The sequence below is a fragment of the Pantoea sp. GbtcB22 genome, from assembly GCF_019091025.1.
GTDB lineage: Bacteria > Pseudomonadota > Gammaproteobacteria > Enterobacterales > Enterobacteriaceae > Pantoea > Pantoea leporis.
In genome coordinates, this window is sequence record NZ_JAGXKB010000008.1 from 113,603 (window position 1) to 171,273 (window position 57,671).

Here is a 57,671-nt window from a genome sequence, read left to right on the forward strand (position 1 = left end):
ACAGCAGGCTGTCGAAGTTGATGCCAGTGAGTTGTTCGATATAGCCGTTGCGTTGCAGCGCCAGCGTCCATGACAGCGCCACAATATAGGGCGGCGTCAGAAAGGGGATCAGAAACAGCAGATCCCACAACGCCGCGCCCGGCAGGCGGAACAGGCCGCGCAGTACGCCGAGCGGTAAGCCCAGCAGCAAACTGCACAGCGCCACGCCGCCGCCGATTTTCAGCGTGCCCAGCCACATCGATGTCAGCTGCGGATCGTCCAGTAGCGCCGGGAAAGCGCTAAAGACACCGCGCCAGCTACCTTCGCCGAAGTAGGGAAACAGCGCTTGCAGCACGATAAACAGCAGCGGCAGCGCCACCAGCAGCAATAACGCCAGCAGAATCACGCCATTCAGGGCACGCGACATCGCTTACTGTCCGAAAAGTGCGCCAAAGCGCTTCAGCACCGCCGAACGTTCGCTGCTGCCATCCTGATTAGTCGGTAACAGCTTGATCTCAGTGAATAGCGGACGTTGCGCTTTGATATCGGTACGCGCCGGCATCAGCCAGGCTTTCGCTACTTGCTCCTGACCTTCATCCGACAGCACGTAATCGACGAATTTCTTCGCATCATCTGCGTGTTGGCTGCTTTTCAGGATCATCATCGGACGCGGCGCGACCACGGTACCGTTTTCCGGGAAGATCACCTTCACGCTCTCGCCCTGCGCGATGTTGTTATAGGTGACGTAATCGACCGCGCCAAACACCGCCGCTTTCGCGCCTTGCAGCACCGGCGTCACCGCCTGCGCGTTGGGGCCGCTCATCACCATGCCGTTGGCTTTCAGCTGGTCAAACAGCTGCCAGGCTTTTTCGCCTTCGCTGTTTTGCAGGCCAATCAGCAGATCGAGTGACGCGCCAGACAGCGCCGGATCCGGCGTGGTGACGTTATCTTTGAAGGCGGGCGCGGTGAGATCCTGCCAGGTTTTCGGCTCTGGCGTGTTGCTTTGCGTATTCCACACGATGCCGAGCGCGGAAATGCCTTGCGCGACATAGTTGGCGGTTTTGAACTGCTCCGGCACCTTCGCCGCGTTGGCGCTGTTGAACGGCAGCAGCCAGCCGCGCTGTTGCAGATCTTCGGCGGTATCCCACGAAGCCGAGATCAGCACGTCGGCTTGCGGATTGGCCTGTTCCGCTTCCAGACGCGCCATCACTTTGCCGGTGGTGGCCTGGAAAATATTCACTTTGATGCCGGTCTGTTTTTCAAATCCGGCGGCAAGACTTTTCGACAGCGAACCCGGACCGGCGGTGTATACAGTCAGCGCCTGGGCGTCGTTGATCATGATGGCGGAAGTCAACATCATCGCGCTGATGGCTCCTGTTTTAACTGACTTGAGAGATGGCATTGCAGTCCCCTGAGAGGTGAGTAACGGAAACAATCTGGCCCTGCGCCAGGTGAATGATGCGGTCGGCCAGCGTGTTGGCTTCGTCGCGATCGTGCGTAACGTAAACAGCGGTGATGCGCGCCGCGCGCAGCAAATCCGCCATGGTGTGAACCAGAGTTTCACGCAGGTCGCGGTCGAGGTTGGAGAGCGGTTCGTCGAACAGCAGAATGGCCGGTTTCGCCACCAGCGCGCGCGCCAGCGCCACGCGCTGCTGCTGGCCGCCTGAAAGCAGCGCCGGTTTGCGATCGCCAAAATCCGCAAGGCCCACCTGCGCCAGTGCGGCATCGGCCTGTTGCCGCGCGGCGGCTTTTTTCATGCCGCGCATACGCAGCGGAAAGGCGACGTTTTGCGCCACCGACATGTGCGGCCACAGCGCGTAATCCTGAAACACCATGCCAAGGTTACGTTTTTCCGGCGCATCGCAGTGGTGCGGCGATGCCACGCAGCGTTGGCCGATCCACAGTTCGCCGGCGGTGGGCTGCAGCAAACCCGCCAGCAGTTTCAGCAGCGTGCTTTTGCCACAGCCGCTCGGGCCGAGCAGCGCCAGAATTTCGCCTGCGGGAATGGTCAGGGAGAGATCGTGCAGAATAGTCAGGTTATCCACCGACCATCTGAGATTTTTCAGTTCAATAGGCAGCGCGGCATGCGTCATCGGCCACCTCCCGCGAAGGCGTGAGCGTTACGCACGCGCGCCTGAGAAATCAGGGGCGTCATCAGATTGTTATCCTCTTTGGGATTTGATTGGGGGCGAGTCTACGAGCGCGATATGACGAAATGATGACCATAAAACTGGGCATTTCACTGATGCGGATAAAACCAAATGGCGTATAGTTATCCTCTTGTTATAAAAATTCCGTCACCCACGAGCGCAATCACTCATGCCTGACTCGCCTGCCGCCGCATCTGAACACGGTCGTTTTCGCCTCAATTTACTGATCCTTTCTATCGTGAAGTTCAACTTTGCCAGCTATCTCACCATCGGCTTGCCGCTGGCGGTGCTGCCCGGTTTTGTCCATGACGGACTGGGCTACAACGCCTTCTGGGCTGGATTGGTGATCAGCCTGCAATACATCGCCACGCTGCTAAGCCGCCCGCATGCGGGACGCTTCGCCGATTTGTGGGGGCCGAAAAAAGTGGTGGTGCTGGGGCTAGTCGGCTGTTTGCTGAGCGGCATCTGTATTTTGCTGTCGGCGCTCAGCGATGGGCAGGGCGTGCTGAGCCTGGTGCTGCTGTGTCTGGGGCGCGTGATTCTCGGCATCGGACAGAGTTTTTCCGGCACCGGTACGTCGCTGTGGGGCGTGGCGCGCGTCGGTTCGCTGCATATTGGCCGGGTAATTTCGTGGAACGGCATTGTCACTTATGGCGCGATGGCGATTGGTGCGCCGCTCGGCGTGGTGATTTTCCGCAGCGGCGGCTTGCTGCTGCTTTCCAGCATCATCATTGCCATTTGTGTGCTGGCAATTGCGCTGGCGCTGCCGCGCGCATCAGTGAGAGGCAGCAAAGCCAAGCCGCTGCCGTTCCGTGACGTGCTGAGCAAGGTGTATGGTTTCGGCCTGATTCTGGCGATGGGTTCCGCCGGGTTTGGCGTGATCGCCACCTTTATCACGCTGTTTTATCAGGATAAAGGTTGGGATGGTGCCGCCTTCGCGTTGACCATGTTCAGCGCCGCGTTCGTCGGCACGCGTCTGCTGTTTCCGAATGCCATCAACAAGCTTGGTGGTTTGCGCGTGGCGAGTATCTGCTTTGCGGTAGAAGCGATGGGCCTGTTTCTGGTGGCCGGTTCATTCGACCCGTGGATGGCGAAGATGGGCGCGTTCCTCACCGGCGCGGGTTTCTCGCTGGTATTCCCGGCGATTGGCGTGGTGGCGGTAAAAGTGGTGCCGCAGCAGAATCAGGGCAGCGCGCTCGCGACTTATACCGCGTTTATGGATTTATCGCTGGGCATCACCGGCCCGATCGCCGGTTTCATCATGAGTTATGCCGGCGTGTCGCTGGTCTATTTCCTCACCGCACTGCTGGTGTGTTTAGCGCTGTTCTGCACGCTGCGCATGATTAAGCGGATGCCGGAAGAGCCGATGGTGGAGGTTAAAGAGAACGCGTAGTTGTTCTCGGTGAATCCGATATCCCCTAAATAATTTACGTCAGAGCAAGGCGGCAAGATTGTAAGTCCCCAGGAGCTTACATTTGTAAGTGACTGGGGCGCACAATCGCGGCCAACGCAGCTATCACGTAAATTATGACGGGGATAAAAAAAGGCCTCCGACCGAGGCCAACACTAACAAAAGTGCCTTGTTTAGACACAGATAAGGGTTCGTTTAGGCTTGCAGCAACTCAATGCTGTAGCGAATTTGGCGCTCAATGTCTGCTGGCTTCCACGTCTCCAGCTCGGATGAAAACGGCTCAAAGGCATACACGCCTTTATAGCCCAACATCTCCAGACGTTTCACCTGCGCCACGCTGTTCAGCACATCGCGGTCGCTGAGCATGATGCGTTGTTCATCGGTCAGTTGCGCCGTTGGGCGGGTATCTTCCACGCCGGATAAATGCACCAGACCAATATGGTTGATATCAATCTCCTGCGGGAACTCGTTTTCGGCGTTCTCATACAGGTGATGATGGAAGGTATCGAGCAGTACCTTAAACGGGACTTTTGCTTGCTGAATCAGTTGCTGCGTCTGCACCGCCGAGCGCAGCGAACTGACCGGGAAGCCCAGCGGTTCAACCAGCCCCTGAATGCCATACTTTTCAAAGCGCGGCGCCAGTACCTGCAGCGCTTCCAGCGTCTGCTGGGGCGAAATCTCAACTCCTTCATTGAGCGGACACATCACCAGCGCTTTTGCGCCGATGGCCTGAGCTTCCTGTAGCAGCGCGTCGGCTTTAGCCAGCAGCGACTCATTGGCACGGTTAAACGGATAGAGCGCGTTAATCGTCACGATTTCAATGTGGTACTTATCCGCTAGCGCGCGCAGCTGCGCCGCGCTGAGATCATCGGTTACCTTGCCGCTCTGCATGTCATTACGCAGTTCAACCTTGCTCAATCCCAGGCGTTGTACCAGCTGAAAGAAGGCTTCCAGCGTTAGCCTGGGCGCAATTTTACGGTTAATACAGAAACGGGTCGGATCGATGGCCATGTGCGGCTCCTGTAAACGGATACGGATTAGGTGCTGCAAAGAGAACATTTATTTCATTATTATTGAATTATGAAATATCAGATATTGGATCTGCCTCGCAAAAATTTCATATTTCGTTTCGCGTTGCATGGGGAAGCTGGATTTCAGACATAAATTCGGTGCGGGCAACGGCTTAGCGGCAGAGCGGTTTGGCGAGTCTTTAGCACCAGCAGTGCAGCGCTACGGGCTGATTTACACCCGGCTGTCAGCGCAGGCGGAAAAAATGCGATCCATGCCGCTAAAAGGAAATTTTCTAAAAAGAAGTATTTGAAAAATTCATTTCATTACGATAGCTTCATAGCACGCTTTAAGTATTGCCTGCACACGCAGCGTCGCGGTTCGAACGGGCTATCTGCAGGGAACTTCACATCTAAGAGGCAACGACATGACTATCGTAGGAAACTTTATCGGCGGCAAAATTACCCACAGCGCCAGCAATGAAACCATTCCCGTGTACGATCCGGCGACCGGCAAAGTCGTGCGTGAACTGACGCAGAGCACCGCTGCTGAAGTGGAAAAGGCGATTGAAGTCGCGCATGCCGCCTTCCCGGAATGGTCGAAAACCGCGCCGTTGCGTCGTGCCCGTGTGATGTTCAACTTTAAAGCGCTGATGGAAAAACATCGCGAAGAGCTGGCGGCACTGATCGTGTCTGAGCACGGTAAAGTGTGGTCCGATGCGCTGGGTGAACTGACGCGCGGTATCGAAGTGATCGAGTATGCCTGCGGTATTCCACATCTGATTAAAGGTGAGAACTCACCGAGCGTGGGCACCGGCGTTGACAGCTATTCGCTGATGCAGCCGGTCGGCGTTGTCGCCGGTATCACCCCGTTTAACTTCCCGGCGATGGTGCCACTGTGGATGTTCCCCATCGCGCTGGCGTGCGGCAACACCTTTATCCTCAAGCCACCGGCGCTGGATCCTTCCGCATCTGTGCGCATGGCCGAACTGCTGAAAGAAGCGGGCCTGCCGGATGGCGTATTCAACGTGGTGCATTCGTCTAACGAAGATGCCGAGCAGCTGTACAAAGATCCGCGCATCGCCGCGGTCAGCTTCGTGGGTTCTTCCGGCGTAGCGGAGCACATCTATAAAACTGCCAGCGCCCACGGTAAACGCGTGCAGGCGTTTGGCGCGGCGAAAAACCACGCCATCGTGATGCCCGATGCCGATCTCGATGCCACCGTGAACGCCATTATGGGCGGCGCGTTTGGTTCAGCGGGTGAACGCTGCATGGCGCTGCCGGTTGTGGTTGCCGTGGGTGACGACACCGCAGACAAACTGATTGCGCGTCTGACGCCGCTGATCAAAGCGCTGCGCGTCGGTCCTGGCATCCAGAAAGGTGCCGAAGAGAATGAAATGGGGCCGGTGGTTTCTGCTGCGCACCAGAAGAAAGTGCTGGGCTACATCGACAAAGGTGAGCAGGAAGGCGCGAAGCTGGTGGTTGATGGCCGCGGCATACAGGTTGCTGGCCATGCAGAAGGTTACTACGTTGGCGGCACGCTGTTCGACAATGTGACGTCGGATATGACTATCTGGCGCGAAGAGATCTTTGGGCCGGTGCTGAGCATCATGCGTTCCAGCGATTACGACAGCGCACTGCAGCTGGTTAACAGCCACGAATTCGGTAACGGTAGCGCCATCTTCACCAGCAACGGCTACACCGCGCGTGAGTTCGTGCAAAACGTCGAAGCTGGCATGGTTGGCGTTAACGTGCCGGTTCCGGTTCCGATGGCGTTCCACAGCTTCGGCGGCTGGAAGCGTTCGGTATTTGGTGCGCTGAACGTGCACGGTCCAGACGGCGTGCGTTTCTACACCCGCATGAAAACCGCCACCGTGCGTTGGCCGAGCGGCCAGCAGACCGTATCTGAGTTCAGCATGCCGACGCTGGGCTAATTTCGCTCAACAAGGAGGAACAGGATGTCTCTGATTTCGAAAGCGCAAAAACCCGACGGCAACGGCCGCATCCAGCACATCACGCCGGAAAGCGCGGGCTGGGAATATGTCGGCTTTGATGCCTATCTGCTGAAAAAAGGGCAGAGCCTGAAGCTGAGTAGCGGCGACAAAGAGTTGTGTCTGGTGCTGGTGGCGGGCTTTGCGTCGGTGAAAACCCGTCACGCCGAGTTTCCGAATCTGGGTAAACGTCTGTCGCCGTTTGAACGCACTCCGCCTTACTCAGTTTACGTACCGCATAACGACGAAGTGGAAGTGTATGCGGATAGCGATCTGGAGCTGGCGGTGTGTAATGCACCGAGCAGCGGCAACCTGCCGGCGCGACTGATTGCGCCGGAAGATGTTGGTGTTGAGCAGCGTGGTAAAGGGCGTAATCAGCGTCTGGTGCACAACATTCTGCCGGACAATAAAGAGGCCGACAGCCTGCTGGTGGTGGAAGTCTACACCGATGAAGGCGCGACCAGTTCGTACCCCAGCCACAAGCACGACCAGAAAAACAGCCCGGACGAAACCTATCTGGAAGAGACCTACTATCACCGTTTCGATCCTGAGCCAGGTTTCGCCATGCAGCGCGTTTATACCGACGACCGTTCACTCGACGAGTGCATGGCGCCGTATAACCGCGATGTGGTGACGGTGCCGCGTGGCTATCATCCGGTGGCAACCATTGCCGGGTACGATAACTACTATCTCAACGTGATGGCGGGTCCAAAACGTCTGTGGAAATTTACCTGGGAGAAGGATCACGCCTGGGTGAACAGCGACCAGTATCCGCGTTCGTAGATTGCGCATCAATGTAAGAAGGGCAGCCAGCTGGCTGCCCTTTTTTGTTAGCTGGTCGACTCTGCGAAGAGATTATTCGCTGGCCACGTTGTTGTTCAGCGCCAGCGACACGGCGAGCGTCTGTGCCAGACACAGCGAAGCGACCTGCGAACGGAAGCCATCCACTTGCGCTTCACGCACCACAAAACACACATCGCTGAAGGCAGCCAGCGGGCTGACCTGGCTGTCGGTGATGGCGATCAGATGCGCGCCACGTTTGGCACCCAACTCAACCAACTCCACCGCTTCACGCGCGTATGGCGAATAGCTGATGGCGATCACCACGTCTTTCGGGTTCACCATGCTCAGCTGCTCGGTGAACATGCCGCCGAGGCCGTCGATCAGAAACGCACGACGCTCCAGATGGCGCAGCGCATACACCAGATACGATGCCACGCTGAATGAGCGACGCAGGCCGATGATGTAGATGTTCTCGGCTTCATCGAGCATTTTCACCGCGCGGTTGAGCTGGTCCGGATTGACCTGCATCGCCAGCTGTTGCAGCGCCTGGCTATTCACCATGGTGAAGACATTGAGAATTTCGGCCGGGCTCTCAGGTGAAGTGGCGCTGTCGTCAGTGGCGGTCTGGCGGAACAGACGTGCGCGCTCGGTATAGTTAACGGTCTCTTCCATCAGGTGCTGACGGAAAACCTGTTTCATTTCGTTGAAGCCGCTGAAGCCAAAGGCGTTGGCAAAGCGGATCAGCGTCGAGGGCGGCACATCGGCATGTTGTGCGATGGAAGCAACGGTATCGAAAGCGATGCTGTTACTGTTATCAAGGATATAACGAGCCACCTGCTTCAGGCGTTTGCTCAGCGTCTCATAGCGACGACGGATCTCGTCCTGTAACAAGGTTAATTGCGTTGGATTATTGGTCATTACTTCGGCCCGCTAGAAAAGAAAATATGGCTGGATAATGAGCGCTATAGTACCAGATGGATGGAAAATTTCATTTGTTTGACATCATCGTGACGCTTATTTCATCGGTTTATGAAATGCCTCACAGAATATGCAGGTTTTCCCCTCACCCTAACCCTCTCCCGCAAGCGGGCGAGGGAACCGTCTTGTGCGGCTTAGCAGATCGCGTTCAATACTCAACAGTTGCTGGATCGGTCCCTTCTCCCGCTGGCGGGAGAAGGCTAGGATGAGGGCCAGCGAGCACAATCAAAAAAGCGGCCAATTGGCCGCTTTTTCCCAGCTAACTTCGCACTTAACCGCGTACAGCGCGCCAGTAGCCGATCAACCGCAGGTAGTTCCCTTTCACGGTCTCAACCAGCGCTGTATCATCCAGCTCGCCTTGCAGCCACTGGCGTGACGGCTGGCCGAAGATGGTGCGGCCTACCGCGAAACCTTTCACCCACGGCGCTTGCGCTGCGGCGGCGAAACCGGCTTTCAGCGTCTCTTCCGGGGCATCGAGGCCCAGCAGCAGAATGCCGCGGCAGTGCGGGTCGTTCTGCTCGATCAACCCGCTGATCGCCTGCCAGCTTTCGGCAGACAGCGGCGGCAGTTTCCACCAGTCTGGCTGAATGCCAAGGCTGTAGAAGTGGCTCAGCATGTCGTAATAGTAGGATTCGTCACGGTCCGGATTGCTCTCCGGCAGAATCAGCTCCAGCAGCAGTTCGTGCCCGCTCTTGTTACAGCCATTCCACACATCGAGCACCAGCTCATCCTGCTCTTTACGCAGTTCCGCGCTGTCGTGCGGATGGTAGAACACCAGACATTTCACCACGTGCTCGGCTGGCCAGTCGACCAGCTGTGAGCCGATGTTGCCGTGTTCAAGGCGCAGCGGACGTGAACTTGGCAGCTCAATTGGACGCCCAATCCACCAGTTTTTACCGGTAATCGCGTTCAGCGCTTTCTGGCCGTAAGTGGTGTCCGCGAGGATGCCGCTCTTTTCATTCAGGCCGGCTTCATTGGCCGCTTCTTCTGCGGCACGCAGCAGCAGCAGTTTCAATTCTGGGATGCGCGCTTCGCTGACGCCCGCTTCGCGTGCCATATCAGCCAGCTGTTTGCGATGGTCGAAGGCGAACACATTCAGCTCTGGCCACTGCTGTTTACGCGTGGTGACGCGATGCAGGTGATTAAGACGTACATCAAGATCCGGACGTTTCACCTCTTTATCGCGGCTAAGGAAATCGTCCAGCTCTTCTTTGGTCGGCATCGCCGGTGCACAGCCGTGGCGCGAAACCACCAGCGCGCCACAGGCGTTCGCGTAACGGCACGCTTGCTCCCAGCTTTCATCATTCAGCCAGCCGCGCAGCAGGCCAGACATAAAGGCATCGCCCGCACCCAGCACGTTCAGCACTTCAACGCGCACGCCGCTCTGCAGTTTGGTCTGTTCCCAACTATCCGGGATCTCGCCCTCAAACACCACGCAACCCAGCGGACCGCGTTTGCACACTAATGTGGCCTGGCTCGATTGACGCACATTTTTCAGCGCGGTCAGCGTATCGGTGCTGCCACCAGCGATATGGAACTCTTCTTCCGTTCCGACCACCAAATCGAAATAGTGCAGCACTTCCTGCAGCTGTTGCGTCACTTCGCCCGATTCAATGAAACGCGTTTCGCCGTCGCCGAGTGAGGTCAATCCCCACAGCACCGGACGATAATCGATATCCAGCGCGGTGCGCAGGCCGTTGCGTTTGGCGATATCCAGCGCTTTCAGTACGGCGGCGCGGGTTTGCGGATGCGAAAGGTGCGTGCCGGTGACGGCGACCGCGCGTGAAGAGGTGATGAAATCTTCGTTAATATCTTCCGGCACCAGCCCCATATCGGCGCAGTTGTCGCGGTAGAAGATCAGCGGGAAGCTCTCTTCATCTTTGATCCCAAGGATCACCAGCCCGGTCAGGCGCTGCTTATCGGTAATCAGGCCATCGGTATTGCAGCCCGCACGTTGCAGCTCTTCACGCAAAAAGCGGCCGTTATGCTCGTCACCTATGCGCGCCAGCATCGCCGATTTCAGGCCCTGGATCGCCGTACCGTAGGCCACGTTGCCGGAAGACCCGCCGAGATATTTGTTGAAGCTGGTCATATCTTCCAGGCGTGATCCAATTTGCTGACCGTAGAGGTCGACGGCGATGCGTCCGATACAAATCACATCAAGCCGCTTCTGTTGTGTACTCATACCTATTGTTTCCTTCTGTGATAAGCAGACACTGCGGGCGCTGCCGCCCAACGTCGAGCGCTTTGCTTCCGGGTTCTCAAGGTGCCTGATTGGCTTTGGTCGCAGTATGAGGAATAAAAATTCCAAATTCAATATGAAATGAAACATCCATCACGATTTTGTGAGCCAGGTAAAACTCTGACCAGGCCGCAAAGCGGCGTTTGAATCGTCGGGAGTTTCAGTGATAGTCAGGCTTGTGAGCCAGGTCTCAGGAAAGTGCTGGCGAATCAAGGAAGCTACTGAAGTGAAATGAAATTTCGTTATGACCTGCAAATGACCTGTTACTGTTCCACTTTTCCCCCTTTCGCGGCTTGCGCAGCCCACGTTTCATTGCTGAATTTGATCTCCATCGCAAAATGAAATGTTTCTTCTGTAATCGTGTTTAATGAAAAAAATATTTGTTTATAATCGCCTCACGTTTCACTTAATCCGCGGGCGCCGTGAACGGCAGTTTTTACCCGAACCGCGATGTACCTCGCCGCAGGTACCAGCATGTAAAGGAAGAAGCATATGGGCACAATCAGACTCACCACGGCACAGGCGCTGGTAAAATTTCTCGATAACCAATACCTGAACGTTGACGGCGTTGAAACCAAATTTGTGAAAGGCATTTTTGCCATTTTCGGTCACGGCAACGTGCTGGGATTGGGACAGGCGCTGGAGCAGGACAGCGGCGATCTGGTGGTGCATCAGGGCCGTAACGAGCAGGGCATGGCGCACGCCGCCATTGGCTTTGCCAAGCAGTCGCTGCGTCGTCAGATTATCGCCTGTACCTCATCGGTCGGTCCCGGCGCGGCCAACATGATTACCGCTGCTGCCACCGCGACCGCCAACCGCATTCCTTTACTGCTGCTGCCGGGCGATGTGTTCGCTACGCGCCAACCGGATCCGGTATTGCAGCAGATTGAACAGAGCCACGATCTCAGCATCAGCACCAACGACGCGTTCCGCGCGGTGAGCAAATACTGGGATCGCGTCAGCCGCCCGGAACAGCTGATGACTGCCTGCATCAACGCCTTGCGCGTGTTGACCGATCCGGCAGAAACCGGCGCGGTGACGATTGCGCTGCCGCAGGACGTGCAGGGCGAAGCCTGGGACTTCCCGGAATACTTTTTCCAGAAACGTGTGCATCGTCTGGATCGCCGCTTGCCAACTGCCGCGCAATTAGAAGATGCGCTGGCGCTGATTGCGCGTAAACACAAGCCGCTGATCATTGTCGGCGGTGGCCTGAAATATTCCGATGCCGGGGATGCGCTGCTGAAATTTGCCGAGCGCTTCAACATTCCGTTTGCCGAAACTCAGGCCGGTAAAGGCACCATCGTTTCCGATCACCCGCTCAATGTCGGCGGCGTGGGCGAAACCGGCTGCCTGGCGGCCAACCTGCTGGCGAAAGAGGCCGATCTGGTGATTGGTATCGGTACGCGTTACACCGACTTCACCACCGCGTCGAAATGGATTTTCCAGAATCCGGATGTCAGCTATCTGAACCTCAACGTCAGCAACTTCGACAGCTACAAGCTGGATGCGGTGCAGCTGCTGGCGGATGCGCGTGAAGGTTTAACCGCGCTGGAAAGCGGGCTGCAAGGTTTCGAAAACCATTGGGGCGGCCAGATTGAGCTGTCGCAAAGCAAGCTGTTGAAAGAGACGCAGCGCGTCTATGCCGCCACCTATAACACCGACGATTTCATTCCGGAAATCGCCGACCACGCCGATCGCGAAGCGCTGTTTGCCGAGTTTGAGCGCCTGACGAAATCGGTGCTGACGCAGAGCAGCGTGCTGGGCACCTTAAACGAGCAACTCCCAAAGGATGCGGTGATTGTCGCGGCAGCGGGCAGTCTGCCGGGCGACCTGCAGCGCGTGTGGCGCACCAAAGATTACAACTCGTACCACGTTGAGTACGGCTACTCCTGTATGGGTTATGAAGTGAACGCCGCGCTGGGCGTAAAGCTGGCGCAGCCGCAGCGTGAAGTCTACGTCATGGTTGGCGACGGTTCGTTCATGATGCTGCACTCCGAGCTGGTCACGTCGATTCAGGAAGGGGCGAAAATCAACGTGGTGCTGCTGGATAACATGACCAACGGTTGTATCAACAACCTGCAGATGGAACACGGCATGGACAGCTTCACCACCGAGTTCCGCTTCCGTAATCCGGAAGGTGGCAAGCTGGATGGCGGCTTTGTGCCGGTGGACTTCGCGGCGATCGCCGGCGGTTACGGCTGCAAAACCTACCGCATTACCACGCTGGAACAGCTGGAAGCCGCGTTGATCGACGCGCAGAAGCAGACCGTTTCCGTGCTGTTCGACATCAAAGTGCTGCCAAAAACCATGGTGCACAAATACTTCAGCTGGTGGCACGTCGGCGTGGCGCAAACCTCTACGTCAACGCGCACGCAAGAAGTGGCCGACAACCTTAACGTGCATATCGAACAAGCACGTAAGTATTAAAACCTCTTTTAGGCCGGAGCTCTCCGGCCTTGTTTTACCCTAACTTATCCGACTCTACAGGTGTAATTATGACGCTCAAACTCGGTGTAATTGGTACCGGTGCAATTGGTCAGGAACACATTCGTCGCTGCAATAACGTCTTGCAGGGTGCCAAAGTGGTGGCGGTTTCTGATATCAACGTGGAAGGGGCGCGCGCGGCGCTGCAACGTCTGAATATCGAAGCCGAGGTGTATCAGGATGGTCATCAGGTGATCAACTCGCCAGACGTTGACGCCGTGCTGGTGACATCCTGGGATCCGACCCACGAAGAGTTTACGCTGGCGGCAATCGCGGCCGGCAAACCGGTGTTCTGTGAAAAGCCGCTGGCGCTGAGCGCTGAAGGTTGCCGTCGCATTGTGGATGCCGAGATCAAACACGGTAAACGTCTGGTGCAAGTGGGCTTTATGCGCCCTTACGATGCCGGCTATCGCGCGCTAAAAAAAGTGATCACTGACGGTGAAATCGGCGAACCGCTGATGCTGCACTGCGCGCACCGCAACCAGAGCGTCGGCGAGAATTACACCACCGACATGGCGATCACTAACACCCTGATTCACGAGCTGGACGTGCTGCGCTGGCTGACCGAAGACGACTACAAAACCGTGCAGGTGGTGTTCCCGCGCACCACGTCGAAGTCTCATGCCAATTTGAAAGATCCGCAGATCGTGCTGTTCGAAACGCAGAAAGGCATCCGCATTGATGTGGAGATCTTCGTTAACTGCGCGTACGGCTACGACATTCAGTGTGAAGTGGTGGGCGAAGAGGGCATCGCTAAGCTGCCGGAGCCTTCGGCGATCCAAACGCGCAAAAACGCGCGTCTCGGCGTGCCGCTGCTGACCGACTGGAAAGACCGTTTCATTGATGCTTATGACGTTGAGCTGCAAGCGTTTATTAATGACGTGAAAGACGGTCAACTGACCGGACCTTCTGCCTGGGATGGTTTTGCTGCTTCCGTGGCCGCCGATGCCTGCCACAAAGCGCAGAACAGCGGTGCGATTGAGCCGGTAACCATGCCGCCGCGTCCGGATTTCTACGCCAAATAACTGAGCTGTGCGCTAAATACTCCTCGGCGGCTCAGCGGCCGCCTCTGTGAATCAGGGACAACAAGATGAACAAAGACAACGTTAAACTGGCGATCGCGCCAATCGGCTGGACTAACGACGACATGCCAGAGCTGGGCAGCGAAAACACCTTCCAGCAAACCGTGAGTGAAATGGCGCTCGCGGGCTTTACCGGCAGCGAAGTGGGCAGCAAATATCCGCGCGATCCGGCGATTCTCAAGCCGATGCTCGATATCCGTGGCATTCAGATCTGCAACGCGTGGTTCAGCACCTTCTTCGCCAACGGCGACAAAGCGAAAACCATCGACGAATTTATCAATCACATGAATTTCCTGCATGCGATGGGCGCACGCGTGATTGGTTGCTCTGAGCAGAGCAAAAGTATTCAGGGCACCACGCTGGCGGTGCTGGAGCAGAAGCCGATTTTCAGCGATGAAGAGTGGCGCTTAACCGCAGAAGGCTACAACGAGCTGGCGGAGATCGCCGCGAAGAAAGGCATGCGCGTCACGCTGCACCATCACATGGGCACTGGCATTCAGACGCCAGCCGAGATTGACCGCTTTATGGAATCGACCAATGAGAATGTTGGCCTGCTGTACGATACCGGCCACATCTACTATTCCGAAGGTTCACAGCAGGCGATGCTGGATGTGCTGACCAAATATCTGCCGCGTATTTTCCACGTGCATCTGAAAGACGTGCGCGACAGCGTGGTAGCCGAAGTGCGTGAGAAATCGCTGTCGTTCCTGGATGGCGTGAAGAAGGGGACTTTTACCGTGCCGGGCGATGGCGTGATCGATTTTAAACCGGTGTTCAAAATCCTCGATGATTACGGTTATAAAGGCTGGATGGTGGTGGAAGCGGAGCAGGATCCGGCGTTGGCCAATCCGTTCGAATATGCGGTGAAAGCGCGTAAGTACATCCGCGAGAATGCGGGGTTATAAGGGCAAATGCGCGCAGTGCATTGCGCCGCTACAAGATGTGCACGCATTCGTAGCGGCGCGATTTATCGCGCTGTTTTCCATAAAAAAAAGGCCGTTATCCCATCAGGATAACGGCCTTTTAATTGGCTGAGATTATGACGCTAACGACAACGCCGGTTTCTGTGCGTTGACCGCCAGCCACTCGGCAATGCGCGCCTGCTCGGCTTCGTTCAGCCACATACCTTGTTTGGTACGACGCCAAATCGCATCATCCAGTTCGCGTACCCATTCGTTTTTCACCAGGTAACGCAGCTCGGCTTCGTAGAACTCGTGACCGAAGTTTTCACCCAGATCGTCGATGCTCTTCGCGCCTGCCAGCAGCTCTTCGGTGCGGCTGCCGTAAGTCCGCGCAAAGTGACGCGCCATCCCTTCGCTGATAAACGGATAGCGACGACGCAGGCTGGCGGTGTAATCCTCGCGTGAACCGGAGAAATCCCCGCCCGGCAATACCGCGTTTTTAGTCCACGCCGGGCCGATATTCGGGTAGTATTTGGTCAGTTTCTCCAGCGCATGTTCCGCCAGCTTACGATAGGTGGTCAGCTTGCCGCCGAACACGGACAGCAGCGGCGCCTGGCCATTGTCGTCATGCACATCCAGCGTGTAATCACGGGTGATGGCCTGCGGCGAATCCGATTCGTCATCGCACAGCGGGCGTACGCCCGAGTAAGTCCAGACGATGTCATCTTTGCTTAGCTGTTGTTTGAAGTGTCCATTAAACACGTTCAGCAGGTAACTGATTTCGTTGTCATCGATCTTCACGTCTTTCGGATCGCCTTTGTACTCCACGTCGGTGGTGCCGATGATGGAGAACTCATCCATCCACGGAATCACAAACACGATACGGTTATCTTCGTTTTGCAGGATATACGCCTGCTTTTCGCGATGGACGCGCGGTACCACGATGTGGCTACCTTTGATCAGACGAATGCCGTACGGCGATTTCAGCTTCAGGCCATCGTCGAAGAACTCTTTTACCCACGGACCGGCCGCATTGACCAGACCTTTGGCGCGCCAGGTGTAGGTTTTACCGCTGTCGATATCTTCGGCTTCCACCATCCACAAACCGGCTTCACGCCAGGCGCGGGTCACGCGCGTGCGGGTGCGTACTTCGCCGCCCTGTTTTTCCACTTCCTGCGCATTGAGTACCACCATTCGCGCATCATCAACCCAGCAGTCAGAATATTCGAATCCGCGCGTGATCTCCGGCTTGAGGGCCGAATCCGCGCCAAAACGCAGGCTCTTACTGCCCGGCAGCGTGGTGCGTTTGCCGAGGCGATCGTACATAAACAGGCCCATGCGGATCATCCACGCCGGACGCAGATGCGGACGGTGCGGCAGACGGAAGCGCATCGGGAAGGCGATGTGCGGGGCCATTTTCAGCAGCACTTCACGTTCTGCTAACGCTTCGCCCACCAGGCGGAATTCATAGTGTTCAAGGTAGCGTAGGCCGCCGTGAATCAATTTCGAGCTGTTGGAGGAGGTTGCACAGGCCAAATCCCGCGCCTCCAGCATCAGCACCGACAGTCCGCGTCCTGCAGCGTCCACTGCAATGCCGGCTCCGTTAATGCCGCCGCCGATCACGATCAGGTCTTTGGTTTCCACGTCATCTCCTCCGATGTTCGGAATAGTTCTAAAATGTTCGTTTTCGAGCGTAATAATAATCGGAAACCAACATCTACGCCAGCGGTTAACTGAATAAAAACATTTTTGCGTGATATAGCTAACATTCCGACAGGAAAAAAATCACATAACCACAGGACTTGTCAGGTTATCGCGGCGCGTTCTCAGGTTAAACTAGGCGCTAATTGTGATGAAGTAATGAGAGACACCATGGAAACCTTCGAGTGTATTAATGTCCTGCAGGCGCAAGAGCATCTGGCACAAGGTGCGCAGCTGGTGGATATCCGTGATCCGCAGAGCTTTATGATGGGCCACGCGGCGGGCGCGCAACATCTGAACAATGACAACCTGGCGGATTTCATCGCCAACGCCAATCAGGCTTTGCCGGTGCTGGTGATGTGCTATCACGGCAACAGCAGCAAAGGCGCGGCGCAGTTCCTGCTGGGCCAGGGATTCAGCGCGGCGTACAGCATTGACGGCGGATTTGATGCCTGGCGCGCGGCATTCCCGGCGCAGGTTGCCCTCGGCGACGCCTGAGCCCATCGCATAAGGAAGGAGATCACCGCATGATGCGCATCACCCAGTTCAATAATCCGCGCATGGCGCAGGCGTTTGTCGACTACATGGCGACTCGCGGCGTGACGCTACGCATTGAGCGCGAAAGCCACTTTGTCATTATGTTGGATGACGAAAGCAAGCTGGAGAGGGTCGAAAACGAACTCGCGCAGTTCGTGCGCGATCCCAACCATCCGCGCTATCAGGCGGCCAGCTGGCATAGCGGCAACACCGAAAGTGGCTTGCGCTACGAGCGCACCCACATCTGGGCGAGCATTCGCGAACGCGCAGGTCCGCTCACCATGACCATCATGATCGCCTGCGTCGCGGTATTTATCCTGATGCAGATCGTCGGTGATGATGTGGCGCTGGAGTGGCTGGCTTGGCCGGCGGATTCTTCGCAATATTTCCAGGTGTGGCGCTGGTTTAGCCATGCGCTGCTGCACTTCTCGCTACTGCATATCCTGTTCAACCTGATGTGGTGGTGGTATCTCGGCGGTGCGGTCGAGAAGCGTCTCGGCAGCGGCAAGCTGTTTGTGATTATGCTGATCTCGGCGCTGCTAACCGGCTGGATGCAGGCCAAGTTCAGCGGCGTGCTGTTTGGTGGCTTGTCGGGCGTGGTTTACGCGTTGATGGGGTACTGCTGGCTGCGCGGCGAGCGCGATCCCGAAAGTGGTATTTATCTCGAGCGCGGCCTGATTGGCTTTGCGGTCGTATGGTTGGTGATTGGCTGGTACGGCGCATTTGGTCTGTCGATCGCCAACGCCGCGCACGTCACCGGCTTGCTGGTGGGTTTAGCGATGGCATTTGTTGATACGCGTAAGATTACGCGTCGTTAGCAGCACCAATAAAAGAAGCGGCCACGAGCCGAGGAGAGAGATGTGAAGCAGACGCAACGTCATGACGCCATTATCGATCTGGTCCGGCGTCAGGGATATGTCAGTACCGAAGAGCTTGTTGATCACTTTGAAGTCAGCCCGCAAACCATTCGGCGTGACCTGAACGACCTGGCCGATCAGAACAAAATCATGCGCCATCACGGCGGGGCGGCGCTGCCGTCCAGCTCAGAAAATACCGCATGGCAGGATCGTAAAATGATGTGGTCGGCGGAGAAAGCGCGCATCGCCGAGCGCGTGGCGAGCCAGATCCCTGATGGCGCCACGCTGTTTATTGATATCGGCACCACGCCGGAAGCGGTGGCGCATGCGCTGCTCAATCACAACAATCTGCGCGTTGTCACCAACAACCTCAACGTGGCGATTCTGCTGATGGCGAAAGCGGATTTCCGCGTGATTATCGCCGGCGGCGAAGTGCGCACGCGCGATGGCGGCATCATGGGCGAAGCGACGCTGGACTTCATTTCGCAGTTTCGCCTCGATTACGGCATTCTCGGCATCAGCGGCATTGATATGGATGGTTCGCTGCTGGAGTTCGATTATCACGAAGTGCGCACCAAACGCGCCATCATCGAAAACTCGCGCTGCGTGATGCTGGTGGTGGATCACTCGAAGTTTGGCCGTAATGCGATGGTCAACCTCGGCAATATGAGCCTGATTGATTACATGTATACCGATCAAAGCCCGCCGGCCAGCGTGCTGAAAGTGATTGAACAGCACGAAGTTCACCTCGAACTTTGCTAATGCCGTAGCGGCGCAATTTATTGCGCGATAAATCGCGCCGCTACAAAAATCAGCACCGATTTTTTTCACCGCACCTGCATTTCCCTGTCGCTTTTTTCTGCGCCCCCAGCTTTACTTATCCATTCACCTCTTGCGCTCGCCCGGCTTTACCGTTAACGGACTTGAAGGGATTGATATGTCGCAGCAAAAATTCAATAAAACACGTTTCGACGCCGCGCTCACCCGCCAATGGCAGCATCTCGGACTCACTTCCGCCCAGCAAATGACACCGCAGCAATGGTGGCAAGCGCTGAGCCGCGTGCTGGCAGAAATGCTGGCGACGCAGCCACCTGTGCCAGCCAAACACGGGCAGCGCCACGTCAACTATCTGTCGATGGAGTTTCTGCTGGGGCGTTTGACCGGCAACAATTTGCTCAATCTTGGCTGGTATAACGAAGTGCAAGCCGCGCTGGCGGAACATCAGGTTGAGCTGAGCGAACTGCTGGAAGAGGAGGTGGATCCGGCACTCGGTAACGGCGGATTGGGGCGTTTGGCCGCCTGCTATATGGATTCGATGGCGACCATCGGCCAGGCTGCGATGGGCCACGGCCTCAACTATCAATACGGCCTGTTTCGTCAGACGTTTGCCGACGGACAGCAGCAGGAAGCGCCGGATGACTGGCAGCGCGATCGCTATCCGTGGTTCCGCTACAACGCCGCGCTGGATGTGCAGGTAGGCCTCGGCGGCAAGGTCAAAGAGAACCACGATGGCAGCCTCAGCTGGCGACCTAAAATTCAGCTCAAAGGGGAAGCCTGGGATTTGCCGGTGGTGGGCTATCGCAACGGTATTACGCTGCCGCTACGCCTGTGGAAAGCCAGCAGCGCGCAGCCGTTCGATCTCACCGCGTTCAACAACGGCCAGTTCCTGCAGGCTGAGCAGCAAGGCATTGCAGCCGACAAGCTGACTAAAGTGCTCTATCCCAATGATAATCATGCCGAAGGTAAGCGGCTGCGCCTGATGCAACAGTATTTCCAGTGCGCCTGCGCGGTGGGCGATATTCTGCGGCGTCATCATCTCGCCGGGCGCGCCATTCGCACTTTGCCAGATTTCGAAGTGATCCAGCTTAACGACACGCATCCCACCATCGCCATCTCGGAGATGCTGCGCGTGCTGCTGGATGAGCATCAACTGAGTTGGGACGATGCGTGGCACATCACCAGCCGCACCTTTGCGTATACCAATCACACGCTGATGCCGGAAGCGCTGGAGCGCTGGGATGAGAAGCTGGTGCGCGACCTGCTGCCGCGCCATATGTTGATCATCCGCGAGATTAATCGCCGCCTGAAAAAGGTGGTGAAGCAACGGTGGCCAGACGATAAAGCGATCTGGCACAAGCTGGCGGTGGTGGCTGATGGTCAGGTGCGTATGGCGAATCTGTGCGTGGTGAGCTGTTTCGCCGTCAACGGCGTGGCGGCGCTGCACTCCGAGCTGGTGGTGAAAGATCTGTTCCCGGAATATCACCTGCTGTGGCCGAACAAATTCCATAACGTGACCAACGGCATCACGCCGCGCCGCTGGTTGAAACAGTGCAATCCGCTGCTGGCGACGCTGATCGATGACAGCCTGCAGGTTGAGTGGGCCAACGATCTCGATGCGCTGGCGTGGCTGGCACCTTTCGCCCGCAAAAAGGCGTTTCGTCAGCAGTTTCGCGACATCAAGCAGCAAAACAAACAGCGGCTGACGCTCTACGTCAAGCGCGTGACCGGCATTGATATCAATCCGGATGCGCTGTTTGACGTGCAGATTAAGCGACTGCATGAGTACAAACGTCAGCACCTCAGTTTGCTGCATATGCTGCACTGCTATCGCCAGCTGCGCGACAACCCGGATAACCCCGACTTCGTGCCGCGCGTGTTCCTGTTTGGCGCCAAAGCCGCGCCCGGCTACTACCTCGCCAAAAATATCATCTATGCCATCAACAAAGTGGCGGAGGTGATCAACAACGATCCACTCGTCGGCGATCGCCTCAAAGTGGTGTTTATCCCGGATTACCGCATCACCGCCGCAGAGCTGATGATTCCGGCCGCCGATCTCTCCGAGCAGATTTCCACCGCCGGTTATGAGGCTTCCGGCACCGGCAATATGAAGCTGGCGCTGAACGGCGCACTCACCATTGGCACGCTGGACGGCGCCAATGTGGAGATTGCTGAAGCGGTGGGCGCGAAGCATATCTTTATCTTTGGCAACAGCGTGGACGAGGTGAAAGCGCTGAAGGCGGGCGGCTACAGCCCGAAAAAGCTGCGTAAACAGAATCCTTATCTGGATGGTTTGCTGAAGGAGCTGGAGAAGGGCAAGTTCAGCGACGGCGATAAGCATGCGTTTGATTTGATGCTGCAAAGCCTGACCAAAAATGGCGATCCCTGGCTGGTGCTGGCCGACTTTGATGCCTACATCGCCGCGCAGCAGCAGGTGGAAGCGTTGTGGAAAAACCCGGACGCCTGGACGCGCGCAGCGATCCTCAATACCGCTCACACCGGCCGCTTCAGCTCTGACCGTTCAATTCGCGATTATCAGCAGCGGATTTGGCAGGCGGCCCGATAAAGACACGATTGATGATTTTGGAGACACTATGACGCTCAACAAGCTGGACCAGGCGACACAGGATGCCGGCATTTCGCTGCGCTTTATTAACGCGCACGGCGAGCCGGAAACCATCAGCGATGAGACCAAACGCGCGTTGCTGGCAGTCATGGAAACGCCAACCGGTAAAGCGCCACCGCTGCCGCCGGTGCAGGTTTTTGCCGCTCGCAGCAAGCGCCAACTGACGCCACAAGGCAGCGGCACCTTTTCCTGGCAGCTACAAACCGAACAGGGCAAAAGCTTCAGCGGCGAAGTGCAGGGCGGAGAACCGCTCACACTTCCGCCACGTCTGTCACAAGGTTATCACCAGCTCACGCTGCGCAAAGGTCGCCAGCAGTGGCAAACTCGCATCATCATTGCGCCACGCCGCTGTTTTATCCCGGCATCAGTCGAGCAAGGAGAGAAACTGTGGGGCGCGTTAGTACAGCTTTACACGCTGCGATCGGATGACAATTGGGGCATCGGTGACTTCGGCGATTTGGCGCAGATGCTGGAGAACGTTGCCAATAATGGCGGTGACTTCGTTGGCCTTAATCCTTTGCATGCGCTTTATCCTGCACAGCCAGAACATGCCAGTCCTTACAGCCCAACCTCGCGTCGCTGGCTCAACGTGCTGTATATCGACGTTAATCGGCTGGAGGATTTTCAGCGTAGCGAGGCAGCGCAGCGTTGGTGGCAAAGGGCGAAAACACGCAAAGCGCTGGATCAGGCGCGCGCGGCTGAGTTTGTCGATTACAGCGCGGTGGCCAAACTGAAATTGGCCGCGCTGCGCTTTGCCTGGCAGCGCTTCCAGCCGCGCGCCGCTGAAGATGCCGGATTCCAGCAATTTATCGTTGAGGGCGGCGACCATCTGCGTTATCAGGCGGCGTTTGATGGCATTCTCGCCGAACGCAGCCAGCAGCATCCTGATGAATGGGGTTGGACCAACTGGCCGGAAGGCTGGCGCAACGCTTTGTTGCCGGAAGTGCAGCAATGGTGTGCGGAACACGAAGAGGAGATTCAGTTCTGGAGTTGGTTGCAGTGGGTGGCGCAAGAGCAGTTTGCCATCTGCTGTCAAATTAGCCAGCAGCTTGGCATGAAAGTGGGATTATATCGCGACTTAGCGGTCGGCGTGGCGCAAGGCAGCGCGGAAACCTGGCAGGATCCGGAACTGTATAAACTCGGTGCTTCCGTCGGTGCGCCGCCGGATCGCCTCGGTCCGCAGGGGCAAAACTGGTGTTTGCCGCCGCTCGATCCACATGTGATGCGCGCGCGCGGTTATCAGCCTTTTATCGACCTGCTGCGCGCCAATATGCGTGACTGCGGCGCTTTGCGTATCGATCACGTGATGGCGCTGCTGCGCTTGTGGTGGATTCCCTACGGCGAAAGCGCGGATAAAGGTGCTTACGTGGCCTATCCGGTTGAGGATCTGCTAGCGATCCTGGCGCTGGAGAGTCAGCGCCATCGCTGCATGGTCATTGGCGAAGATCTCGGCACGGTGCCAAAAGAGATCGTCAGCCTGCTGCGCAAAAGCGGCATTTTCTCGTGGAAAGTGTTGTTCTTCGAGCAGCACGGCGATGGCAGCTATCGTCAGCCGCAAGAGTATCCCGTGCAGTCGATTGCCAGCGCCAGTACCCATGATTTGCCGACGTTGGCGGGATTCTGGAGATATGAGGATCTTTTTCTGGGTCACAAACTGGGCTTGTACCAGGAGAGCGTATACATGTCATTGCTAAGGCAAAGGGATAAACAAAAACAGGCGCTATTGGATGCGCTGCATCAGATGAATACGTTGCCTGCGCGCCACGGTACCGTTGCCAGCCGATTGTCCTTCACACCGATGCTCAATCGCGGCTTCCACCGCTATCTGGCGCGCACTAACAGCGCATTGCTGGGGCTGCAACCTGAAGACTGGCTTGCTATGACTTCACCGGTCAACGTGCCGGGTACGGTAGAGGAATATCCAAACTGGCGGCGCAAGTTAAGTGTCACAATCGAAAAGATGTTTAGAGGAAACGTGCCGGGCTTATTGAATGCGGTGAATACCGGGCGCAGGAAGCGTTGAAGAACGCGCGGCAGCGTCGGGTCGCTGCCGCGTGCTTAATCAGTAGTACGAGTGCTCGCCGCGCTGGTGCTCGGTCAAATCGCGCACGCCTTTCAGCTCAGGGAAGGCTGCCAGCAGCTCTTTCTCGATGCCATCTTTCAGCGTGACGTCGATCATCGAACAACCGTTACAGCCACCGCCGAATTGCAGAATGGCGATGCCGTCATCGGTGATTTCCATCAGCGATACGCGACCGCCGTGACCAGCCAGCTGCGGGTTAATCTGCGCTTGCAGCAGATATTCCACGCGTTCCACCATTGGCGCATCGTCAGAGACTTTCCGCATTTTGGCGTTAGGCGCTTTCAGCGTCAGCTGCGAACCGAGGTTGTCGGTAACAAAGTCGATTTCCGCGTCATCGAGGTACGGTGCGCTCAGCTCATCAACAAAGGCTGACAGTTTTTCGAACTTAAATTCGGTATCAGTCGCTTCTACTGCATCGGGTGGGCAGTAAGAAACACCGCATTCTGCGGTTGGCGTACCCGGATTAATGACGAATACGCGAATCTGAGTGCCATCTTCTTGTTTGGACAGCAATTTTGAGAAGTGCTCTTGCGCAGCATCAGTAATAACGATCATGGCGATTGCTCAATAGTTGACTAAATTACTTGGTTATAATACGCCCAACACCGACGCTCTACAAGGTACGGCACAGGCAACCAATGTGTACGCTGGCCGCGCCTTGCGCCAGCAGGATGCGGCTAATTTCCGCCACGGTACTTCCGGTCGTCACAACATCGTCGATAAGCAGGATATGGCGTCCGCGCACCGGCATTTCAAGGCGAAACGCGCCGCGCAGGTTCTTTTTGCGCGCGCTGGCGCTCAATGAATGCTGAACTGCGCCCTGTCGCACCCGCTTTACCGCTTCGCGATATTCACAGCCCAGCCAGCGAGCCAGCGGTTTTGCTAGCAGCGCCGCCTGATTGTAGCCGCGTTGCCAGGCGCGCCGACGATGCAGCGGTACGCTCAGCACCAAATCTACACGCGGCAGCCGGTAATCACGACGCATTGTTAACAATTTTAACAAAATCAGCCGCGCCAGCATCACTCTGAGTGCGGTTACGCGAGAAAACTTCAGCTGCTGCACCCAATCGCTCAGCGGCGGCAGGTAATCGCTGACGCAGCTCAGGCTCTGCCACGGCGGCGGGCGGCGCAGGCAGCGCCCGCACGGCTGCATTCCACTGGCCGGTAAACCGCAGCAGGGACAGAGTGCCGGTAGCCGCGGAATTTGCTGCACGCAGCGGCTGCACAAACCGTGGCTGGCAATCTGCAACGGCAGGCGGCATAGCCAACACAGGGCCGGGATTGGTAGCATAGCGACCTCCTTATCACTTTTCCGGAGTGTAACCGATGAGTTCGCTTTACTGGCACACCACAGGCACGGGCGATCGCGATCTTGTGCTGCTGCACGGCTGGGGTTTGAACGCCGAAGTGTGGCAAAACATCGTTCCGCGACTCAGCTCGCATTTTCGCCTGCATCTGGTGGATCTGCCGGGCTTTGGCCGCAGCCAGGGTTTTGCGCCGCTGACCTTAGCGGAAATGGCGCAACAGCTGTTGCCGCAATTACCCGATCGCGCGGTGCTGCTCGGCTGGTCGCTGGGTGGATTGGTGGCCAGCCAGCTGGCGTTAACCCAGCCGGAGCGCGTTGCAGCGCTGATCACCGTTGCCTCATCGCCGTGTTTTACCGCGCGTGATCAATGGCCGGGCATCAAGCCCGAAACGCTGCAAAATTTTCAGCAGCAGTTGAGCACCGATTTCCAGCGCACCGTGGAGCGCTTTCTGGCGCTGCAAACCATGGGCACGGAGAACGCGCGACAGGATGCGCGTCAGTTGAAAGAGGTGGTGTTATCGCAGCCGATGCCGTCGGTTGCGGTGCTGGAAGGGGGATTAGAGATTTTGCGTCAGGACGATTTGCGTGCCGCGCTCGACGATCTGCCGCTGCCGTTCCTGCGCATTTACGGCTATCTCGATGGGCTGGTGCCGCGTCGCATCGCAGAAGAACTGGATTCACGCTGGCCAGCTTCATCCTCGGTGGTGATGGAGAAAGCCGCGCATGCGCCTTTCATTTCTCACCCCGATGAATTTACGCAGCTGATCATGACGTTTACCGCAGCCACATAAACTGCCACGCAGCCAGCGTTAAGGGCTGGCTGCCATCCAGCTTCTCACCGCTAATCACATCCTGCATATGCCGCGCCAGCGGTAACTGTGTCGTCACCTCATGACGGCTGAGATTAAACACACACAGCAACCCCTCATCGCTATCCGGCTGATGGCGACGCAACACCAGCAGGCTATTTTCGCTTTCCAGCAGCGTCATCGGATTATCGGGATGAAACGCGGGCTGCCGCGTGCGCAGTTGAATCAGCGCGCTCAGGCGTTCATACACCTGTTGGCGCAGCGGGTTGCCGCCGCTGATCCACTGTTCCATTTCACGCAGGCTGTACTTCTCCCGGTTGATGGCACGGTTATGACCGGCGGCGCGCACGCCTTCATTATCGTTGCGCGAGCCAAGAATACTTTGAATGTAAATCGCCGGTACGCCAGGAAATGACAGCAGAATCGCGTGCGCCAGCAGGAAGCGGCGCAAACGCGTGTCATCGTCGTCGTCCTGCTGATTGAGCGCATCGAAATAGGTGACATTGATTTCGTAAGGGCTGGTGGTGCCATCGGCATTGTTCTTGTAAGAGACCAGCGCGCCTTCCAGCGCTAAATCACGCACCAGCGCCACAATCTCCACTTCCGACAAAATGCCGCGCGCCGGATTGAGTCCAATGCCGTCGTGCGAGGCGAGAAAGTTAAAGAAAGTGGTGGTGCCACCGCCTAAATCCAGCGTGCTGGCCCATTGACGCAGCGCACGCGCCGATCCGGAATGAATGGCGTGCAGCACCAGCGGCGGCAGCGAAAACTGATACACCATTTGCGCTTCATCTTTGCCGTTACCGAAATAGCTGATGTTGTCTTTGTGCGGCACGTTGGTTTCGGTGACGATCACCGTACCGGGCGCCACTTCATTGGCGATGGCGCGAAACAGCTTCACCAGCTGATGCGTTTTCGGCAGGTGAATGCAGTTGGTGCCCGGCGTTTTCCACATGTAGCCCACCGCGTCGAGCCGCACATAATCCGCGCCTTTGTTCAGGTAGTCGAGCAGCACATCGACCATGCGAATCAGCACTTCCGGATTACCAAAGTTGAGGTCGATCTGGTCGGCGCTGAAGGTGGTCCAGATATAGCGCGTCTCGCCGTCGGCCATCGCAAACGGTGTGAGCAGCGGCGAGGTGCGTGGACGCGTCACCGCGCTGAGATCGGTCGCCGGCGGCATGCTGATAAAGAAATCATCCCAACCCGGATCCTGCGCCAGAAAGTGTTGAAACCAGCGGCTGTGCGCCGACATATGGTTGCAGACAAAATCAAACATCAGCCGCGTTTCGCTGTGCAGCGCGCTGATGTGCTGCCAGTCGCCGCAAATCGGATTGACCTGGTGATAGTCGATAACCGAGAAGCCATCGTCGGAAGAGTAGGGAAAGAACGGCAACAGATGCACCAGACTGAAAGTGGATTGCAGATGCTGCTGATAAAAACGCGAGAAGCTGGCGAGGGTTGGCTGTTCGGGTTCGCGGAACTGATCGGCATAGGTAATCAGCACCACATCTTTCTCATCCCAGTGCGCCTTGCGCGGCAGTTTTGCCGTATCGCGTGCGGCACGAATGTGTGAAAGCAGGCGTTCACGCGCCGCGACCGGAAAGCTGCCGTGATAAATCTCATCGATTAAGGCGTTGATAATATCCATGGATCGCTGGGCCACGCGGAAGGTTATTTTTTCAGCGTAGTTGGATGAGGAGATTTATCAAGCTGATACACGCGGAGACTAAGGTTTCTCCGCGCGTTATTTACGGCAGGAACTTAGCGTTTTTTACCGAATGCCGCGGCGAGCGCATCGCCCATCGCGCTATTGCCGGCAGACGAGCTGGCAGGTTTGCCGCGACCTTTGTTATTGGCCGCCGGGCGGGCGTTTTCTTTGCCTGCGCTGCGGTTGCTGCCGCGGGCATTGCTTTCACCAGGCTGCTCGTCCAGACGCATGGTGAGCGCAATACGCTTACGCTGCATATCCACTTCCATCACCTTCACTTTGACGATATCGCCGGCTTTCACCACCTGATGGGGATCTTCAACGAACTTGTCGGAAAGGGAAGAGATGTGCACCAAACCATCCTGATGCACGCCGATATCGACGAAAGCACCGAAGTTGGTGACATTGGTGACGGCGCCTTCCAGCACCATGCCCGGCAGCAGATCGTTGAGCGTTTCCACGCCTTCAGCAAATTGCGCGGTTTTAAACTCCGGACGTGGATCGCGGCCCGGTTTTTCCAGCTCTTTGATGATGTCTGTAACCGTGGGCAAGCCGAAGCGCTCATCGGTAAAGTCGCGGGCATTCAGATCGCGCAGTCCGCCAGCATTGCCCATCAGCTCATTCAGCGCCTGCTCGGTGGCGGCCAGAATGCGCTCGACCAGCGGATAGGCTTCCGGGTGCACGGTTGAGGCATCCAGAGGGTTATCGCCGTGGTTGATGCGCAGGAAGCCCGCGCACTGCTCAAAGGCTTTCGGCCCGAGGCGGCTCACCTTTAGCAGTTGCTGACGATTCTGGAAGCGGCCATTTTCATCACGCCAGCTAACAATATTCTGCGCCATCATGCGGGTTAAACCGGCCACGCGGGTCAGTAGCGCCACAGACGCGGTGTTGAGATCGACACCCACGGCGTTTACGCAGTCTTCCACTACCGCATCCAGCTTCTTCGCCAGCTGGCTTTGGCTGACGTCGTGCTGATATTGGCCTACGCCGATCGATTTCGGATCGATCTTCACCAGCTCAGCGAGCGGGTCCTGCAGGCGACGCGCGATGGAAACCGCGCCACGGATGGAAACGTCGAGATCCGGGAACTCCAGCGCCGCCAGCTCAGAAGCGGAATAGACCGATGCACCGGCTTCGCTGACGATCACTTTCTGCGCGTTGATTTGCGGGAACTGCTTCTGCACGTCGAGGAAGAAGCGCTCGGTTTCGCGCGAGGCGGTACCGTTACCAATCGCCACCAGTTCAACCTGATGTTTGGCGCACAACGCCGCCACAGCCGTGGCCGCTTTCGCCGCCTGGCCGGTGTGCGGATAAATGGTATCAGTGGCGACCAGCTTGCCGGTGGCATCTACCACCGCAACTTTCACGCCGGTACGTAAGCCTGGATCGAGGCCCATGGTGGCGCGCATGCCCGCAGGCGCGGCCATCAGCAGATCGTGCAGGTTACGGGCAAATACGTTGATGGCTTCATCTTCGGCGCGTTCACGAAGGGTGCCCATCAATTCAGTTTCGAGGTGCAGCAGCACTTTGATGCGCCAGGTCCAGCTCACCACCGCTTTACGCCAGCTATCCGCTGGCGCGTTATTCAGGCGCAGCTTGAGGTGTTCGGCGATCAGCGTTTCGCCATAGCTTTCACGCGGGGCTTCATCGAACTGCGGATCGGCATTCAGCGACAGCTGCAGCACGCCTTCATTGCGGCCGCGGAACATCGCCAGCGCACGGTGCGACGGGACGCCGCTCAGCGCTTCGTGATGATCGAAGTAGTCGCGGAATTTCGCGCCTTCTTCCTCTTTACCTTCCACCACGCGCGAAACCACATGCGCGTTCTTCCACAGATATTCACGCACTTTCGCCAGCAGCGTCGCGTCTTCGGCAAAGCGCTCCATCAGGATGTAGCGCGCGCCATCCAGCGCAGCGCGCACGTCGGCGACACCTTTGTCGGCATCAACGTAGCTGGCGGCCAGCTGCTCGGGATCCTGCGATGGGTCCTGCCACAGCGTATCGGCCAGCGGTTCCAGACCGGCTTCAATAGCGATCTGTCCGCGCGTGCGACGCTTCTGTTTGTACGGCAGGTAAAGGTCTTCCAGCTCGGTTTTGTTCAGCGTGCTGTTGATGGCGGTGGCGAGTTCAGGCGTGAGTTTGCCCTGTTCGTCGATGGATTTCAGAATCGACTGGCGACGATCGTTCAGCTCGCGCAGGTAACTCAGACGGCTCTCCAGCAAACGCAGCTGGGTGTCGTCGAGTCCGCCGGTCACTTCCTTACGATAACGTGCGATAAACGGCACGGTGTTCCCTTCATCAAGTAAGCGAACGGCAGCATCAACCTGGTCGGCGCGTGCCTTCAGCTCACCTGCGATAATCTGGCTCAGTGAATCTTTCATCATCATTAACAATGCTTACACAGGGTTGGAAATAGCGGACAGTTATACGGAATGAGGCCGAAAATTGCCAGCCGGTGGCCCGTGAATCCGTCTTTTTCTGAATGCAGCGCGCGCAATCTTGCTGATGGTCAATCGGTCGCTTATTGTTAGCCTCTTTGCTGCGAAGAACCGCCGTCACCACGAGTTGAAGTCATGAAAACCCAACTGATTACCCGCGAAGGCTATAACAAGCTGCGTGCCGAACACGACCATTTGTGGAATGAAAAGCGTCCGGAAGTCACCAAAATCGTCTCCTGGGCGGCCAGCCTCGGCGATCGTTCGGAAAACGCGGATTACACCTACAACAAGCGTCTGCTGCGCCAGATCGATCGCCGGGTGCGCTATCTGCGTAAATGCCTCGCCGATCTGAAAATCGTCGATTACGCGCCGCAGCAGGAGGGCAAAGTGTTTTTCGGTGCCTGGGTGCAAGTGGAGAATGAGCAGGGCGACGTGAAGCGTTTCCGCATTGTTGGCCCGGATGAAATTTATGGCGAGACGATGAAAGAGTACATCTCGATCGACTCGCCGATGGCGCGCGCGCTGATCAAGAAAGAAGTGGATGACGAAGTGGTGGTCAACACGCCGGAAGGGCAGAAGCTGTGGTTTGTGAACAGCATCGATTATGTGAAAGAGACGCCTTAAAAAAGCGCAATCGCCGTTGGTGTCCTACTCAACACTCTTTCGCAAAACGCACACATCGTCGCGGCGCAATTGATTGCGCGATAAATCGCGCCGCGACGAAATGTGCGGTATTAAATGGCAGAGATTAACGGAACGGCCGTGATACGTTATTTACCGGCTTGGGTCGCGGTGGTGGTTGAGGTACCGCTGCCACCTTTGTCGCCGCCGCCCATGGTCGCCAGCGCCACGCCGAGCAGCGCGCCTACAGCGCCAACACCGATCGCGTCAGAGTTACCCTTCGCCGTCGTGGATGCCTGCGCGCCAGCCGCTTCGCCCGCGCTTGTGGCCGCCTGAACCTGAGTGAAGCTGGTCAGTACCAGTGCGCCCAGCAGAATTACCGTTTTTTTCATTTTTCTCTCTCCACATGAACTCAATAACAACAGGTACGAATCCAGTGTCGGAGATCGAGAGAAGCGAGGAAAGAGGAGATTACTGATTGATTTGTAGGAATTAATTTAACACTGGCCTTGTTTTTCATCGCTCGGGAATTGTTCCGAAAACAGATGCGCATTCCGCAAGAGAAATGCCCTATTTTATGCTGCCATCACTGCAACTCAGGCCTATTCTTCACCATCACCTTAAGTCAAATCGCCCTGAACGCCTCTCTGGCGGCGGGATTTTTTGTCATGAACCAGTAACAGAAAGAAAATGCGCCAAATTTTCAGATAAGCGCTAAGCGGCTTGAAAGCACAGATAAAAAACGCGAAGCGAAGCGCATTTCAGGGTCAAAAATAAATATAAGCTGCTGTTTAATATGCTTTGTAACAATTTCGGCTAGAATATAAACCATTAATGACTGTCACACTGAGGCCTCTTTTTTTAACAATATTGGCTCAGGCAATGGCGCCTTTGGGAGTTGAACATGCAAGAGAACTACAAAATTCTGGTCGTCGATGATGATATGCGTTTGCGTGCGTTGCTGGAGCGCTATCTCACCGAGCAGGGCTTTCAGGTGCGTAGCGTTGCCAACGCCGAGCAAATGGACCGACTGTTAACCCGCGAATCCTTCCACTTGATGGTGCTCGACTTGATGCTGCCGGGCGAAGATGGTTTGTCTATCTGCCGCCGTTTACGCAGTCAAAGCAACCCGATGCCGATCATCATGGTCACCGCGAAAGGCGAAGAAGTGGATCGTATCGTCGGTCTGGAAATCGGTGCGGATGACTACATTCCAAAACCGTTTAACCCGCGCGAACTGCTGGCGCGTATTCGTGCCGTACTGCGTCGTCAGGCCAATGAGTTGCCGGGCGCGCCTTCGCAGGAAGAAGCGGTTATCGCCTTCGGTAAGTTTAAGCTGAACCTCGGCACCCGCGAGATGTTCCGTGAAGATGAGCCAATGCCGCTGACCAGCGGTGAGTTTGCCGTGCTGAAAGCGCTGGTGAGCCATCCGCGTGAGCCTCTGTCACGCGATAAGCTGATGAACCTGGCGCGTGGCCGTGAATACAGCGCCATGGAACGCTCCATCGACGTGCAGATCTCGCGTCTGCGCCGCATGGTGGAAGAAGATCCGGCGCATCCACGTTACATTCAGACCGTTTGGGGTCTTGGCTACGTATTCGTTCCGGACGGCAGCAAAGCATGAGGCGATTGCGCTTCTCACCCCGCAGTTCGTTTGCCCGCACCTTGTTATTGATTGTTACCTTGCTGTTCGTCAGCCTGGTAACAACCTATTTGGTGGTGCTCAATTTCGCCATTCTTCCCAGCTTGCAGCAGTTCAATAAGGTCCTCGCGTACGAAGTGCGTATGTTGATGACCGATCGGCTGCAGCTGGAAGACGGAACGCAGTTGGAAGTGCCACCGGCCTTCCGACGCGAAATTTATCGTGAGCTGGGCATCTCGTTGTATACCAACGCGGCGGCGGAAGAGAGCGGTTTGCGCTGGGCGCAACATTACGAATTCCTCAGTGAGCAGATGGGCCAGCAGCTGGGCGGTCCTACCGATGTCCGTGTCGAGGTGAATAAAAACTCGCCGGTGGTGTGGCTGAAAACCTGGCTGTCGCCGGATATCTGGGTGCGCGTGCCGCTCACCGAAATCCATCAGGGCGACTTCTCACCGCTGTTCCGCTACACGCTGGCGATTATGCTGCTGGCGATTGGCGGCGCCTGGCTGTTTATCCGCATCCAGAACCGACCCCTGGTGGATCTGGAGCATGCGGCGTTGCAGGTCGGTAAAGGCATCATTCCACCGCCGCTGCGTGAATACGGCGCGTCGGAAGTGCGTTCGGTGACGCGGGCGTTTAACCAAATGGCGGCCGGTGTGAAGCAGTTGGCCGACGATCGTACCTTGTTAATGGCGGGTGTCAGCCACGATTTGCGTACGCCGCTGACGCGCATTCGTCTCGCTACTGAGATGATGGGCGAGCAGGATGGTTATCTGGCGGAGTCGATCAATAAAGATATCGAAGAGTGCAACGCGATTATCGAGCAGTTCATCGACTATCTGCGTACCGGTCAGGAGATGCAGACCGAGCGCGCCGACCTCAACAGCGTGCTGGGCGAAGTGGTGGCGGCAGAGAGCGGCTACGAGCGCGAGATTGAGAACGCGGTGATGTCCGAGGATTTGATGCTGGATATCAACCCGCTGTCGATCAAGCGCGCGCTGGCGAATCTGGTGGTCAACGCGGCGCGTTATGGCAATGGATGGATCAAGGTCAGCAGCGGCAAGGAGCTGAACCGCGCGTGGTTCCAGGTGGAAGATGATGGTCCGGGCATCAAGCCGGATCAGCTACAGCATCTTTTCCAGCCGTTTGTGCGCGGCGACAGCGCGCGCAGTACCAGCGGCACCGGTCTCGGTTTGGCGATTGTGCAGCGTATTATCGATGCGCATGAAGGTTCGCTGGAGATTGGTGACAGCGACCGGGGCGGATTGCGGATTCGTGCCTGGTTGCCGATTCCGGAAGGCAGCAGCGCCACGGCGGTGGCGAGTATCAATCACAGTGCGTGATACCCGGCGGGCATTCATGCCCACCGGGTTTTCACATCACAACTGCGGACCCGCCTGAACTAGCGCTTTACCCGCATCGTTATCGGTATATTTCTCAAAGTTAGTAATAAAGCGCTGCGCCAGATCCTGCGCGGCTTGCTGCCAGGCCGCTTCTGTCGGCCAGCTGCGGCGCGGATCGAGAATCGCGCTATCCAGCTGCGGCAGAACTTTAGGCATCTGCAGGTTGAACACCGGCAAGGTGTCAGTCTCAACCTCATCCAGCTCCCCAGCCAGAATCGCGTTGATGATGGCGCGCGTGTCTTTCAACGAAATGCGCTTGCCGCTGCCGTTCCAGCCGGTATTCACCAGATACGCCTGCGCACCTGCCGCTTCCATGCGCTTCACCAGCACGTCGGAATATTGCGTTGGGTGCAGCGTCAGGAACGCCGCGCCAAAGCAGGCAGAGAAGGTGGGCGTTGGCTGCGTGACGCCGCGCTCGGTGCCGGCCAGTTTGGCGGTAAAGCCAGACAGGAAATGGTATTGCGTCTGTTCCGGTGTCAAGCGTGAAACCGGCGGCAGCACGCCAAAGGCATCGGCGGTAAGGAAAATCACCCGCTTCGCATGGCCCGCTTTCGACACCGGCTGCACGATGTTCTCGATATGCTCGATCGGATAAGAGACGCGGGTGTTCTCGGTCTTGCTGCCGTCGGCGTAATCCACGCTGCCATCGGCGCGCACCACCACATTTTCCAGCAGCGCATTGCGACGAATTGCACGGTAGATCTCCGGCTCCGCCTGCTCAGACAGATTGATGGTTTTGGCGTAGCAGCCGCCTTCAAAATTGAACACGCCGTCGTCATCCCAGCCGTGTTCGTCATCGCCAATCAGCTGGCGATCCGGATCGGTGGACAACGTGGTTTTACCGGTGCCGGACAGGCCGAAGAACACCGCCACATCGCCCGCTTTGCCGACATTAGCCGAACAGTGCATTGAAGCGATGCCTTTCAGCGGCAGCAGGTAGTTCATGATGGCGAACAGCCCTTTCTTCATCTCGCCGCCGTACCAGGTGCCGCCAATCAGCTGCATGCGCTCGGTCAGGTTGAAGGCGACGAAGTTCTCGGAGTGCAGACCTTGCGCCTGCCAGTCTGGATTGGTGCACTGCGCGGCGTTCATCACCACGAAATCCGGTTTGAAGTCAGCCAGTTCGGCTTCGCTCGGGCGGATAAACATGTTTTTGACGAAGTGCGCCTGCCAGGCCACTTCCATCACGAAGCGCACGCTGAGGCGCGTGTCAGGATTGGCACCGCAGAACGCATCAATCACAAACAGGCGTTTGCCGGAAAGCTGCTGGGTGCAGCGATCTTTCAACGCCTGCCAGGTTTCCTGTGACAGCGGCTGGTTATCATTTTTACCGTTGCCGACATCGTTCCACCACAGCGTGTCGCGCGTGGTGTCATCCCGAACGATGTACTTATCTTTTGGCGAGCGACCCGTGAAGATGCCGGTATCCACGGCAATAGCACCGCTCTGCGTCAGAATGCCTCGCGCATAACCTTCCAGCTCTGGGCGAGTTTCTTCCTGAAACAGGGTGTCGAAATCAGGGTTGTACACCACTTCGGTGGTGCCGCTGATGCCCATAGAGGCGAGGTCTTGCGATGTCAGGCCGTTAACGCGCATGTGACTGCTCCTTTAATCGGTATCTGTTACTGCATATTTTTTATGGGGTGATTCTGCCGCCTGCCTGCATAGCCACGCAGGGCAGATCGCGCGCAGTGTACTCTTCTGAGCACAGCGGAAAAGAGAAGATAGTCAGAAATGCGAGCTGGAACGTGACAAGTAGAGAAATCTGCCACTTATGAAACTAAAGTCAGCGTTATTTAGCTAATAACCGTGATAAATGATAGGGATACGTTCAGCATGAATGCGGGCGGATGAACCGCCCGGCAGGTAATTAATGCACGTGATCGCTGTTGTTGGTTGGTGCGTTACGAATGGCGGCAATATCCACTGCATCGAACACGTAATGCGATCCGCAATAGTCGCAATTCATATCGATTTCGCCATCCTCTGCGAGGATTTCGTCCACTTCCTCAACCGGCAGCGTGCTCAGCACTTCACCGCAGCGCTCGCGTGAACAGGTGCACTTGAAGCTGACTGGCGACGGATCGAACACGGTGGCTTCTTCCTGATGATACAGGCGCCACAGCACGTCGGTGGCGGGCAGCTCAATCAGCTCTTCGCTCTTCACGGTTTCGGTCAGCGTGGCGAGGTGATTGAAATCATCCAGGCTCGGCTCTTGCGCTGGCAGCACCTGCAGCAGAATGCCGGCTGCGCCTTTGTCGCTGGTGCGGATAAACAGGCGCGTTGGCAACTGCTCAGAACGCATGAAGTAATCTTCCAGACAACCCGCCAGCGTATCCGCTTCCAGGCCAACCACGCCCTGATAGCGCTCGCCTTTCTCTGGCGAAATGGTGATCACCAGATAGCCGTTACCGACCATCTCTTTCAGGCTGCTGCCGGGTGCGATCTCCGCGTCTTCTTGCACGCGCGCCACGCCACGCAACTCCTGACGGTTGTTACCGTTGATCACCACCAGCGTCAGCGGACCGTCGCCCTGTAACTGCACCGTGATATCACCGTCAAACTTCAGCGTTGCCGTTAGCAGGCTGGTGGCTACCAGCAACTCGCCCAGCAAGGTTTTTACCGGCTCAACGTAGTGGTGATTTTCGACGATTTCACGCCAGGTTTCGCTCACATTGACCAGCTCGCCGCGCACGGCGACGTTTTCGAACAGGTAACGGTGCAGTTGATCGTTTGCAGACATAGTGTTTCTCTCGTTGGGGGCGCGTTATTTATCACCCGACAATTTAAATTTCATCAGATCGCGGCGCTCTTTCTTATCCGGGCGGCGATCGGGGTGCGGCATGGTTAAGGCATTCATCTTGCGTGCCAGCGCGGTTTTCTCGCGCTTGTCGATGCTGGCGGCGGTTTCGGCATACAGCGCCTGGGCTTCGCTGGCCGGACGACGCTGATCGGTCACGGCGGTGATCACCACGGTGCGCTCATCGTTGCCCTGACGCAGCGTCAATTCAGCATTTAGCTCCACCAGTTTGCTCGGCTTGCTGCGCTGACCGTTGTAATGCACTTTGCCGCCTTCGACCATTTCGCGTGCCAGCGCACGCGTTTTGTAGAAGCGCGCGGCCCACAGCCATTTGTCGAGGCGCACGCCTTCGCTCACTTTCTCTTTCATGGTATTGCGGCTCCTGCTTTAACGCAGCGTCTCACACAATTGGCGATAATCGCGTACCGCCGGATGACGCTGGAAAGATTGATCGGGCCGACCGGAATCCGGATTGCTGACGCCTAAGCACCAGCGGATGCCCCAGCGTGTTGCTGCATCCAGAATCGCTTCGCTGTCATCAATGAATAGCGTGCGCGCGCTGTCAAACGCAGTGTGTTGCTGAACGGCTTGCCAGAGACGCGGATCCTCTTTCGGATATCCAAAGGTATGGGTGGAAAGTAATAAATCAAGGTGGGCAGCTAATCCGGTCTGCTCCAGTTTCACATCCAGATTGTAAGGATGCGCATTGGTCAACAGAATCGTGCGCTTACCTGCGGCACGCAGCGCCTGCAATAGCGGCAGCGTATCTTCACGCATTGCCGCGCGGTGGCGCTTCTCCCACGTCATGGCGCGAATATCCAGCGCCAGTTCCTGCGACCAGTAATCGAGACAATACCAGTTTAGCGTATGCACCACGGCCTGGTATTTCTGCTCAATCAGCTGATGCGCTTCGCCCAGCGTGATGGCGCGTTCGCGGCTCAGGGTTTCCGGAACGTGTTCCAGCCAGAAGTGGCGATCAAAGGCGAGATCGAGCAAGGTGCCGTCCATATCCAGCAGCACGGTATCAATCTCTGACCAGTTAAGCGTAACCTGCATTGTCTTTCTCGCCGCAAAAAAGTGGGCGACAGGGTAGCACAGAAGGAGAGGGCTCAGAACAGCGAGCGCACGCTCTGCATAGTGTTCAGATTGTGGTTGAAGCACTTATCGTAATACTGCTGAATTTCCGCCATGCGCAGGCGATTGCGATGAATACGACGCAGCGCCAGCAAGCCGTTGATCACCGCGCTGGCAATCAGCACCAGCATCAACAGCGTGGTACCCAAATAGCGCCATTGCGCCATGGCATCCGGCTCGTTATGCAGCGCGATATGGCGTGTGCCGTTGGCATCGGTGGTAATACTGGTGATGATGCCGCTGGCGGCGAATGGCGTATGCAGCAGCATGCCAGACATGCGTTGCAGTTCGCGCCATTGCGAAGGCGCATCAAGATCGAACAGCGGTACCGACGGCTGCGGTTGCATCACCATCTGACGACCTTCATCACTGACAATCAGGAAGCCGCCCGGCGGTGGACTATTGAGGTTTTCAGCCGCACGACGCGTTTCACGCGCGAAGAAGCTGGAGGTGGCGGTGTTCACCAGATTTTCCAGCGCTTCGGCACTCACCGGACGCAGTAGTACGTTCATGCCATTCAGCTTGCCAGAATCCGCACGGTGAATCAGTGAATCCCAATCTTTGGCGTTGCCGAGATTCACCAGCGCATTTTTCAGGCGTACGCAATCCTGCTGCTGGCTGCACAGATCCTGGGTTTTCAGCACCAAATCCGAGAAGTCATCCAGCAGAATCATGCCCGATTTCTGAATCGCCGAGGCGAGCTGCGGATTGAGTTTGGGATCGGTATTGGTTTCCGGATGCAGCTGGCGCGTGGTGGTATCGAGCAGCGCCGAGGCTTTATCGATGATCTCCGATTGCGGCTGTGGCAGCGGCGCGGCGTTATTCCAGTAAATCGCCGAGCAGTCGAACGGCATGTAGGCGTAGCTGCGATTGCTTTGATAATTGCCCGGTACCGAACACATGCCGGTGCCACCCACTTTCAAAATGTCGCCGATGTGTAGCGGCAGCGCATTCAGCTTATCCACGCTATTCACTTCAATGCTCTCGGTGCCTTTCACCCACGCAAGGCTGAGTTTGATCGGCATGCTGAGAGGAATCCAGGTGAATAGCATGACCAGCACCAGCAGCGAGCCGCACGCCAGTACCAGATTTTTACGCCAGCGCTGCACCGGGAAGTTACGCACTTCATCCTGCAGCGACAGGAAGCGACCCTGACGCACTACCTGACGATTGAGGTACATATCGACGTCGGTGGTTTGGCCTAAATCGTGCGCTACATACGGCTGCCAGTGCGCGGGATAGATTAAATCAATAATGCCCAGCGAGATGTTGCTCTGCTCCTGATTGGATTCACCAAACAGGCCCCAGCGCTTGGGCGCACCGCGCAGGCAATGCACATCGCGCAAACCTTTGGCGCCAGGGAAGCGATAGAGGAACCACAGGCTAACGGCGATCATCAGGCAGCCGAGCAGCGCAATCCAGCCCATCAGGCTGCCGGGCAGCACCAGACTCAGGAAGAACAGCAGGAAAGCGAAACAGATGGCGACCGCTTCACGCGTGCCGTCGGCGCGAGACAGCTGATACTCTTCTGAGGTCTCTTTGCGTACCTGCAACAGCTCAACATTCTCGCTCTCTTCTTTACGAATCGACGCGTTAGTGGACATCGGCCGCACCAGTGGCGGCAGCGCCGGTTGTTCTACCGCGTAATTCACCAGCGAATGTCCGTTAAGCGAAATCACCAGCGGCAGCGTTTGCGTGCGGATCAGCTCTACGTGGTTCTCTTCGGCTATGTACTGTTCCCAAAGCGGCGGAAGATGCACTTCGACTTCATCGAGATAGTAGCGCCACTTCTGCGGATCGTCGGTGGAGAGGCCATAGCGGGTGATGGAGCGGGTGACAGGATAAACATTGTTGCTTTGCGCGGTGAGCGTCAGCGCTTGAGGTTCGCGCGGCTTCTTTGCGGATCGCGCGCTGCTGTGTTGCTGCTGTTTCACCAGTAGCGCGATGTACTTTTCAACGGCAGCGCGTTCTTCGTCGGTGAGCTTGCGATTAGGCGGACTGATAAACGGCAGTGGTTTCGCCAACGGCGGACGATGCCGCATAGCGAACCAATAGCCGATACCTGCTAATAAGGAACAGGCGAGCATGACAGCCAGAATGACAATATAAGTGCTCATGCTTTGCTCAATCCAGCCAAAAAACTGCCTTCACGTTAACGAATTACTCCCGGTGAATCCATCAATACAAGTCAATTTTGGCGAGCAGATGTCATTCTGACAAGGGAAAAGTCAGATAAAATAACGCGCAAAATCATTTAATTATAGTTTGTTAGATCATTCCTTAACGGGATGTTAACCAGACATGACTCAACTAAATATCGGTATTTTCTGAATTTAACCCCGCGCCGTTGACTTATTGTGAATTTTTAACTGCATAGATAACAAGAAGTTGTTAGCAGCCATAAGTGAATGTGTGTCACCATAGTTTACTTACGCTGCGTGTCGCACAATAGTTCTGGCTTCGGTATGCTGGCGTCATCACGTTTCACAGGGTTGTGCTAAGTTTGAGGCTGATATGAAAACCCCAATGAAAAAACCTGACATCCTCAATGTGGCAGCGGTGGCCCGCTCCCGCCTGTTCACCATCGAAGCGGTCGATCTCGCTTTCAGCAATGGCGCGCGCCGCGTTTATGAGCGCATGAAACCTTCCGACCGTGAAGCGGTGATGATTGTGCCGATTATTGGCGATGACGTGATCCTGATCCAGGAGTACGCCGTCGGTCTGGAAAGCTATGAACTGGGCTTTCCTAAAGGGCTAATCGATCCTGGCGAAAGCGCCTTTGAAGCCGCCGATCGTGAACTGAAAGAAGAAGCGGGATTTGGTGCCACCAAACTGGAAGCGCTGGGCAAGCTGACCATGGCGCCCTCATATTTCTCCAGCAAGATGAACATCGTGGTGGCGGAAGGTTTGTACGAAGAGAAGCTGGAAGGTGATGAGCCGGAGCCGCTAATTGTCCATCGCTGGCCGCTAAATAATCTGCTGGCGCTGCTGGATGAACCCGACTTCCGCGAAGCGCGTAACGTCAGCGCGCTGTTTATGGTGCGTGAGTGGCTGGTGAAGCAGGGCCGTTTAAGCTACTAAATTGCATCATCATTAAAAAAAGAAAGCCGGCGCATTTGCCGGCTTTTTTGATCAGAACAGTTCGTGGCTTTCGCCGTTGTCCATGAGGGTGGTGCCGACATCATGCACCGAATACTCGGTTGGCTGGGTGCCGTTGATGAAGTACTCCTGACGCGAGTTACCGCCGTTAGCCAACTTGCCGGTGCCGCGATCGATGTTAACGGTGACCACGCCATCTGGCGGTGTTAGCGGCTGTACCGGCACGCCTTCCAGCGCGGATTTCATATAGTCATCCCACGCTGGCTGTGCACTCTTCGCGCCGCCTTCGTAACCGGAGATTTGATCCGGTATCGCACCTGACATGGTGGAGCGACCCAACGCGCGTGAATCATCGAAACCGATCCACACCGACGTCACCACGCCCGGACCATAACCAGAGAACCACGCATCTTTCGAGCTGTTGGTGGTACCGGTTTTGCCGCCGATATCGTTACGCTTCAGGTCACGACCGGCACGCCAGCCCGTTCCCATCCAGCCCGGCTCGCCGAAGATGTTGGTGTTCAGCGCGCTCTTGATCAGGAATGACAGCGGCGTGTTGATCACGTGCGGAGCATACTGCTGCTCGCCACCCGGCTGTGCAGGCACTTGCTCCAGCTCCGGTTGCGGCACGGTTTGGTTCTGCGATTGATCGGAGGTCGCGACATTCTCGACGCTCTCTTCATTCAACGCGACCGACTTTTTGGTATCGCCATAGATCACCGGCAGGTTGCACTGCGGACAGGCAATCTTCGGTTTCTCTTCGAAGATCACGCCGCCTTGTTCATTCTCGATCTTCGCGATGAAGTAAGGATCAATCAGGAAGCCGCCGTTCGCCATCACCGCGTAGCCGCGTACCACCTGCATTGGGGTAAAGGACGCCGCGCCTAAGGCTAACGATTCGGTATGCACGATGTTCTGCGCCGGGAAGCCGAAACGCTGCAGATATTCCGCCGCGTAATCAACGCCCATCGCACGCATCGCACGTACCATCACCACGTTTTTCGACTCGCCTAAGCCTTGACGCAAACGGATTGGACCTGCATACGTTGGCGGTGAGTTCTTCGGACGCCAGTCAGCACCCGCACCGGCATCCCAGCGCGAAATCGGCACGTCGTTGAGAATCGATGCCAGCGTTAAACCGCGATCCATCGCTGCGGTATACAGGAAGGGTTTGATGTTGGAACCCACCTGACGCAGCGCCTGGGTTGCGCGGTTGAACATGCTCTGATTGAAATCGAAACCGCCGACCAGCGCGCGAACCGCACCATCTTCTGGATTGAGTGACACCAGCGCCGAGTTCACCGCCGGAACCTGGCCGAGCCACCAGTCGTCATTCACTTTACGCACCCAAATCTGCTGGCCGGTTTGCAGCACCTGCGTCACGCTGCGCGGCGTTGGGCCTTGCAGCGTGTCAGATTTGTAAGCGCGTGCCCAGCGTACGCCGGCCATATTCAGCGTAACGCTGCTGCCATCTTTCAGCATCGCCGTGGCGTGATCGGCGCTGGCGCTGGTGATCACCGCAGCATTCAGCGGTCCGTAAGTTGGCAGATTTTTCAGCGCATTCTGGATGCGGGTTTGATCCCAGCTCGCTTCGCCCACTTTCCACAGCACATTGGTTGGACCGCGATAGCCGTGGCGCATGTCATACGCCATCACATTATTACGCACCGCCTGCTGCGCGGCTTCCTGCAGATGACGGGTGACGGTGGTGTAAACCTTGTAACCATCTTCATAGGCTTTATCGCCATAACGCTTCACCATCTCCTGACGCACCATTTCACTTAAGTAAGGTGCAGAGAAGGCGATTTCCGGGCCGTGATAGCTGGCCGTCAGCGGCGAGTTACGCGCTTCGTTATATTGCTGCTGCGTGATGTAGTTTTGATCCAGCATACGCGCCAGCACCACATTACGACGCGCCAGCGCACGCGTATGAGAATAGAGCGGGTTGAACGTCGAAGGTGCTTTTGGCAACCCAGCAATCATCGCCATTTCACTCAGCGACAGTTGATCAATAGGTTTACCAAAGTAGACCTGCGCCGCCGCGCCTACGCCGTACGCGCGATAGCCGAGATAAATCTTGTTGAGATAGAGCTCAAGGATTTCATCTTTGCTCAGCAGCTGTTCGATACGGATCGCGAGGAACGCTTCCTTAATCTTACGCATCAAGGTGCGTTCCGGGCTGAGGAAGAAGTTACGCGCCAGCTGTTGAGTAATGGTACTGGCGCCCTGCGAGGCGTGGCCGGACATCAGCGCAATGCTGGCTGCACGGAAAATCCCCACCGGATCGACACCGTGATGCTCGTAGAAACGGCTATCTTCGGTGGCAATAAACGCTTTGATTAACTCAGGCGGCATCTGTTGTAGGGTCAGCGGGACACGGCGCTTCTCGCCGTACTGGGCGATTAGATCGCCATCCGCGCTGTAAACCTGCATAGGAGTTTGCAGGCGCACATCTTTCAATGTGTTCACATCAGGCAGCTGCGGCTCTATGTATTTGTACAAACCATAAACCGTGCCGGCTCCCAGCAAAATGCAACACACTGCAAGGATCAATAAATACTTTACGAACTTCACCTGAGAATTCCCATCTGTTGTCGTTTGAGCAGTTTATAAGCAACCGCGCGGTAGTATAAAGACAAGCCTGACGCATTCATATACCTGTCAGGCTTGAAGTTGCCGGGGTATCAGCACTCTGACCTTTTAATGATAAGGAGATCGCGCGTATGGCTTTTCAGCGCTGGCAAATTGGACTGGATATCCAAAACGGACAACTGTGTGCCCTTGGCATCGAACGCCGACGTCATGGTTGGCAGTTGCGACACTGGTGGAAACAAACGCTGCCGCAAGATACGTTAAGAAACGGCGTGCTGCAAACCACGCCTGCGTTACTGGATATGTTAGGGCGCTGGCAGCGCCATCTGCCGAAGCGCTATTCACTGCGCGTTGGCCTGCCGCCGCAGTTGGTATTGCAACGCACTTTGCCGCTGCCGGAAACCTCGCTGCGTGAACCCGCGCTGGGGCGCTATGTGGCGGCTTCTGCGCAGCGTCTGTTTCCCGTCGAACCCGCTTCGCTGTCGCTGGATTATCGCTCACCGGGCAAGGATGCACCGCTTTACGTTACCGCGGCACGGCGCGAGGTGATTACGCAATGGCTGACGCCGCTCAAGCAGGCAGGTCTACGACCGGACGTATTCGAACTGAGTAGCCTGGCGCTGACGCAGATCGCCATGCGCCTGCCGTTACGCCACAACCACTTATTGATTCATCCGCTTAGCGATCATTGGCTATGGACGCTGGTGGGGGAAAGCACCACTTCAGGTGCGGCCACTGAACCTCTCACCCTCGCGCAGCTGCGCGAAACCTTCCCGCAGATGGAAAGCGTATTCTGCACCTCAACTCAGGTTTTGCCTGAGGAGCAGGTTAAACGCTGCAAGCCGTTTTCGCTGCTGCACTATCTGCAACCACCGTTGCCTGCACAGGAAGGTATTTTTGCCATCGCGCTTGGGCTGGCGCTGCGCCCGGAGGATGTCTGATGCTGGCGGTCAACCTGCTTCCCTGGCGCATCCAGCAATCGCAGCGGCGGCGCCAGCAGAGCCTCTCGCTGCTGTCGCTTACGCTGGTCTGCACCTTGCTGATCCTCTCATTAATGTGGTGGCGCGGCGTCATTGCACGGCAGCAACAAACGGACGCGCTGATGGATATCACTTCTCTCCTCAGCTTACTGCAGCAACAGCTGGAACAGCAGCAATCGCTGTTGAAGCTGCGTGAATCACTTCTTCAGGCGCAAAAGGAACAGCTGCAGCGGCAAGATCAGCATCAGCACTGGCAGCATTTTTGGCAGCAACTACCGGAGTTAATGCCAGACACCTTGTGGCTGAATCGCCTTGAACGTCGGCAAGGGCAACTGGTGCTGGAAGGGCAAGCGCAGAGCATGGCGGCTGTCAGTGATTTTCGTCATCAGCTCATGACTCAGCCGCTGTTCAGCAGCGTAAAGCAGGGCGGTGTGAAGCGCGAAGCGGGCGGCGACTATCGTTTTGCTTTGCATGCGCGCGTGCAGGAGGTAGCCGATGAATGAACTCCTGCAGCGCTGGCTGATGCTCACGCTGCCGCTGCGCATGCTGGGACTTTTGACATTATCGCTGGGGCTGTTTGCGCTGACGTGGATCGTGCTGCTTCGTCCGCAGCAGCAGATGCGTGAAGCGCAAGCGCGGCAGCTGGAACAGATGCGTCAACAGCAGCAACAGCGGTTGCAACAGCTGGCTTCACTTCCGGCGATTGATGTGTTGCAGAGCGAAATTAGCCTGCTGCAGCAACCCACGAAGGATACCCGCACTCAGCAAACGCTGGAGCGAATCGTGGCAGCGCGCGGCAATCAGCTGGAAGCCTGGCATCCAGATAGCCAACCGCAGCAGCTGCAGTTAAGGCTTGCCTGGCCGCAATTTCTGCCGCTGTTTAGTGAACTAGCCAGCACCCGATTACCGGTGCCACAACGCTTTCAGCTGCAAGCCGAGCAAGGCGTATTGAACACGCAACTGTGGCTGGAGAGTGACGATGCGGAGTAGCGCCTTGCTGTTGTTACTCTGCAGCTCGCTGGCACTGGCGCGCGATCCTTTCCAGCCGCTGGCAGCAACGCTGTGTCAGACGCAGGTTGCTGCGCCAGAAGGCTGGCGCTTACAGGGCATTATTGGCACGGCGCCGCACTACGTGGCGTGGCTGGTGTCACCTCAAGGCAAAAGCCATCGGCTGGATAATCAAGCGCCTTTTCCCCAGCCGCCCTGGCAAGTCGTGCAGCTTACGTCGCGCATGCTGGTGTTGAGCGCAGCACAAAGCTGCACGCCACAGCAAATCACATGGGTAATAAAAGGAGGTTTTTATGAAATGGATGACGTTACTGATGCTGCTGTGTCTGAGCATGCCGCTGCGCGCTAACGACGACCGATTAAGTCTGACGTTTGATGATGCGCCGGTTGAACGCATTTTGCAGGCGCTGGCAGATTATCAGCAGACCAACCTGCTGATTGCGCCGGGCGTTGAAGGTCGGCTGTCGCTGCGATTAGACAATGTCGGCTGGGATCGCGCGCTCGCGCTGGTAACGCAGCTGGCAAAACTCACCGTGGTGCAGGAAGAGGGCGTTTTGCTGGTCTATCCGGAAAGCTGGCAGCAGCAGCAGGCGCAACAGGAAAAGGTGGAGCGTGAGGAGGAGAAGCAGCAAACGCCGCTGGAACAACAAACCGTGACGCTGCATTACGCCAGCGCCAGCGATATTTACCGCAGCCTGCAAGCCGAACGCTCGTTGATGACGCCGCGTGGTAGCGTCACGGTCGATAGCCGCACCAACAGTTTGCTGCTACGCGATACGGCTGAGGCATTGCGTGACACCGAGCGCTGGTTAAAAGCGCTGGATTTGCCGCTCGAGCAGGTTGAGCTCGCGGCACATATCGTCACCATCAATGAAGAGCACCTGCGCGAGTTAGGTGTTAACTGGGGCACGTCACCGGCAGAAGTGGTAACGCAGGCGTTGCGCAACCCGCTGCTCGAGATTCCTCTTGCGGTGAGTAATCCGGCGTTTCGCGCGGGCGTGACGCTGGGCCAGGTCAGCGGCGAACTGCTCAACCTGGAACTGAGTGCGCTGGAGCAGGAGAACCAAATCGAAATCATCGCCAGTCCGCGCTTGTTTACCTCGCATCAGCAAACCGCCAGCATCAAACAGGGCACGGAAATCCCTTATGAGGTGAAATCGGGCAACAGCGGTGCCACCGCCATTGAATTTAAGGAAGCGGTTTTAGGCATGGAAGTGACGCCGGTGGTGCTGGGAAATGGCCGCATCCAGCTCAAACTGCGGCTGAGCCAGAACTTGCCAGGGCGCAGTGTAAACATTGGCGACAACCAGGTGCTGAGCATTGATAAGCAGGAGATCGAGACTCAAGTGACGCTGCGCGATGGCGAAACTTTAGCGCTGGGCGGCATTTTCCAGCAGCAGCGTACGCAGAGCGAAAAACGCGTGCCCTGGCTGGGCGATATGCCTTTATTAGGGAATTTGTTCCGTCAGCAAACTGATGAGCAGAAGAAAAAGGAGCTGGTGATCTTTATTACTCCCAGACTGGTCAGGGAAGCAGCGCTTACTGCCGGATAAAGCGGAAAATTCGTTCTGTGAGGCCAACTGCGTTGACGCAGGGCTGGAATTAGCTTACAAGGTTTAGCGATTTTCAAAACGGTGTAACGGAACGCGGCAGAATAACCTTCCGAATGACGTTAGTCACAAGCGATACTGACGTCAAAAGAAATATCGCCAAAATAATTCGAGCTCCAGTAAGACGTTAAATGAGTGAATGCACTGTGCTTACATCGGTAAGCGATGACAGTGGATGACCCCGGCCAGCGTGCCTGTAGCACGAAATATAGCGGATCAGCGGAGGTGCGTTACCGTCTCGCGAACCACAGACCGGTCCTGTTAAGAGGTCGCCGGGGGCAATTTATTCGGTTGCCAAACGGCCATGAGTGTTGAGATAATTTTCCGTCTGACTCTTGTTAACGCTCATGAGGTCTCAGTTCCTGTCCCGCCAGCTATGCTGAACGCGGGGTATCATCAACGAATTCTTAGTAATACCGATAAAATGGCAGAGAAACGCAATATCTTTCTGGTTGGGCCGATGGGTGCCGGCAAAAGCACTATTGGTCGTCAGTTGGCTCAGCAACTCAATATGGAATTTTTCGATTCCGATCAGGAAATTGAGCGACGCACCGGAGCGGATGTAGGCTGGGTATTTGATGTGGAAGGCGAAGAAGGCTTCCGCGATCGTGAAGAAAAGATCATTAATGAGCTGACCGAGAAGCAAGGCATTGTCCTCGCGACCGGTGGCGGCTCAGTCAAATCCCGCGAGACCCGTAATCGTCTCTCCGCCCGCGGTGTGGTCGTATACCTTGAAACCACCATCGAAAAGCAACTTGCACGAACCCAGCGTGATAAAAAGCGTCCGCTGTTGCAGGTTGAATCACCGCCGCGCGAAGTACTGGAAGCGCTAGCTGGTGAACGTAATCCGCTTTATGAAGAGATCGCTGATGTCACTATTCGCACTGACGATCAGAGTGCAAAAGTGGTGGCCAATCAGATCATCAACATGCTGGAAAAGAACTAATCCAGCGCCCTGAGGGCTCAGCAATAGGTATCGGTCATCATGGAGAAGATCACTGTCTCACTCGGGGATCGCAGTTACCCCATCACCATCGCTGCCGGACTGTTTAACGATCCGGCTTCTTTTTGGCCGCTCAAAGCAGGCGACAATGCCATGCTGGTGACAAACCAGACCCTGGCGCCGATCTATCTTGAACCCCTGTCAGCGCTGCTCAGCAATGCCGGCATTAAGGTAGATCAGGTCATTTTGCCTGATGGTGAGCAGTACAAAACCCTGGCGGTCATGGACGAGGTATTCACCGCGCTGCTGAAAAAGCCGCACGGTCGTGATACCACGTTGATTGCACTCGGTGGTGGCGTGATTGGTGACTTGACCGGATTTGCTGCAGCCAGCTATCAGCGTGGCGTGCGCTTTATTCAGGTGCCGACCACGTTGTTGTCTCAGGTTGACTCCTCCGTCGGTGGAAAAACCGCGGTAAACCATCCACTCGGCAAAAACATGATTGGGGCGTTTTATCAGCCCGCGTCTGTCGTAGTGGATACTCATTGCCTGGCCACTCTGCCACCGCGCGAATTAGCGTCCGGTCTGGCGGAAGTGATCAAATACGGCATTATCCTTGATGGCGAATTCTTCCAGTGGCTAGAGCAAAATCTTGATGCTCTGCTGGCGCTAGATGAAAAAGCCCTGGCTTACTGCATCCGTCGTTGCTGCGAGCTTAAAGCCGAAGTGGTTGCGGCTGATGAGCGCGAAACCGGCGTACGTGCACTGCTCAATCTGGGCCATACTTTTGGTCATGCGATTGAAGCGCACATGGGCTACGGCAACTGGCTGCACGGCGAAGCGGTGTCGGCTGGCATGGTGATGGCCGCACGTACCGCTGAACGTTTAGGGCAGTTCACCTCGGTTGAAACCGATCGCATTATCGCGCTGCTGTTGCGTGCTGGTTTGCCTGTACATGGCCCGGCGAGCATGGCGGCGGAAGATTATTTGCCACACATGATGCGCGATAAGAAAGTGCTGGCGGGCGAGCTGCGTCTGGTGCTGCCTCTCGCTATTGGCCGCTCTGAAGTGCGTGGCGGTGTGGCTCATGATATGGTGCTGGCAGCAATTAACGATTGCCAGAAACCCTGATTATTAGAAGTGATGAGTGGTGATGCGGCGTGTGGGAAGCGCGTCGTTTTACGGAGGAGGCTAAATGGATGAGTTCAAACCGGAAGACGAGTTAAAACCTGACGCCAGTGACCGCCGTCCGACGCGGCCACGCAAATCGTCTTCTGCGCCGAAAGTGAAAGTACCGGTTTCCCGTCAACATATGATGATGGGCATTGGTATTTTGGTTCTGCTGTTGGTGGTGCTGGGGATTGGTTCAGCATTAACCGGCCCAGACGAGAAGAAACCCGCAACCAATACCGCAAATAATGGCGCGGCACCTTCTGCCGGTGGCAGCGAAAAGAACATCGACCTTTCGGGATCGACGTCCATGAGCGGCCAGCAAAACGCCACGCCTTCTGCTGAAGGCAGCGCAGCGCAAAACACCGCGGGCACAACTGCACCAGCGGGCAGCGATGGTCAATCCATCTCGATGCCATCGGTCTCCTCGACGCCGACGCAAGCTGCGCCTGTGGATACGCCAGCTAACCAACAACGTGTCACGCTGCCGGGCGATCTCAATAGTGCGCTGAACAATCAGCAAGGTTCTGTCGATGCCGCAGCACAAGGCGCGCAGGGTAATAGCTCGCTGCCAACCGCGCCGGCCACAGTCAGCGGCAACGGTAAAGCGATCACGCCGCCAGCCATGCGTTCAGAAACCCCCGCGCGCACCAGCAACAACGGTACACGCGAGACGCACGCGTCGACGCCGCATAAAACACCGACCGCCACTAAACCAGCAGCTGTGAAAGAGAACAACACCCGCACCACCGCGACGCGTAATCCCGCGCCTGCCAGTGCGAGCGGTGCCAGCAAATCGTTGCCGTCGGGCGGAAACTATACGCTGCAGTTGAGCGGTGCGTCGAAAGAAGAGAGCCTGAACGCCTGGGCGAGAAAACAGAACCTGAGCGGTTATCACGTGTATAAAACCACGCGTAACGGCGAACCTTGGTATGTGTTGGTGAGCGGCGCTTACGCCACGCCAGCCGATGCGAAACGCGCCGTGGCATCGCTGCCAGCGGAAGTACGTGCGGCCAATCCGTGGGTAAAACCGCTTAGCCAGGTGAAGAAAGAAAGCCAGTAATGAGATGTGGGGCCGCAAAAATGCGGCCCCGTTTAAAGCGCAGAGCTGCTGTCGGTTCCACCACAGCCAATAATTAAGATGTAATAACCACGACAGCATGAAAAAAAATCGCGCTTTCCTGAAATGGGCCGGAGGGAAATACCCGCTCCTCGATGACATCCGTCGTCATTTGCCACAAGGTGATTGTCTAATCGAACCCTTTGTCGGCGCCGGTTCCGTGTTCCTCAACACCGACTATGACCGCTATCACCTGGCGGACATCAACGGTGATCTCATCAATCTGTATAACATCGTCAAAACGCGTACCGCGGCTTTCATTGAAGACGCGCGCCAGCTTTTCAACGCTGAAGGCAACACGGCAGAAACCTACTACGCGCAGCGCATCGCCTTTAATGCGAGCAAAGATGAATATCAGCGCGCGGTGCTGTTTCTGTATCTCAATCGACACGGTTATAACGGTCTGTGCCGCTACAATTTGCGCGGTGAGTTTAACGTGCCTTTTGGCCGGTATCGCAAGCCGTACTTCCCGGAAGCGGAGCTGCTCTGGTTTGCCGAACGGGCGCAAAAAGCGACCTTTGTCTGTGAATCGTACGATGTTACTCTGAACAACGCCGTTGAAGGCTCAGTGGTTTATTGCGATCCGCCGTATGCACCGCTTTCGGCGACAGCGAATTTTACCGCTTACCACACCAACAGTTTTAGTCTGCGCGAGCAGCAGCATCTGGCTGAGTTAGCCAATAAGCTTTCGCAGCAAAATCGCATCCCGGTACTGATTTCAAACCACGATACGGTACTCACGCGTGAGTGGTATCAGAATGCGGATTTACACATAGTCAAAGCCCGGCGTTCCATCAGCCGAAGCATAAGTGGTCGCACGCAAGTCGACGAACTGCTAGCGCTTTTCCGCTAGCCTGTTTCGTCCGCGACCAAGGCATTACGCCAGCTCAGGCTGGCGCACAAAATTGGGAGAATCGGATGAAACAATTTTTACTGGCCCCATCAATTCTGGCTGCTGACTTCGCGCGTTTGGGTGAAGACACGGCCAAAGCGCTGGCGGCAGGTGGTGATGTGGTCCATTTCGATGTGATGGATAACCACTACGTTCCCAATCTGACGATGGGGCCGATGGTGCTTAAAGCGCTGCGCGATTACGGCATCACTGCACCTATTGATGTGCATCTGATGGTTAAACCTGTGGATGCATTGATCCCGGAATTCGCTAAAGCGGGCGCCACCTTCATCACTTTCCACCCGGAAGCCAGCGAGCATGTTGATCGCACGCTGCAGCTGATCAAAGAGCATGGTTGCAAAGCGGGTCTGGTGTTCAACCCTGCGACGCCGCTCCACTACCTCGATTATGTAATGGATAAGCTGGACATCATTCTGCTGATGTCGGTGAACCCAGGCTTTGGCGGTCAATCCTTCATTCCCGGTACGCTCGACAAACTGCGTCAGGCGCGTCGCCTGATTGATGAGAGTGGCTACAACATTCGTCTGGAAGTGGATGGCGGCGTGAAAATTGATAACATCGGCCAGATTGCTGCCGCCGGTGCCGATATGTTTGTTGCCGGTTCCGCGATCTTCGGTCATCCGGATTACAAAAAAGTGATCGATGAGATGCGTGGCGAACTGGAGAAAGTCAATGGCTCATTTCACTGATATCCGCGCGCTGGCGTTTGACCTCGACGGTACGCTGGTCGATAGCGCGCCGGGCCTGTCGCAAGCCATTGATCATGCGCTGAGCGATCTGCAGCTGCCGCCGCCGGGTTTGGCATTGGCTTCTACCTGGATTGGTAACGGCGCTGACGTGATGATGACCCGCGCGCTGACCTGGGCGCTGGGACGCGAGCCGCATGCCGAAGAGCAACGCGATGCGCGTGCGCTGTTTGACAAATATTACGCGCAAACGGTAGAAGCGGGCAGTACGCTGTTCCCGCAGGTAGTAGAGACGCTGGCGGCCTTGCAGGCGAAAGGCCTGCCGTTGGCGATCGTCACCAACAAGCCAACGCCATTTGTGGCGCCGCTGCTGAAGTCGCTCGGGATTGCTGAGTACTTCACGCAGATTATCGGCGGTGACGACGTAATTGTGAAAAAGCCCCATCCGGCGGCCATTTTCCTCGTCCTTGGCCATTTTGGCGTGCTTCCGGGACAATTGCTGTTTGTCGGCGATTCTCGCAATGATATTCTCGCGGCCCAGGCGGCAGGCGTACCGAACATCGGTATGACATTCGGCTACAACTACGGCGAGCCGATTGCTACCAGCCAACCCGATTTAACTCTCGACTCTTTTGACGAACTTTTGCCCGCTATCGGGCTGTGATTATCAGGACATAACATGAGCAAACCCATCGTTTTCAGCGGCGCCCAGCCTTCCGGTGAACTGACCATTGGCAACTATATGGGTGCGCTGCGTCAGTGGGTGCAGATGCAGGATGATTTTCACTGCATTTACTGCATCGTCGATCTGCACGCCATCACCGTACGTCAGGATCCAACCGCGCTGCGTAAAGCCACGCTGGATACCTTAGCGCTCTATCTTGCCTGCGGCATCGACCCGGCGAAGAGCACCATCTTTGTTCAGTCGCACGTGCCAGAGCATGCGCAGCTGAGCTGGGTGCTGAACTGCTACGCCTATTTTGGCGAGCTGAGCCGCATGACGCAGTTCAAAGATAAATCCGCGCGCTACTCGGAAAACATCACCGCAGGCCTGTTTGATTATCCGGTGCTGATGGCGGCCGATATCCTGCTCTATCAAACCAATCAGGTGCCGGTTGGCGAAGATCAGAAGCAGCATCTGGAGCTGAGCCGCGATATCGCCCAGCGTTTCAATGCGCTGTACGGCGATGTGTTCAAAGTGCCTGAACCGTTCATTCCGAAATCGGGTGCACGCGTGATGTCGCTGCTTGAGCCGACCAAAAAAATGTCCAAGTCAGACGACAACCGTAACAACGTGATTGGTCTGCTGGAAGACACCAAAGCGGTGGTGAAGAAGATCAAACGTGCGGTAACCGACTCCGCCGAGCCGCCAGTGGTGCGCTACGACGTCAAAGAGAAAGCCGGTGTATCAAACCTGCTGGATATTCTTGCGGGCGTGACCGGTAAAACCATTGCGCAGCTGGAGCAAGAGTTCGAAGGCAAAATGTACGGCCATCTGAAAGGTGAAGTGGCTGAAGCGGTTTCCGGCATGTTGACCGAGCTGCAGGAGCGCTATCATCGTTTCCGTAACGATGAAGAGTTGCTGAATCAGGTGATGCGCGATGGCGCAGCAAAAGCCCGCGCTCATGCGCAGGAAACGCTGAAGAAAGTGTATGAAGCGGTAGGTTTTGTCGCACAGCCGTAAGCGGTTTGCGGAATAGAACAGAACGGCGGGTCATTTGACCCGCCGTTTTTTATTTGATGCGATGTAACGCCAGTTCCGCGCCATCCCAGAACAGGCGGGCGTTACCGTCAGCCAGCACGCTGATCACCGCGCCCGGCGCAGGTCCCCACGCCTGATTGCCACAGCTCACATTGAAACCGTAACGGAAGGTGAAATCACGATCCTGGCCCGCGCCATTCGCGGCGCTCAGGCGCGGCTTAGCGTTGCAGTTATCGACGGAAGGATTGATGCTGCGCTCAGCAGTACCGCGCGTCCAGGTGATCGCATTCGGCTTAAACGCCACGCGCGCGCCCATAAACTGTGGATCATTCTTGATATACAGCTGACCGACTTCCTTCTTAGGCGTTACCGCCACCACCTGCCATTCACCCACCACGTTCGACCAGGTAACCGGTGCGGCGGTAGCAACCGCGCTTAACGGCAATAACAACGCGCAAACCCGTGAAGCAACGCGCATGGAAACTCCTTATTGACGAGAAAGATGGCCCATAGTCTGGCGACAAAGCGCAGCGCTGTACAGTTTTTTACCGTGTCAAAACCAGCGTAACTGAGAACGCAGTTCCACCACGCGACCAACAATAATCAGAGCCGGACTGGCAAACTGCTGCGCCAGCGTGGCCAGTTCCGCCAGCGTTGCGGTCTCAACGCGCTGCTGCGGCGTGGTGCCGTTCTGCACGATCGCCACCGGCATCGCAGCATCCATGCCGTGTTGCAACAGCTGCTGCTGAATTTCCGGCGCCTGCGCCAGCCCCATATAGAACACCAGCGTTTGCTGTTCAGCCGCCAGCTTGCGCCACTCAATTTCACCATGCTGCTGCAAATGGCCGGTGACGAAACGCACGCTCTGCGCGTGGTCGCGATGCGTCAGCGGAATACCGCTGTAAGCAGAACAGCCCGAGGCGGCGGTGATGCCCGGTACCACGCTAAACGGGATGTTGTGCTGCGCCAGCAGTTCCAGCTCTTCACCGCCGCGGCCAAAGATAAAGGGATCGCCACCTTTTAGTCGCACCACCCGCTTGCCGCTCTGCGCCTGCTCAAGTAAAACCTGGTTGATCTGCGATTGCGGTACGCAGTGATTGCCGGCTTGTTTGCCGACAAAGATGCGCTCCGCATCGCGGCGGACCAGATTAAGAATCGGCGCCGAGACCAGGCGGTCATACACCACCACATCGGCCTGCTGGATGTGCTGCAAACCTTTCAACGTCAGCAGCCCCGCATCGCCCGGCCCGGCGCCTACCAGCACCACTTCGCCTTGCTGCGACAGCGGCGCATCGAACAAGGTCTCGACGATGTGCTCGGCGCGTGGTCGATCACCATTCGCCAGGGTTTGCGCCAGACGATCGCTCACGAAGAAGCGCTCCCAGAAAGCGCGCCGCTGCGCCATGCTGTTAAAGCTACGCTTCACACGATTGCGCAACGATCCGGCTAAGGACGCTAACTCACCCAGATGTTGTGGCAGCATCGCTTCAAGTTTTTCACGCAGCAAACGCGCCAGCACCGGCGCGCGACCGCCAGATGACACGGCGATCATCAGCGGCGAACGGTCGACAATCGACGGCATAATCGCGCTGGCTTCCTGCGGCGCATCCACCAGATTGCAAAAGATGCGCCGGCGCTCAGCCGCATCGCCAACCTGCTGATTCACCGCATCATCATCGGTGGCGGCAATCACCAGCCAACAATCCGCGAGCCAGCGCTCGTCAAACGCGCCGGGGAGTAAGGTCAACTTTCCCTGTTGTGCCCACTGCTGAAAAGCGGGAGAGAAATCCAGCGCGCCAACCTGCAAATTGGCACCGGCGTCCAGCAGCAAACGCGCTTTGCGTTCTGCTACATCGCCACCGCCCACCAGCAAACAGCGCTTGCCTTGCAGGCGGCAAAACAGCGGAAAGTAGTCCATAGCTCATCCTGAAAAAAGCCCGCGCAAGGCGGGCTGAAAAAGTGTTATGCCGTTTTGAGCGGCGCGGCTTGCGCTTCGGCCTGCGGGCGCTGCGCCTGCGGTGTGGCGTACCAGTAACCGAGGCCCATCAGCACCATGCCGGAGAACATATTGCCCAGCGTCACCCACAGCAGGTTGTGGCCGATGCCGCTTAGCGTGAAGTCGGCATTATGCTGACCAAACCACGACAGCGCAAAGACCGTCATGTTGGCAATCGAGTGTTCGTAGCCGGAAGCGATGAACGCCAGCAAACACCACCAGATGGCGATGAACTTCGCCGTGCCTTCGGTACGCACCGCCATCCAAATTGCCAGACAGACCAGCCAGTTACAGAGCGCGCCTTTAAAGAACAGCGCCATGGCTGGCTGCGTGGTTTTTGCCAGCGCCGCGCTGTGCAGCAGCGATCCGGCATTTGGCAGCAGCGGTCCCGCCGCATAGTAATAAATCAGCGCGACGAATACTGAACCGACAAGATTACCCAGCCAGGTTTGCGGCAGCACGCACCACATCTGGCCTTGCTTGATGCTGCCGGCTTTGACGCCGATGGTCAGGAACATGGTGTGGCCGGTGAACAACTCGGAACCAGCGATGATCACCAGCGTTAAAGCGATACCGAAAGTCGCGCCCATCAGCAGCGGACGATAAGCCGGATCGACCAGATTGCCGAGCGTGAAGATCAGGATAATCGCCAGGCCAACGTAAGCGCCCGCCATCGCCGAGCTGATCCAGAAGGCCTGCGGGCTGTGCTGCGCCGTACGCACAATGCGCGCCGCGTTGGCGGCGCATTTATTCAGGGTGTCAGTAAACATAGTGACGTCTCATAAAGTGAAGGAATGCTGTCAGGCGCAGATCTCGACCTTGCCATCGCGAACGCGCACCGGATAGCTCGCCACCGAGCGCGCTTCGTCTTCCAGACAAAAGCCATCGCTCAGGCGGAAGCGCTGTTTCTTCAGTGGACTCGCCACCCACAGCGCCTGCTGATGCTCCGCAATCAGACCGCGTGACAACACGCTGGCCTGGGCGAAAGGATCGATATTGCTCAAGGCGTAGAGTTGCTCATCGTCGTGCGGACGGAAGAGGGCAATCTGCTGGCCTTTGATCAGCGCACATACGCCGGTCGCAGGCAAAATTTGGCTGAGTTCACACACCGAATGCCACTGGCTCATACGTCGATCTCCTCAATCAGAGTGACCGCAATGCGCTCGGCGGGTTGCGCCGGACGATGCTGATCGCGTTGGTTGATATGCTGTACCAGCGGATCGCGGCGATCGCTGTTGATAAAGGTGCGGAAGTGGCGCTGCTGCTGCGGATCCTGCAGCGTCGCGGTCCATTCACATTCCACTGCCGCGCGCAGACGCGCCAGTTCCGTTTCCAGCTGTGTATTCAGACCGAGTTTGTCATCAATAATCACGCTGCGTAGATAGTCAATGCCGCCTTCCATGCTTTCCAGCCACAGCGAGGTGCGCTGCAGGCGATCACCGGTGCGGATGTAGAACATCATGAAGCGGTCGAGATAGTGCAGCAGCGTATCGCGATCAAGATCGGCAGCCAGCAAATCGGCGTGACGTGGCTTCATGCCGCCATTACCGCACACATACAGGTTCCAGCCTTTCTCGGTGGCGATGATACCCACGTCTTTGCCCTGCGCTTCGGCGCATTCGCGCGTGCAGCCGGAGACGCCAAACTTCATCTTGTGCGGGGTACGAATGCCTTTGTAGCGATGCTCCAGCTCAATGCCGAAGCCGAGGCTATCGCCTACGCCAAAGCGGCACCAGATGCTGCCAACGCAGGTTTTCGCCATGCGCAGCGCTTTGGCATACGCTTGTCCGGTTTCAAAACCGGCAGCAATCAGCTGCGTCCAGATCGCCGGCAGATCATCGCGCTGCGCACCAAACAGGCCAATACGCTGCGAGCCAGTGATTTTGGTGTAGAGATTGTACTGGCGCGCCACGGCGCCAATCGCCATCAATCCTTCCGGCGTGATTTCGCCTCCGGCCGAGCGCGGGATCACCGAGTAAGTACCGTCTTTCTGAATATTGCCGAGGAACAGATCGTTGCTGTCCTGCAGCGGTGCGAGCTGTGGCTTCAGCACATATTCGTTCCAGCAGGAAGCCAGCAGTGAACCAACCGTCGGTTTACACACCTCGCAGCCGTAGCCCTGACCATATTTCGCCAGCAGCGCGTCGAACGATGTGATCTCTTCCACGCGAATCAGGTGATACAGCTCCTGACGCGAATAGGGGAAGTGCGCGCACAAATGATTGTTCACTTCGATGCCCTGACGGCTCAATTCAGCGTTCAGCACCTGAGTAATCAACGGAATACAGCCGCCGCAGCCGGTGCCGGCGCGGGTTTCGGTTTTCAGCGCTGCGACGGTGTGGCAACCGCCTTGCACCGCTTTGACGATATCGCCTTTGCTGACGTCGAAGCAGGAACA

General features: G+C 56.7%; 51 protein-coding genes (2 of these 51 running past the window's edge). 28 read left to right on the forward strand and 23 right to left on the reverse strand.

Annotation, left to right across the window (positions count from 1 at the left end; translation table 11 throughout):
• The 3 genes in view from KVT28_RS20695 to KVT28_RS20705 are tightly spaced (at most 3 nt apart) and all read right to left on the reverse strand, a layout consistent with a single transcriptional unit that may run on beyond the window.
• Window positions 1–406 carry the 5' end (the start) of an iron ABC transporter permease gene (locus KVT28_RS20695; RefSeq protein WP_217549888.1) on the reverse strand. It extends 1,244 nt beyond the left edge of the window, so 406 of the gene's 1,650 nt are visible here — the first part of the coding sequence; its start codon is at window positions 404–406; the stop codon falls past the left edge of the window.
• Between the two features lie 3 nt (window positions 407–409).
• Window positions 410–1,381, reverse strand: coding sequence for an ABC transporter substrate-binding protein (locus KVT28_RS20700; RefSeq protein ID WP_206098216.1), 972 nt, complete (start codon window positions 1,379–1,381; stop codon window positions 410–412).
• On the reverse strand, window positions 1,359–2,072 hold the full coding sequence (locus tag KVT28_RS20705) for an ABC transporter ATP-binding protein (RefSeq protein WP_192414799.1): 714 nt from the start codon (window positions 2,070–2,072) through the stop codon (window positions 1,359–1,361). The genes KVT28_RS20700 and KVT28_RS20705 overlap by 23 nt, the downstream gene beginning before the upstream one ends.
• 226 nt (window positions 2,073–2,298) lie before the next feature.
• Between KVT28_RS20705 and KVT28_RS20710 the strand changes: the two genes are divergently transcribed.
• Window positions 2,299–3,522, forward strand: a complete 1,224-nt coding sequence (locus KVT28_RS20710; protein WP_217549890.1) for an MFS transporter — start codon at window positions 2,299–2,301, stop codon at window positions 3,520–3,522.
• A 213-nt stretch (window positions 3,523–3,735) separates the two neighbouring features.
• Here KVT28_RS20710 and KVT28_RS20715 read toward each other — a convergent pair whose 3' ends face one another.
• Window positions 3,736–4,551 (reverse strand): TIM barrel protein, encoded by an 816-nt coding sequence (locus tag KVT28_RS20715; protein ID WP_217549892.1) that lies wholly within the window; start codon window positions 4,549–4,551, stop codon window positions 3,736–3,738.
• Between the two features lie 424 nt (window positions 4,552–4,975).
• Here KVT28_RS20715 and KVT28_RS20720 point away from each other — a divergent pair, with 424 nt between their 5' ends.
• Window positions 4,976–6,481 carry a CoA-acylating methylmalonate-semialdehyde dehydrogenase gene (locus KVT28_RS20720; RefSeq protein ID WP_217549894.1) on the forward strand — a complete coding sequence of 502 codons (1,506 nt, stop codon included), beginning with the start codon at window positions 4,976–4,978 and terminating at the stop codon, window positions 6,479–6,481.
• A 24-nt stretch (window positions 6,482–6,505) separates the two neighbouring features.
• Entirely contained in the window at window positions 6,506–7,321 is an 816-nt protein-coding gene (gene iolB / locus KVT28_RS20725; RefSeq protein ID WP_217549896.1) for a 5-deoxy-glucuronate isomerase, read from the forward strand.
• Between the two features lie 72 nt (window positions 7,322–7,393).
• Here the strand turns inward: iolB and KVT28_RS20730 are convergent, their stop codons facing one another.
• Window positions 7,394–8,239 carry a MurR/RpiR family transcriptional regulator gene (locus KVT28_RS20730; protein ID WP_192414806.1) on the reverse strand — a complete coding sequence of 282 codons (846 nt, stop codon included), beginning with the start codon at window positions 8,237–8,239 and terminating at the stop codon, window positions 7,394–7,396.
• 331 nt (window positions 8,240–8,570) lie between these two features.
• On the reverse strand, window positions 8,571–10,484 hold the full coding sequence (iolC, locus tag KVT28_RS20735; RefSeq protein WP_217549899.1) for a 5-dehydro-2-deoxygluconokinase: 1,914 nt from the start codon (window positions 10,482–10,484) through the stop codon (window positions 8,571–8,573).
• A gap of 549 nt (window positions 10,485–11,033) precedes the next feature.
• Between iolC and iolD the strand changes: the two genes are divergently transcribed.
• The 3 genes from iolD to iolE all read left to right on the forward strand — a co-directional run bounded on the left by iolD (window position 11,034) and on the right by iolE (window position 15,012).
• The gene (gene iolD, locus KVT28_RS20740) at window positions 11,034–12,968 is read left to right on the forward strand and encodes a 3D-(3,5/4)-trihydroxycyclohexane-1,2-dione acylhydrolase (decyclizing) (RefSeq protein WP_192236966.1); all 1,935 of its coding nucleotides are present in this window, start codon (window positions 11,034–11,036) and stop codon (window positions 12,966–12,968) included.
• Window positions 12,969–13,036: 68 nt separating this feature from the next.
• Entirely contained in the window at window positions 13,037–14,050 is a 1,014-nt protein-coding gene (locus tag KVT28_RS20745; RefSeq protein WP_217549901.1) for a Gfo/Idh/MocA family protein, read from the forward strand.
• A 65-nt stretch (window positions 14,051–14,115) separates the two neighbouring features.
• Complete coding sequence (gene iolE / locus KVT28_RS20750) at window positions 14,116–15,012, forward strand: myo-inosose-2 dehydratase (protein WP_217549903.1); 897 nt, start codon at window positions 14,116–14,118, stop codon at window positions 15,010–15,012.
• 132 nt (window positions 15,013–15,144) lie between these two features.
• Here the strand turns inward: iolE and glpD are convergent, their stop codons facing one another.
• A complete protein-coding gene (glpD, locus tag KVT28_RS20755; protein WP_110867634.1) occupies window positions 15,145–16,653 on the reverse strand; it encodes a glycerol-3-phosphate dehydrogenase in 1,509 nt (502 codons plus the stop codon).
• 228 nt (window positions 16,654–16,881) lie between these two features.
• Here glpD and glpE point away from each other — a divergent pair, with 228 nt between their 5' ends.
• The 5 genes from glpE to malQ all read left to right on the forward strand — a co-directional run bounded on the left by glpE (window position 16,882) and on the right by malQ (window position 23,530).
• Window positions 16,882–17,208, forward strand: a complete 327-nt coding sequence (glpE, locus tag KVT28_RS20760) for a thiosulfate sulfurtransferase GlpE (protein WP_101762689.1) — start codon at window positions 16,882–16,884, stop codon at window positions 17,206–17,208.
• A 32-nt stretch (window positions 17,209–17,240) separates the two neighbouring features.
• Entirely contained in the window at window positions 17,241–18,065 is an 825-nt protein-coding gene (glpG, locus tag KVT28_RS20765) for a rhomboid family intramembrane serine protease GlpG (protein ID WP_217549949.1), read from the forward strand.
• A gap of 42 nt (window positions 18,066–18,107) precedes the next feature.
• The gene (locus tag KVT28_RS20770; RefSeq protein ID WP_101762688.1) at window positions 18,108–18,866 is read left to right on the forward strand and encodes a DeoR/GlpR family transcriptional regulator; all 759 of its coding nucleotides are present in this window, start codon (window positions 18,108–18,110) and stop codon (window positions 18,864–18,866) included.
• 175 nt (window positions 18,867–19,041) lie between these two features.
• Window positions 19,042–21,447 carry a maltodextrin phosphorylase gene (gene malP, locus KVT28_RS20775; RefSeq protein WP_217549905.1) on the forward strand — a complete coding sequence of 802 codons (2,406 nt, stop codon included), beginning with the start codon at window positions 19,042–19,044 and terminating at the stop codon, window positions 21,445–21,447.
• Window positions 21,448–21,475: 28 nt separating this feature from the next.
• On the forward strand, window positions 21,476–23,530 hold the full coding sequence (gene malQ, locus KVT28_RS20780) for a 4-alpha-glucanotransferase (RefSeq protein WP_217549907.1): 2,055 nt from the start codon (window positions 21,476–21,478) through the stop codon (window positions 23,528–23,530).
• Window positions 23,531–23,569: 39 nt separating this feature from the next.
• On the opposite strand, the gene nfuA is transcribed toward malQ, so the two are convergent.
• The gene (gene nfuA / locus KVT28_RS20785) at window positions 23,570–24,145 is read right to left on the reverse strand and encodes a Fe-S biogenesis protein NfuA (protein ID WP_064741235.1); all 576 of its coding nucleotides are present in this window, start codon (window positions 24,143–24,145) and stop codon (window positions 23,570–23,572) included.
• 58 nt (window positions 24,146–24,203) lie between these two features.
• Entirely contained in the window at window positions 24,204–24,881 is a 678-nt protein-coding gene (gene gntX, locus KVT28_RS20790; protein WP_101762685.1) for a DNA utilization protein GntX, read from the reverse strand.
• A 35-nt stretch (window positions 24,882–24,916) separates the two neighbouring features.
• On the opposite strand from gntX, the gene bioH reads away from it, so the two are divergent.
• Window positions 24,917–25,687, forward strand: coding sequence for a pimeloyl-ACP methyl ester esterase BioH (gene bioH / locus KVT28_RS20795; protein WP_217549909.1), 771 nt, complete (start codon window positions 24,917–24,919; stop codon window positions 25,685–25,687).
• On the opposite strand, the gene KVT28_RS20800 is transcribed toward bioH, so the two are convergent.
• Together KVT28_RS20800 and KVT28_RS20805 are read right to left on the reverse strand one after the other, a co-directional pair.
• Window positions 25,671–27,356: an alpha-amylase family glycosyl hydrolase gene (locus tag KVT28_RS20800; protein ID WP_101762683.1), complete on the reverse strand. Its 1,686-nt coding sequence runs from the start codon at window positions 27,354–27,356 to the stop codon at window positions 25,671–25,673. The two genes, bioH and KVT28_RS20800, sit on opposite strands and share 17 nt — an antisense overlap.
• 113 nt (window positions 27,357–27,469) lie before the next feature.
• Entirely contained in the window at window positions 27,470–29,800 is a 2,331-nt protein-coding gene (locus KVT28_RS20805) for a Tex family protein (protein WP_217549951.1), read from the reverse strand.
• A gap of 189 nt (window positions 29,801–29,989) precedes the next feature.
• On the opposite strand from KVT28_RS20805, the gene greB reads away from it, so the two are divergent.
• Window positions 29,990–30,478 carry a transcription elongation factor GreB gene (gene greB, locus KVT28_RS20810; protein WP_101762682.1) on the forward strand — a complete coding sequence of 163 codons (489 nt, stop codon included), beginning with the start codon at window positions 29,990–29,992 and terminating at the stop codon, window positions 30,476–30,478.
• Between the two features lie 146 nt (window positions 30,479–30,624).
• Here the strand turns inward: greB and yjbE are convergent, their stop codons facing one another.
• On the reverse strand, window positions 30,625–30,867 hold the full coding sequence (yjbE, locus tag KVT28_RS20815; protein WP_101762681.1) for an exopolysaccharide production protein YjbE: 243 nt from the start codon (window positions 30,865–30,867) through the stop codon (window positions 30,625–30,627).
• Window positions 30,868–31,379: 512 nt separating this feature from the next.
• On the opposite strand from yjbE, the gene ompR reads away from it, so the two are divergent.
• On the forward strand, window positions 31,380–32,099 hold the full coding sequence (gene ompR / locus KVT28_RS20820) for a two-component system response regulator OmpR (protein ID WP_001157751.1): 720 nt from the start codon (window positions 31,380–31,382) through the stop codon (window positions 32,097–32,099).
• Window positions 32,096–33,460: a two-component system sensor histidine kinase EnvZ gene (gene envZ, locus KVT28_RS20825; protein WP_101762680.1), complete on the forward strand. Its 1,365-nt coding sequence runs from the start codon at window positions 32,096–32,098 to the stop codon at window positions 33,458–33,460. Before ompR ends, envZ begins: the two co-directional genes overlap by 4 nt.
• 36 nt (window positions 33,461–33,496) lie before the next feature.
• On the opposite strand, the gene pckA is transcribed toward envZ, so the two are convergent.
• The 5 genes from pckA to KVT28_RS20850 all read right to left on the reverse strand — a co-directional run bounded on the left by pckA (window position 33,497) and on the right by KVT28_RS20850 (window position 39,571).
• Window positions 33,497–35,116 carry a phosphoenolpyruvate carboxykinase (ATP) gene (gene pckA, locus KVT28_RS20830; RefSeq protein ID WP_217549911.1) on the reverse strand — a complete coding sequence of 540 codons (1,620 nt, stop codon included), beginning with the start codon at window positions 35,114–35,116 and terminating at the stop codon, window positions 33,497–33,499.
• A gap of 274 nt (window positions 35,117–35,390) precedes the next feature.
• A complete protein-coding gene (gene hslO / locus KVT28_RS20835) occupies window positions 35,391–36,263 on the reverse strand; it encodes an Hsp33 family molecular chaperone HslO (RefSeq protein ID WP_217549913.1) in 873 nt (290 codons plus the stop codon).
• A gap of 24 nt (window positions 36,264–36,287) precedes the next feature.
• Window positions 36,288–36,689 (reverse strand): ribosome-associated heat shock protein Hsp15, encoded by a 402-nt coding sequence (gene hslR, locus KVT28_RS20840; protein ID WP_101762677.1) that lies wholly within the window; start codon window positions 36,687–36,689, stop codon window positions 36,288–36,290.
• Window positions 36,690–36,707: 18 nt separating this feature from the next.
• Window positions 36,708–37,376 carry a GMP/IMP nucleotidase gene (yrfG, locus tag KVT28_RS20845; RefSeq protein WP_101762676.1) on the reverse strand — a complete coding sequence of 223 codons (669 nt, stop codon included), beginning with the start codon at window positions 37,374–37,376 and terminating at the stop codon, window positions 36,708–36,710.
• 53 nt (window positions 37,377–37,429) lie between these two features.
• Entirely contained in the window at window positions 37,430–39,571 is a 2,142-nt protein-coding gene (locus KVT28_RS20850) for an intracellular growth attenuator family protein (RefSeq protein ID WP_137386663.1), read from the reverse strand.
• Between the two features lie 397 nt (window positions 39,572–39,968).
• Here KVT28_RS20850 and nudE point away from each other — a divergent pair, with 397 nt between their 5' ends.
• Window positions 39,969–40,535: an ADP compounds hydrolase NudE gene (gene nudE, locus KVT28_RS20855; RefSeq protein WP_101762674.1), complete on the forward strand. Its 567-nt coding sequence runs from the start codon at window positions 39,969–39,971 to the stop codon at window positions 40,533–40,535.
• Between the two features lie 51 nt (window positions 40,536–40,586).
• Here nudE and mrcA read toward each other — a convergent pair whose 3' ends face one another.
• A complete protein-coding gene (gene mrcA / locus KVT28_RS20860; RefSeq protein WP_101762673.1) occupies window positions 40,587–43,127 on the reverse strand; it encodes a peptidoglycan glycosyltransferase/peptidoglycan DD-transpeptidase MrcA in 2,541 nt (846 codons plus the stop codon).
• A gap of 149 nt (window positions 43,128–43,276) precedes the next feature.
• Between mrcA and pilM the strand changes: the two genes are divergently transcribed.
• The 12 genes from pilM (at window position 43,277) to trpS (ending at window position 53,259) form a co-directional block, all read left to right on the forward strand.
• Window positions 43,277–44,086 (forward strand): pilus assembly protein PilM, encoded by an 810-nt coding sequence (pilM, locus tag KVT28_RS20865; RefSeq protein WP_217549915.1) that lies wholly within the window; start codon window positions 43,277–43,279, stop codon window positions 44,084–44,086.
• Window positions 44,086–44,628, forward strand: a complete 543-nt coding sequence (locus KVT28_RS20870; protein WP_217549917.1) for a PilN domain-containing protein — start codon at window positions 44,086–44,088, stop codon at window positions 44,626–44,628. The genes pilM and KVT28_RS20870 overlap by 1 nt, the downstream gene beginning before the upstream one ends.
• On the forward strand, window positions 44,621–45,115 hold the full coding sequence (locus tag KVT28_RS20875) for a hypothetical protein (protein ID WP_217549918.1): 495 nt from the start codon (window positions 44,621–44,623) through the stop codon (window positions 45,113–45,115). The genes KVT28_RS20870 and KVT28_RS20875 overlap by 8 nt, the downstream gene beginning before the upstream one ends.
• Window positions 45,105–45,482: a HofP DNA utilization family protein gene (locus KVT28_RS20880; RefSeq protein WP_110867621.1), complete on the forward strand. Its 378-nt coding sequence runs from the start codon at window positions 45,105–45,107 to the stop codon at window positions 45,480–45,482. The genes KVT28_RS20875 and KVT28_RS20880 overlap by 11 nt, the downstream gene beginning before the upstream one ends.
• Complete coding sequence (gene hofQ, locus KVT28_RS20885; protein WP_101762668.1) at window positions 45,427–46,686, forward strand: DNA uptake porin HofQ; 1,260 nt, start codon at window positions 45,427–45,429, stop codon at window positions 46,684–46,686. The genes KVT28_RS20880 and hofQ overlap by 56 nt, the downstream gene beginning before the upstream one ends.
• Window positions 46,687–47,167: 481 nt before the next feature.
• Window positions 47,168–47,689, forward strand: coding sequence for a shikimate kinase AroK (gene aroK, locus KVT28_RS20890; protein ID WP_008107887.1), 522 nt, complete (start codon window positions 47,168–47,170; stop codon window positions 47,687–47,689).
• Between the two features lie 39 nt (window positions 47,690–47,728).
• Window positions 47,729–48,817, forward strand: coding sequence for a 3-dehydroquinate synthase (aroB, locus tag KVT28_RS20895; RefSeq protein ID WP_101762667.1), 1,089 nt, complete (start codon window positions 47,729–47,731; stop codon window positions 48,815–48,817).
• 64 nt (window positions 48,818–48,881) lie between these two features.
• Window positions 48,882–49,919, forward strand: a complete 1,038-nt coding sequence (locus tag KVT28_RS20900; protein ID WP_101762666.1) for an SPOR domain-containing protein — start codon at window positions 48,882–48,884, stop codon at window positions 49,917–49,919.
• Between the two features lie 97 nt (window positions 49,920–50,016).
• The gene (gene dam, locus KVT28_RS20905; protein WP_101762665.1) at window positions 50,017–50,829 is read left to right on the forward strand and encodes an adenine-specific DNA-methyltransferase; all 813 of its coding nucleotides are present in this window, start codon (window positions 50,017–50,019) and stop codon (window positions 50,827–50,829) included.
• 65 nt (window positions 50,830–50,894) lie between these two features.
• Window positions 50,895–51,578 carry a ribulose-phosphate 3-epimerase gene (gene rpe / locus KVT28_RS20910; protein ID WP_101762664.1) on the forward strand — a complete coding sequence of 228 codons (684 nt, stop codon included), beginning with the start codon at window positions 50,895–50,897 and terminating at the stop codon, window positions 51,576–51,578.
• The gene (locus tag KVT28_RS20915) at window positions 51,562–52,239 is read left to right on the forward strand and encodes a phosphoglycolate phosphatase (protein ID WP_192414849.1); all 678 of its coding nucleotides are present in this window, start codon (window positions 51,562–51,564) and stop codon (window positions 52,237–52,239) included. The genes rpe and KVT28_RS20915 overlap by 17 nt, the downstream gene beginning before the upstream one ends.
• A 15-nt stretch (window positions 52,240–52,254) precedes the next feature.
• A complete protein-coding gene (gene trpS, locus KVT28_RS20920; RefSeq protein ID WP_101762662.1) occupies window positions 52,255–53,259 on the forward strand; it encodes a tryptophan--tRNA ligase in 1,005 nt (334 codons plus the stop codon).
• A gap of 49 nt (window positions 53,260–53,308) precedes the next feature.
• Here the strand turns inward: trpS and KVT28_RS20925 are convergent, their stop codons facing one another.
• The 5 genes from KVT28_RS20925 to nirB all read right to left on the reverse strand — a co-directional run.
• Window positions 53,309–53,755, reverse strand: coding sequence for a hypothetical protein (locus tag KVT28_RS20925; RefSeq protein ID WP_217549920.1), 447 nt, complete (start codon window positions 53,753–53,755; stop codon window positions 53,309–53,311).
• A 75-nt stretch (window positions 53,756–53,830) separates the two neighbouring features.
• The gene (gene cysG, locus KVT28_RS20930) at window positions 53,831–55,195 is read right to left on the reverse strand and encodes a siroheme synthase CysG (protein ID WP_217549922.1); all 1,365 of its coding nucleotides are present in this window, start codon (window positions 55,193–55,195) and stop codon (window positions 53,831–53,833) included.
• Window positions 55,196–55,239: 44 nt separating this feature from the next.
• Window positions 55,240–56,043, reverse strand: a complete 804-nt coding sequence (nirC, locus tag KVT28_RS20935; protein ID WP_101762659.1) for a nitrite transporter NirC — start codon at window positions 56,041–56,043, stop codon at window positions 55,240–55,242.
• A gap of 30 nt (window positions 56,044–56,073) precedes the next feature.
• Entirely contained in the window at window positions 56,074–56,400 is a 327-nt protein-coding gene (gene nirD, locus KVT28_RS20940; protein WP_217549924.1) for a nitrite reductase small subunit NirD, read from the reverse strand.
• Window positions 56,397–57,671, reverse strand: the 3' portion of a protein-coding gene (gene nirB / locus KVT28_RS20945; protein ID WP_217549925.1) for a nitrite reductase large subunit NirB. It continues 1,266 nt past the right edge of the window; 1,275 of the gene's 2,541 nt are visible here — the last part of the coding sequence; its start codon lies beyond the right edge, outside the window — the gene reads right to left on this strand; the stop codon is at window positions 56,397–56,399. The genes nirD and nirB overlap by 4 nt, the downstream gene beginning before the upstream one ends.

Bases quoted from the DNA above. Each gene is read 5' to 3' on its own strand.
- KVT28_RS20700 (WP_206098216.1), bottom strand. From the start codon at position 1,381: ATGCCATCTCTCAAGTCAGTTAAAACAGGAGCCATCAGCGCGATGATG.
- KVT28_RS20705 (WP_192414799.1), bottom strand. From the start codon at position 2,072: ATGACGCATGCCGCGCTGCCTATTGAACTGAAAAATCTCAGATGGTCG.
- KVT28_RS20710 (WP_217549890.1), top strand. From the start codon at position 2,299: ATGCCTGACTCGCCTGCCGCCGCATCTGAACACGGTCGTTTTCGCCTC.
- KVT28_RS20715 (WP_217549892.1), bottom strand. From the start codon at position 4,551: ATGGCCATCGATCCGACCCGTTTCTGTATTAACCGTAAAATTGCGCCC.
- KVT28_RS20720 (WP_217549894.1), top strand. From the start codon at position 4,976: ATGACTATCGTAGGAAACTTTATCGGCGGCAAAATTACCCACAGCGCC.
- iolB (WP_217549896.1), top strand. From the start codon at position 6,506: ATGTCTCTGATTTCGAAAGCGCAAAAACCCGACGGCAACGGCCGCATC.
- KVT28_RS20730 (WP_192414806.1), bottom strand. From the start codon at position 8,239: ATGACCAATAATCCAACGCAATTAACCTTGTTACAGGACGAGATCCGT.
- iolC (WP_217549899.1), bottom strand. From the start codon at position 10,484: ATGAGTACACAACAGAAGCGGCTTGATGTGATTTGTATCGGACGCATC.
- iolD (WP_192236966.1), top strand. From the start codon at position 11,034: ATGGGCACAATCAGACTCACCACGGCACAGGCGCTGGTAAAATTTCTC.
- KVT28_RS20745 (WP_217549901.1), top strand. From the start codon at position 13,037: ATGACGCTCAAACTCGGTGTAATTGGTACCGGTGCAATTGGTCAGGAA.
- iolE (WP_217549903.1), top strand. From the start codon at position 14,116: ATGAACAAAGACAACGTTAAACTGGCGATCGCGCCAATCGGCTGGACT.
- glpE (WP_101762689.1), top strand. From the start codon at position 16,882: ATGGAAACCTTCGAGTGTATTAATGTCCTGCAGGCGCAAGAGCATCTG.
- glpG (WP_217549949.1), top strand. From the start codon at position 17,241: ATGCGCATCACCCAGTTCAATAATCCGCGCATGGCGCAGGCGTTTGTC.
- malP (WP_217549905.1), top strand. From the start codon at position 19,042: ATGTCGCAGCAAAAATTCAATAAAACACGTTTCGACGCCGCGCTCACC.
- malQ (WP_217549907.1), top strand. From the start codon at position 21,476: ATGACGCTCAACAAGCTGGACCAGGCGACACAGGATGCCGGCATTTCG.
- nfuA (WP_064741235.1), bottom strand. From the start codon at position 24,145: ATGATCGTTATTACTGATGCTGCGCAAGAGCACTTCTCAAAATTGCTG.
- gntX (WP_101762685.1), bottom strand. From the start codon at position 24,881: ATGCTACCAATCCCGGCCCTGTGTTGGCTATGCCGCCTGCCGTTGCAG.
- bioH (WP_217549909.1), top strand. From the start codon at position 24,917: ATGAGTTCGCTTTACTGGCACACCACAGGCACGGGCGATCGCGATCTT.
- KVT28_RS20800 (WP_101762683.1), bottom strand. From the start codon at position 27,356: ATGGATATTATCAACGCCTTAATCGATGAGATTTATCACGGCAGCTTT.
- KVT28_RS20805 (WP_217549951.1), bottom strand. From the start codon at position 29,800: ATGATGAAAGATTCACTGAGCCAGATTATCGCAGGTGAGCTGAAGGCA.
- greB (WP_101762682.1), top strand. From the start codon at position 29,990: ATGAAAACCCAACTGATTACCCGCGAAGGCTATAACAAGCTGCGTGCC.
- yjbE (WP_101762681.1), bottom strand. From the start codon at position 30,867: ATGAAAAAAACGGTAATTCTGCTGGGCGCACTGGTACTGACCAGCTTC.
- ompR (WP_001157751.1), top strand. From the start codon at position 31,380: ATGCAAGAGAACTACAAAATTCTGGTCGTCGATGATGATATGCGTTTG.
- envZ (WP_101762680.1), top strand. From the start codon at position 32,096: ATGAGGCGATTGCGCTTCTCACCCCGCAGTTCGTTTGCCCGCACCTTG.
- pckA (WP_217549911.1), bottom strand. From the start codon at position 35,116: ATGCGCGTTAACGGCCTGACATCGCAAGACCTCGCCTCTATGGGCATC.
- hslO (WP_217549913.1), bottom strand. From the start codon at position 36,263: ATGTCTGCAAACGATCAACTGCACCGTTACCTGTTCGAAAACGTCGCC.
- hslR (WP_101762677.1), bottom strand. From the start codon at position 36,689: ATGAAAGAGAAAGTGAGCGAAGGCGTGCGCCTCGACAAATGGCTGTGG.
- yrfG (WP_101762676.1), bottom strand. From the start codon at position 37,376: ATGCAGGTTACGCTTAACTGGTCAGAGATTGATACCGTGCTGCTGGAT.
- KVT28_RS20850 (WP_137386663.1), bottom strand. From the start codon at position 39,571: ATGAGCACTTATATTGTCATTCTGGCTGTCATGCTCGCCTGTTCCTTA.
- nudE (WP_101762674.1), top strand. From the start codon at position 39,969: ATGAAAACCCCAATGAAAAAACCTGACATCCTCAATGTGGCAGCGGTG.
- pilM (WP_217549915.1), top strand. From the start codon at position 43,277: ATGGCTTTTCAGCGCTGGCAAATTGGACTGGATATCCAAAACGGACAA.
- KVT28_RS20870 (WP_217549917.1), top strand. From the start codon at position 44,086: ATGCTGGCGGTCAACCTGCTTCCCTGGCGCATCCAGCAATCGCAGCGG.
- KVT28_RS20875 (WP_217549918.1), top strand. From the start codon at position 44,621: ATGAATGAACTCCTGCAGCGCTGGCTGATGCTCACGCTGCCGCTGCGC.
- KVT28_RS20880 (WP_110867621.1), top strand. From the start codon at position 45,105: ATGCGGAGTAGCGCCTTGCTGTTGTTACTCTGCAGCTCGCTGGCACTG.
- hofQ (WP_101762668.1), top strand. From the start codon at position 45,427: ATGAAATGGATGACGTTACTGATGCTGCTGTGTCTGAGCATGCCGCTG.
- aroK (WP_008107887.1), top strand. From the start codon at position 47,168: ATGGCAGAGAAACGCAATATCTTTCTGGTTGGGCCGATGGGTGCCGGC.
- aroB (WP_101762667.1), top strand. From the start codon at position 47,729: ATGGAGAAGATCACTGTCTCACTCGGGGATCGCAGTTACCCCATCACC.
- KVT28_RS20900 (WP_101762666.1), top strand. From the start codon at position 48,882: ATGGATGAGTTCAAACCGGAAGACGAGTTAAAACCTGACGCCAGTGAC.
- dam (WP_101762665.1), top strand. From the start codon at position 50,017: ATGAAAAAAAATCGCGCTTTCCTGAAATGGGCCGGAGGGAAATACCCG.
- rpe (WP_101762664.1), top strand. From the start codon at position 50,895: ATGAAACAATTTTTACTGGCCCCATCAATTCTGGCTGCTGACTTCGCG.
- KVT28_RS20915 (WP_192414849.1), top strand. From the start codon at position 51,562: ATGGCTCATTTCACTGATATCCGCGCGCTGGCGTTTGACCTCGACGGT.
- trpS (WP_101762662.1), top strand. From the start codon at position 52,255: ATGAGCAAACCCATCGTTTTCAGCGGCGCCCAGCCTTCCGGTGAACTG.
- KVT28_RS20925 (WP_217549920.1), bottom strand. From the start codon at position 53,755: ATGCGCGTTGCTTCACGGGTTTGCGCGTTGTTATTGCCGTTAAGCGCG.
- cysG (WP_217549922.1), bottom strand. From the start codon at position 55,195: ATGGACTACTTTCCGCTGTTTTGCCGCCTGCAAGGCAAGCGCTGTTTG.
- nirC (WP_101762659.1), bottom strand. From the start codon at position 56,043: ATGTTTACTGACACCCTGAATAAATGCGCCGCCAACGCGGCGCGCATT.
- nirD (WP_217549924.1), bottom strand. From the start codon at position 56,400: ATGAGCCAGTGGCATTCGGTGTGTGAACTCAGCCAAATTTTGCCTGCG.